The sequence below is a fragment of the Aggregatibacter sp. oral taxon 458 str. W10330 genome, assembly GCF_000466335.1.
GTDB lineage: Bacteria > Pseudomonadota > Gammaproteobacteria > Enterobacterales > Pasteurellaceae > Aggregatibacter.
The window spans coordinates 58575-116245 of record NZ_KE952627.1 but is presented as its reverse complement, the minus strand read 5'-3'; the positions used below and the strand labels follow the sequence as shown (position 1 = coordinate 116245).

49 protein-coding genes and 2 pseudogenes (2 of these 51 cut by a window edge) are annotated in these 57671 nt (G+C 43.9%); 29 read left to right on the top strand and 22 right to left on the bottom strand.

The features are described from left to right. Positions 1 to 426 precede the first annotated feature (426 nt). Positions 427 to 576, top strand: a pseudogene (locus HMPREF9065_RS10155) (IS200/IS605 family transposase); the annotation flags it as partial. Between the two features lie 288 nt (positions 577 to 864). Here HMPREF9065_RS10155 and HMPREF9065_RS00310 read toward each other — a convergent pair. The 10 genes from HMPREF9065_RS00310 to HMPREF9065_RS00355 form a co-directional block, all read right to left on the bottom strand. Next, complete coding sequence (locus HMPREF9065_RS00310) at positions 865 to 1551, bottom strand: DUF4145 domain-containing protein (RefSeq protein ID WP_021617099.1); 687 nt, start codon at positions 1549 to 1551, stop codon at positions 865 to 867. Between the two features lie 18 nt (positions 1552 to 1569). Next, positions 1570 to 5481 (bottom strand): ATP-dependent RNA helicase HrpA, encoded by a 3912-nt coding sequence (gene hrpA, locus HMPREF9065_RS00315; protein ID WP_021617098.1) that lies wholly within the window; start codon positions 5479 to 5481, stop codon positions 1570 to 1572. Further along, positions 5478 to 5852: a DUF423 domain-containing protein gene (locus HMPREF9065_RS00320; protein ID WP_021617097.1), complete on the bottom strand. Its 375-nt coding sequence runs from the start codon at positions 5850 to 5852 to the stop codon at positions 5478 to 5480. The genes hrpA and HMPREF9065_RS00320 overlap by 4 nt, the downstream gene beginning before the upstream one ends. Beyond that, positions 5853 to 6305: a DUF441 domain-containing protein gene (locus HMPREF9065_RS00325; protein ID WP_033002798.1), complete on the bottom strand. Its 453-nt coding sequence runs from the start codon at positions 6303 to 6305 to the stop codon at positions 5853 to 5855. Between the two features lie 114 nt (positions 6306 to 6419). Beyond that, positions 6420 to 6749 carry a branched-chain amino acid transporter permease gene (locus tag HMPREF9065_RS00330; protein ID WP_021617095.1) on the bottom strand — a complete coding sequence of 110 codons (330 nt, stop codon included), beginning with the start codon at positions 6747 to 6749 and terminating at the stop codon, positions 6420 to 6422. Continuing rightward, positions 6746 to 7477: an AzlC family ABC transporter permease gene (locus HMPREF9065_RS00335; protein ID WP_021617094.1), complete on the bottom strand. Its 732-nt coding sequence runs from the start codon at positions 7475 to 7477 to the stop codon at positions 6746 to 6748. The genes HMPREF9065_RS00330 and HMPREF9065_RS00335 overlap by 4 nt, the downstream gene beginning before the upstream one ends. Further along, complete coding sequence (locus HMPREF9065_RS00340) at positions 7470 to 8414, bottom strand: LysR family transcriptional regulator (RefSeq protein WP_021617093.1); 945 nt, start codon at positions 8412 to 8414, stop codon at positions 7470 to 7472. Before HMPREF9065_RS00340 ends, HMPREF9065_RS00335 begins: the two co-directional genes overlap by 8 nt. Before the next feature lie 190 nt (positions 8415 to 8604). After that, complete coding sequence (gene argG / locus HMPREF9065_RS00345; protein ID WP_006718777.1) at positions 8605 to 9942, bottom strand: argininosuccinate synthase; 1338 nt, start codon at positions 9940 to 9942, stop codon at positions 8605 to 8607. An 85-nt stretch (positions 9943 to 10027) separates the two neighbouring features. Beyond that, on the bottom strand, positions 10028 to 10858 hold the full coding sequence (locus HMPREF9065_RS00350; protein WP_021617091.1) for an SDR family oxidoreductase: 831 nt from the start codon (positions 10856 to 10858) through the stop codon (positions 10028 to 10030). 65 nt (positions 10859 to 10923) lie between these two features. Beyond that, complete coding sequence (locus HMPREF9065_RS00355) at positions 10924 to 11784, bottom strand: phosphoribosylaminoimidazolesuccinocarboxamide synthase (protein WP_021617090.1); 861 nt, start codon at positions 11782 to 11784, stop codon at positions 10924 to 10926. Positions 11785 to 12102: 318 nt separating this feature from the next. Between HMPREF9065_RS00355 and prfC the strand changes: the two genes are divergently transcribed. From prfC to secF, 7 genes are all read left to right on the top strand, one after another. Further along, positions 12103 to 13686 carry a peptide chain release factor 3 gene (gene prfC, locus HMPREF9065_RS00360; RefSeq protein ID WP_033002797.1) on the top strand — a complete coding sequence of 528 codons (1584 nt, stop codon included), beginning with the start codon at positions 12103 to 12105 and terminating at the stop codon, positions 13684 to 13686. A 274-nt stretch (positions 13687 to 13960) separates the two neighbouring features. Next, positions 13961 to 14527, top strand: coding sequence for a TetR/AcrR family transcriptional regulator (locus tag HMPREF9065_RS00365; RefSeq protein WP_021617087.1), 567 nt, complete (start codon positions 13961 to 13963; stop codon positions 14525 to 14527). A 37-nt stretch (positions 14528 to 14564) separates the two neighbouring features. Continuing rightward, a complete protein-coding gene (locus HMPREF9065_RS00370) occupies positions 14565 to 15761 on the top strand; it encodes a multidrug efflux RND transporter periplasmic adaptor subunit AcrA (protein WP_021617086.1) in 1197 nt (398 codons plus the stop codon). Between the two features lie 13 nt (positions 15762 to 15774). Next, entirely contained in the window at positions 15775 to 18873 is a 3099-nt protein-coding gene (locus HMPREF9065_RS00375; RefSeq protein WP_021617085.1) for a multidrug efflux RND transporter permease subunit AcrB, read from the top strand. A gap of 180 nt (positions 18874 to 19053) precedes the next feature. Then, positions 19054 to 19353 (top strand): preprotein translocase subunit YajC, encoded by a 300-nt coding sequence (gene yajC / locus HMPREF9065_RS00380; protein ID WP_021617084.1) that lies wholly within the window; start codon positions 19054 to 19056, stop codon positions 19351 to 19353. 27 nt (positions 19354 to 19380) lie between these two features. Further along, on the top strand, positions 19381 to 21231 hold the full coding sequence (gene secD / locus HMPREF9065_RS00385; RefSeq protein ID WP_021617083.1) for a protein translocase subunit SecD: 1851 nt from the start codon (positions 19381 to 19383) through the stop codon (positions 21229 to 21231). Positions 21232 to 21248: 17 nt separating this feature from the next. Beyond that, a complete protein-coding gene (secF, locus tag HMPREF9065_RS00390) occupies positions 21249 to 22214 on the top strand; it encodes a protein translocase subunit SecF (protein ID WP_033002796.1) in 966 nt (321 codons plus the stop codon). A gap of 123 nt (positions 22215 to 22337) precedes the next feature. On the opposite strand, the gene artM is transcribed toward secF, so the two are convergent. The 4 genes from artM to artP are packed head-to-tail and all read right to left on the bottom strand — an operon-like array spanning position 22338 to position 25162. Beyond that, positions 22338 to 23015, bottom strand: coding sequence for an arginine ABC transporter permease ArtM (artM, locus tag HMPREF9065_RS00395; protein ID WP_021617081.1), 678 nt, complete (start codon positions 23013 to 23015; stop codon positions 22338 to 22340). After that, positions 23015 to 23686: an arginine ABC transporter permease ArtQ gene (artQ, locus tag HMPREF9065_RS00400; protein ID WP_021617080.1), complete on the bottom strand. Its 672-nt coding sequence runs from the start codon at positions 23684 to 23686 to the stop codon at positions 23015 to 23017. Before artQ ends, artM begins: the two co-directional genes overlap by 1 nt. Positions 23687 to 23689: 3 nt before the next feature. Beyond that, positions 23690 to 24409, bottom strand: a complete 720-nt coding sequence (locus HMPREF9065_RS00405) for a lysine/arginine/ornithine ABC transporter substrate-binding protein (protein WP_021617079.1) — start codon at positions 24407 to 24409, stop codon at positions 23690 to 23692. 18 nt (positions 24410 to 24427) lie between these two features. Further along, entirely contained in the window at positions 24428 to 25162 is a 735-nt protein-coding gene (gene artP, locus HMPREF9065_RS00410; RefSeq protein WP_021617078.1) for an arginine ABC transporter ATP-binding protein ArtP, read from the bottom strand. 193 nt (positions 25163 to 25355) lie between these two features. On the opposite strand from artP, the gene folA reads away from it, so the two are divergent. Beyond that, a complete protein-coding gene (gene folA / locus HMPREF9065_RS00415; protein ID WP_021617077.1) occupies positions 25356 to 25838 on the top strand; it encodes a type 3 dihydrofolate reductase in 483 nt (160 codons plus the stop codon). Positions 25839 to 25934: 96 nt separating this feature from the next. Here the strand turns inward: folA and HMPREF9065_RS00420 are convergent, their stop codons facing one another. Together HMPREF9065_RS00420 and HMPREF9065_RS00425 are read right to left on the bottom strand one after the other, a co-directional pair. Then, complete coding sequence (locus HMPREF9065_RS00420; RefSeq protein WP_021617076.1) at positions 25935 to 27299, bottom strand: L-serine ammonia-lyase; 1365 nt, start codon at positions 27297 to 27299, stop codon at positions 25935 to 25937. Between the two features lie 172 nt (positions 27300 to 27471). Continuing rightward, positions 27472 to 27975 carry a SprT family zinc-dependent metalloprotease gene (locus HMPREF9065_RS00425; RefSeq protein ID WP_033002795.1) on the bottom strand — a complete coding sequence of 168 codons (504 nt, stop codon included), beginning with the start codon at positions 27973 to 27975 and terminating at the stop codon, positions 27472 to 27474. An 84-nt stretch (positions 27976 to 28059) separates the two neighbouring features. Here HMPREF9065_RS00425 and HMPREF9065_RS10430 point away from each other — a divergent pair, with 84 nt between their 5' ends. The 17 genes from HMPREF9065_RS10430 to lpxC all read left to right on the top strand — a co-directional run bounded on the left by HMPREF9065_RS10430 (position 28060) and on the right by lpxC (position 46436). Beyond that, complete coding sequence (locus HMPREF9065_RS10430) at positions 28060 to 28182, top strand: hypothetical protein (RefSeq protein ID WP_021617074.1); 123 nt, start codon at positions 28060 to 28062, stop codon at positions 28180 to 28182. A 104-nt stretch (positions 28183 to 28286) separates the two neighbouring features. Then, on the top strand, positions 28287 to 28745 hold the full coding sequence (mraZ, locus tag HMPREF9065_RS00430) for a division/cell wall cluster transcriptional repressor MraZ (protein ID WP_033002794.1): 459 nt from the start codon (positions 28287 to 28289) through the stop codon (positions 28743 to 28745). Between the two features lie 102 nt (positions 28746 to 28847). Beyond that, positions 28848 to 29816: a 16S rRNA (cytosine(1402)-N(4))-methyltransferase RsmH gene (rsmH, locus tag HMPREF9065_RS00435; protein WP_021617072.1), complete on the top strand. Its 969-nt coding sequence runs from the start codon at positions 28848 to 28850 to the stop codon at positions 29814 to 29816. Continuing rightward, positions 29816 to 30133, top strand: a complete 318-nt coding sequence (ftsL, locus tag HMPREF9065_RS00440) for a cell division protein FtsL (RefSeq protein WP_021617071.1) — start codon at positions 29816 to 29818, stop codon at positions 30131 to 30133. Before rsmH ends, ftsL begins: the two co-directional genes overlap by 1 nt. A gap of 17 nt (positions 30134 to 30150) precedes the next feature. Beyond that, positions 30151 to 31974: a peptidoglycan glycosyltransferase FtsI gene (gene ftsI / locus HMPREF9065_RS00445; RefSeq protein WP_021617070.1), complete on the top strand. Its 1824-nt coding sequence runs from the start codon at positions 30151 to 30153 to the stop codon at positions 31972 to 31974. Positions 31975 to 32045: 71 nt separating this feature from the next. Further along, on the top strand, positions 32046 to 33512 hold the full coding sequence (murE, locus tag HMPREF9065_RS00450; protein WP_021617069.1) for a UDP-N-acetylmuramoyl-L-alanyl-D-glutamate--2,6-diaminopimelate ligase: 1467 nt from the start codon (positions 32046 to 32048) through the stop codon (positions 33510 to 33512). Positions 33513 to 33520: 8 nt separating this feature from the next. After that, on the top strand, positions 33521 to 34900 hold the full coding sequence (gene murF, locus HMPREF9065_RS00455; protein ID WP_021617068.1) for a UDP-N-acetylmuramoyl-tripeptide--D-alanyl-D-alanine ligase: 1380 nt from the start codon (positions 33521 to 33523) through the stop codon (positions 34898 to 34900). Beyond that, a complete protein-coding gene (gene mraY / locus HMPREF9065_RS00460) occupies positions 34894 to 35979 on the top strand; it encodes a phospho-N-acetylmuramoyl-pentapeptide-transferase (RefSeq protein WP_021617067.1) in 1086 nt (361 codons plus the stop codon). The genes murF and mraY overlap by 7 nt, the downstream gene beginning before the upstream one ends. A gap of 40 nt (positions 35980 to 36019) precedes the next feature. After that, complete coding sequence (gene murD, locus HMPREF9065_RS00465) at positions 36020 to 37336, top strand: UDP-N-acetylmuramoyl-L-alanine--D-glutamate ligase (protein ID WP_021617066.1); 1317 nt, start codon at positions 36020 to 36022, stop codon at positions 37334 to 37336. Positions 37337 to 37354: 18 nt separating this feature from the next. Then, complete coding sequence (ftsW, locus tag HMPREF9065_RS00470; RefSeq protein ID WP_021617065.1) at positions 37355 to 38545, top strand: putative lipid II flippase FtsW; 1191 nt, start codon at positions 37355 to 37357, stop codon at positions 38543 to 38545. Positions 38546 to 38590: 45 nt separating this feature from the next. Beyond that, on the top strand, positions 38591 to 39655 hold the full coding sequence (gene murG / locus HMPREF9065_RS00475) for an undecaprenyldiphospho-muramoylpentapeptide beta-N-acetylglucosaminyltransferase (RefSeq protein ID WP_021617064.1): 1065 nt from the start codon (positions 38591 to 38593) through the stop codon (positions 39653 to 39655). A gap of 59 nt (positions 39656 to 39714) precedes the next feature. After that, entirely contained in the window at positions 39715 to 41145 is a 1431-nt protein-coding gene (gene murC / locus HMPREF9065_RS00480) for a UDP-N-acetylmuramate--L-alanine ligase (RefSeq protein ID WP_021617063.1), read from the top strand. Between the two features lie 12 nt (positions 41146 to 41157). Beyond that, the gene (locus HMPREF9065_RS00485) at positions 41158 to 42087 is read left to right on the top strand and encodes a D-alanine--D-alanine ligase (RefSeq protein ID WP_033002793.1); all 930 of its coding nucleotides are present in this window, start codon (positions 41158 to 41160) and stop codon (positions 42085 to 42087) included. Continuing rightward, positions 42084 to 42851 (top strand): cell division protein FtsQ/DivIB, encoded by a 768-nt coding sequence (locus HMPREF9065_RS00490; RefSeq protein ID WP_021617061.1) that lies wholly within the window; start codon positions 42084 to 42086, stop codon positions 42849 to 42851. Before HMPREF9065_RS00485 ends, HMPREF9065_RS00490 begins: the two co-directional genes overlap by 4 nt. Positions 42852 to 42873: 22 nt before the next feature. Continuing rightward, positions 42874 to 44154, top strand: coding sequence for a cell division protein FtsA (ftsA, locus tag HMPREF9065_RS00495; protein WP_021617060.1), 1281 nt, complete (start codon positions 42874 to 42876; stop codon positions 44152 to 44154). A gap of 84 nt (positions 44155 to 44238) precedes the next feature. Continuing rightward, positions 44239 to 45510: a cell division protein FtsZ gene (gene ftsZ, locus HMPREF9065_RS00500; protein WP_021617059.1), complete on the top strand. Its 1272-nt coding sequence runs from the start codon at positions 44239 to 44241 to the stop codon at positions 45508 to 45510. A gap of 8 nt (positions 45511 to 45518) precedes the next feature. After that, a complete protein-coding gene (gene lpxC / locus HMPREF9065_RS00505) occupies positions 45519 to 46436 on the top strand; it encodes a UDP-3-O-acyl-N-acetylglucosamine deacetylase (protein ID WP_021617058.1) in 918 nt (305 codons plus the stop codon). Between the two features lie 559 nt (positions 46437 to 46995). Here the strand turns inward: lpxC and HMPREF9065_RS00510 are convergent. Beyond that, entirely contained in the window at positions 46996 to 48663 is a 1668-nt protein-coding gene (locus HMPREF9065_RS00510) for an anaerobic C4-dicarboxylate transporter (protein ID WP_021617056.1), read from the bottom strand. Positions 48664 to 48971: 308 nt separating this feature from the next. Between HMPREF9065_RS00510 and serS the strand changes: the two genes are divergently transcribed. After that, positions 48972 to 50279 (top strand): serine--tRNA ligase, encoded by a 1308-nt coding sequence (gene serS / locus HMPREF9065_RS00515; RefSeq protein WP_021617055.1) that lies wholly within the window; start codon positions 48972 to 48974, stop codon positions 50277 to 50279. Positions 50280 to 50469: 190 nt separating this feature from the next. On the opposite strand, the pseudogene HMPREF9065_RS09755 reads toward serS, so the two are convergent. Together HMPREF9065_RS09755 and rsmC are read right to left on the bottom strand one after the other, a co-directional pair. Next, positions 50470 to 51890, bottom strand: a pseudogene (locus tag HMPREF9065_RS09755) (sucrose-specific PTS transporter subunit IIBC). 85 nt (positions 51891 to 51975) lie between these two features. After that, positions 51976 to 52980 (bottom strand): 16S rRNA (guanine(1207)-N(2))-methyltransferase RsmC, encoded by a 1005-nt coding sequence (gene rsmC / locus HMPREF9065_RS00520; protein WP_021617052.1) that lies wholly within the window; start codon positions 52978 to 52980, stop codon positions 51976 to 51978. A gap of 67 nt (positions 52981 to 53047) precedes the next feature. Between rsmC and HMPREF9065_RS00525 the strand changes: the two genes are divergently transcribed. Beyond that, complete coding sequence (locus HMPREF9065_RS00525; protein WP_021617051.1) at positions 53048 to 53488, top strand: DNA polymerase III subunit psi; 441 nt, start codon at positions 53048 to 53050, stop codon at positions 53486 to 53488. 12 nt (positions 53489 to 53500) lie between these two features. After that, positions 53501 to 53944 carry a ribosomal protein S18-alanine N-acetyltransferase gene (gene rimI, locus HMPREF9065_RS00530; RefSeq protein ID WP_021617050.1) on the top strand — a complete coding sequence of 148 codons (444 nt, stop codon included), beginning with the start codon at positions 53501 to 53503 and terminating at the stop codon, positions 53942 to 53944. Between the two features lie 2 nt (positions 53945 to 53946). Here the strand turns inward: rimI and recC are convergent, their stop codons facing one another. Then, positions 53947 to 57342 carry an exodeoxyribonuclease V subunit gamma gene (gene recC / locus HMPREF9065_RS00535; RefSeq protein WP_021617049.1) on the bottom strand — a complete coding sequence of 1132 codons (3396 nt, stop codon included), beginning with the start codon at positions 57340 to 57342 and terminating at the stop codon, positions 53947 to 53949. Positions 57343 to 57380: 38 nt separating this feature from the next. After that, positions 57381 to 57671, bottom strand: the 3' portion of a protein-coding gene (locus HMPREF9065_RS00540; RefSeq protein ID WP_021617048.1) for a DUF5374 domain-containing protein. Its footprint extends 12 nt past the window's final position; the window shows 291 of its 303 coding nt (coding positions 13-303); the start codon falls outside the window, past its right edge; it ends in the stop codon at positions 57381 to 57383. After that, on the bottom strand, positions 57658 to 57671 hold the 3' portion of the coding sequence (locus tag HMPREF9065_RS00545) for a DUF2572 family protein (RefSeq protein WP_021617047.1). 682 nt of this gene lie beyond the right edge of the window; the window shows 14 of its 696 coding nt (coding positions 683-696); its start codon lies off the right edge, out of view; the stop codon is at positions 57658 to 57660. The genes HMPREF9065_RS00540 and HMPREF9065_RS00545 overlap by 26 nt, the downstream gene beginning before the upstream one ends.

Below are 57671 nucleotides of genomic sequence, written 5' to 3'. Positions count from 1 at the left end.
GATTTTTATATATTTATTATGTGCGTATTTTGTTTGCTAGTTTGATATCAACCTGAATTTTATATGAATCACTAAAACACAGTTTTGTGTGATAAGACTTAAAAAATAATTGGAAAAGTAACAATAAACAATGGTAAGCGTCCTCGCTTAGCTCAAATAAGCACAAGTGTGGACGCTTTCTCTATCTTGGAGAACTCATATAGAAAGGTACACGTTAGGAAACATGCGCCATCTCGGAGGATTATTTATCCCCACGTAGCGTGCAACTTGTTGCACGAATGATTAACCTCGATGTGTAATTCATGATTTCGTGCGTAGCGTGCGTCTTGATACACGACCAAGCCACCCATAGAACGTTATTTACCCCTTTCGGGCAGTCACGATTTCGTGCAACAAGTTGCACGCTACAATTTACTAAAATAGTGATATGGAAATAGACATTTCTGGACGAACGGATTTTGTCAGCATAGTGGGTCTAAATACAAAACTTGTGGAGGAGTATATAAGGAATCGAGGAAAAGAAGACAGGTTCAAGATAATTTATCGACGAAAGAGCATGATCCCTTTAAAGGGTAGTTAAGGAAGTTATTAGACACGTTTTGAGTAGCTTGTGAAGTATAAGTGCTTATAGTAGAGCCTAAAAACCACATGTTTTACATGCGGATTGTTATTTTTATATGTTTATTTATGGATGAATCAGACTTAATATGAATTATTGAAACTCAATTTTGCACGATAACACTTAAAAATGATTGGAAAAGTAACCGCACTTTCTAAAAACAGAACGATGGTTCAAGCATCCTCGCTTGGACCAAATAAGCACAAGCGTGGACGCTTGCGCTATCTTGGGAGAGGGGGAAAAATCTAATCTTTTACAACGTTTCTATTTTCAGACTTATCCCTATTTTTCTCATCTTGCATTTCTGCAGACTTTCTAGCTGACTCTGGGGTCTTCAAATATAATTCATCTAGCTCTTTTGGTTCTGTAATAGCTTTACGAACAATGAAGTTAATTAAGTCAAACATTTTTTCTGCAACATCATCAAAATCTTCATCTGACATAGTTCCTGGGTGAACTGCATTATTTCCAGTAATTCTTAAGGTATCTGCAACTTGTATCACCTTAGCAGGCAAAGAACCATCACCTGCTAATGCACGAATATCATCATTAATGTTTTTACCCTCTTTACCCAAGTGTTTTAATAACTTCTGTAATGCTAATCTTAATAAAGCTGCTCCACCACGATGAGATTTGCTAAAAATAGAAGCCGCCTCCATATAATCAGCCTTAACATCTTCGGGCATATCTTCTACAGGAAAAGGAGCATTTCCCGTATCAGGATAAATCATAAATCCTACAGCACCTACAAGTGGATCTACGTGCATCTCTTTTCTCCATAAACTTTTTTTCTTACATTTATAACATTTAGCCTCTCTGTAATTCGAAAAGTCCCACTCCGAACCACTATTCCACGCCATATAAGCATACGTATTACAAAATGGACAATTAAAAGCTTCAAGATTAAATTTAGGAGCCACATAGTTATTCATATATTTTCCTCATAATTACTAAATTTCATTAATCGCATTCAAAATCCGTTTATCCGACACCTGATACTTCGTTCCTAACTGCTGCGCAAATAAACTCACACGCAATTCTTCGATCATATATCGAATCTCCGCCACTTCATCAGAAATCGGTTTGGATTTCGGCAGTTTGGCAAGAAGCTGTTGATAGGCTTGTTGCACTTGTTCCACGCACAACATGGCGGCACGATCGCGATTGACATCCTGAGCGAGTTTATCCATACGTTTATCGATGGCTTGCAGATAGCGGAGTAAATCCGGCAGGCGGGCGTAGCCGCTTTTTTGTACGAATCCTTGATAAATCAAACCTGAAATCTGGCTTTTCATATCAGACAGGGCAAATGCCATAGTGAAATCCATTTTGCCTTTGAGACGTTGGTTGAGCTGGTGTGTGAGCGTGAGGATCTGCTCCACTTTTTGCGCAATATCCACGGTGACTTCATTAACGTTTTCACGCACGAAATCCCGTAGCTTATTAAAACCTTCTTCGTTCCACACAAAGCCACCAAAATCAGCAATCAGTTTATCCACAGCACAAGCAATACAGTCATCAATCAAATCCAACACACGACCAAATGGTGTGAAATACAGCCCCAATTTGGCTTTATTCGGCAATTTTTCATGCAGATATTTAATCGGTGACGGCACGTTGAGCAGCAACAAGCGACGCAAACCTTGTTGCATTGCCACCGCTTGTTCAAATTCCGTTTCAAACAGTTTAATGCCCACTGCGTCTTTTTCGTCCACAATGGCAGGAAAGGCTTTCACACTGAAACCGCGCTGCTTTTGTTCGTAACATTGTGGCAACTCTGCAAAACTCCAAATGTGCAGTCCGCTTTGTTCAATGCCATCGTCTGCCACGGCGGAAATGCTTTCTTGCACACGATCTTTTAAACTAAATTTTAGCTCGTCCAAATTCATGGATTCGGCGATTTTCTTGCCGTTTTCATCTACTACGCGGAAGGCCATTTTCAAATGGCTTGGGATTTGCTCCCAATGCCAATGTTCCGCCTCTACGGTGACGCCCGTCATGCGACGCAATTCATAAATCAACGTATCCAACAACGGTTTTTCCAACGGCACGGCACGCCCTAAAAAGGCTTGGGCATAATTGGGTGCAGGCACGAAATTACGGCGATAGGATTTCGGCAGAGACTTAATCAGCGCAATCACCAGTTCTTCCCGCAAGCCCGGAATTTGCCAATCAAAACCGGTCATGTCCACTTGGTTGAGTAACGGCAACGGAATATGCACGGTCACGCCGTCCGCATCCGTACCCGGTTCAAATTGATAAGTCAGTTTGAGTTTCAGATTGCCTTGATGCCAGAAATTCGGGAAATCCAACTTGCTCACTTGTTCTGCATCATCCTTAATCAAAAATGAGCGTTCAAAATTAAGTAGCTCAGGATCTTGTTTTTCCGCCTTTTTCCACCAAGTATCAAAATGTTTTTGCGACACCACGTCTGTGCCGATACGCTGATCGTAAAACTCAAATAAAGTGCGCTCGTCCACCAAAATATCGCGGCGACGGCTTTTGTGTTCCAATTCCTCCACTTCACGAATCAGCTGCTGATTTTGCTTGAAGAATTTATGCTTGGTATTCCAATCCCCCTCCACTAAGGCAGATTGAATAAAGATCTCACGGCTCACCCCTGGGTCAATGGCGCCGTAATTCACCGGTCGGGCTGCCACAATTGGCACGCCATACAAACTGACTTTTTCATCGGCAATCACCGCCCCGCGAGATTTCGACCAACGCGGCTCAGAATAGGATTTTTTGGTTAAATGCTCGGCGAGCGGCTCAATCCATTCCGGCTCAATTTCCGCCACCATGCGACCCCAAAGTTTGGAGGTTTCCACCAACTCTGCCGCCATCACCCATTTCGGTTGTTTTTTGAAAAGCACGGAATTTGGGAAAATCGCAAAATGCGCATTGCGCGCGCCAAGATATTGTTGTTTTTCCGCTTCTTTTAAGCCGATATGCGACAGCAAACCGCTTAAAAGTGCGGTGTGAATTTGCTGATATTCGGCTTTTTCAGAATTAATCGGCAAGCCCATTTCACGCACGGCAAGACGAATTTGCTGATAAATATCCTGCCATTCGCGAATGCGCAGATAATTTAAGAAATCCTTTTGGCATTGGCGACGGAATTGATTTTTCGTCAGTGCCTTTTGCTGTTCTTGCACATAATTCCAAAGATTCAAAAACGCTAAGAAATCCGATTTTTTATCAGCAAAACGGCGATGTTTTTCATCGGAAGCCTGTTGTTTTTCGGTTGGACGCTCACGCGGATCTTGGATGGATAACGCGGAGACGATAATCATCACTTCATAAACGCTGCCAAAATCAACCGCACTTAGAAGCATTTTAGCAAGGCGTGGATCGACCGGGAGTTGGGCAAGATGGCGACCGATTGTCGTTAATCGACGTTTTTCACCCGATTTAGTTTGAACGGTTTCAAACGCCCCCAGCTCTTCCAATAACTTCACGCCATCTTGGATATGCCGTTTATCCGGCGCATCCACAAAAGGAAACGCTTCAATGTCATCCAAACCCAATGCTGTCATTTGCAAAATGACGGAAGCCAAATTGGTACGCAAAATTTCCGGATCGGTAAATTCCGGGCGATTGTTAAAATCCTCCTCCGAATAAAGACGAATACAAATGCCTTCGCTCACCCGTCCGCAACGCCCTTTCCGCTGATTGGCAGAAGCCTGTGAAATCGGCTCAATAGGCAAGCGCTGCACTTTGGTGCGATAGCTATAACGGGAAATACGCGCCGTGCCGGGGTCAATCACATATTTAATGCCGGGCACGGTCAATGAGGTTTCCGCCACATTGGTGGCTAACACAATGCGATTTAAGCCGCTAGGATGGAAAATTTTATTTTGTTCTTGCGCAGACAAGCGGGCAAAGAGCGGTAGGATTTCCGTGTGTTTTAAATTTTGCTTTTGCAAGGCTTCGGCGGTGTCGCGAATTTCCCGTTCACCGTTCATAAAGATCAAAATATCGCCACGACCTTCCGCTTGCAGCTCATCCACCGCATTGAGAATGCCTTGTAGCTGATCTTGATCGTCTTCTTCCGCAACAGGGCGATAACGCACTTCCACGGGATAAGTTCTGCCCGAGACTTCGATAATCGGCGCATTGTTGAAATGTTTGGAAAAACGTTCCACATCAATGGTGGCCGAGGTGATAATGACTTTTAAGTCCGGACGGCGTGGCAGCAGCTGTTTCAAATAACCGAGAATAAAATCATTATTTAAGCTGCGTTCGTGGGCCTCATCGATAATCAGGCAGGAATATTGATTGAGGAAACGATCCGTTTGAATTTCCGCCAGTAAAATCCCGTCCGTCATCAACTTGATTTGGGTGTTGTCACTGATTTGATCATTAAAACGGACTTTGTAGCCCACCAAATCGCCAAGTTCTGTTTGTAATTCTTCCGCGATTCGAGCCGCTACCGAACGGGCGGCAATACGGCGTGGTTGGGTGTGTCCGATGGTACCAAGATGACCTAATCCGAGTTCCAAACACATTTTCGGCAACTGGGTGGTTTTCCCCGAACCGGTTTCCCCTGCGACAACAATGACCTGATGTTCAGAAAGCAGTTTTTCAATTTCTGCTTTGCGTTGGCTCACCGGCAGGCTTTCCGGAAAAACGATGGGATTTTTGACCGCACTTTTACGATTTTCTACACGTAATCTTGCTTGTTCAATTTGCTGTTCGATTTCTTCAGCAACGGCTTGTTGAGCTTCTTGGCTTTTAATCTTGCCGATGCCGTGAATGCGGGTGGATAAACGGCGTTTATCCACCAACATGATGTCAATTAACTGAGAAAAAAGGGATTGTTGTAGCGGAGTTAATTCGTGTTTTACAGTTCTGTTCTTCATACCGATTTACTTTTAAAACTACCGTAAGCCAAGCAAAGCCAGCCGATTAAAAAGAGTGTGCCGCCAACGGGCGTAATCCAGACTAAGAATTTACCGGCGCCGAAAGCAAGGGCGTATAAGCTGCCGCTGAATAATAAAATCCCCAATGACCATGCTCGCATCGCTAATTGTGCAAATTTAGCCTCATGCCAAAGGGATAAAGCAATCACCAGAACAGCAAGCGTATGGAAGATTTGATATTTTAAGCCGGTATCAATCCAGGCGAGGGCTTTCTCGTCTAAAACATGACTTAACCCATGGGCGGCAAACGCACCGAGAGCCACACAGAAAAAACCGCTCAAGGCGGCAATCAATAACCATTTGTTTTTCATTTAAAATTTTCCTATTAATACGGCTAAAATACCGGCAGCGATAAGCGGCCCAACAGGGATACCTCCCAGAAAAGAGACACCGATAATGGTGCCGATCACCAAGCCTGTTACCAATATTGGTTGCTCACCCATGAGCGGAACGCCTTTGCCCGCAAGCCACGCGACCAATACACCCACCGCAATGGCAACGAACATTTTCCAACTGACAAAGGCCGGCAAGCCCGGGAGCTGAATTTTGCCGGAAACCAACGGGCTTAAAACGCCAATGGTTAAAATCACGATACCAACGTGCAAGCCGTATTTTTCCAAATAAGGAATATATTGAGCGAGAAACGTTTGCTGCATGATCAGTAACACAGCGGCGGGAATGGTGATGGCGCTATTGTGACTTAAAATGCCGAGCAAAATTAACACCACCAAAAGTAACGCAATCATATTGAATTGAAGCGACATATTGATCCTAAAGTGCGGTAAGAATTTGCGGAGAATTATAGCATAAGCCAAGTCTTTTCCTTGCCGGTATAGAAAATCCATGGCGAAAAAGTGCGGTCATCTTTTAACGTCTTTTTACACAAACACCTGTTGTACCAAGAACATATATAATATCGTGCCGGCAGCGATGGATAAGAACATATTACGTTTCCACAAATGTAACGCAACGACAATCACACCGGAAAGAAATTCGGGAACACCATGAAAACCGCTAAATACATCTACGTTTTTGTAGCAATACACCACGAGCATACCAAACATTGCCGCCGGTAAGACGTTACCTAAATAACGGATATATTCGGGAATTGGGCGGTTAGCCGGGAAAATCCAAAAGGGCAGCCAGCGGGTAAATTGCACTGCCAGTACAGCAATAGCAATGGTGATAATTTGTTCACTTAATGTCATTCTTTAATTCTCTCTAATCTTGAGGCTAATTTTGGTCGGCGGAAAGTCAACACCGTCCAGATGCCAATCAAGGTAGGCAATAAGAAATAGTCATGTCCGAAAATCAGGAGGGAAAGGGCAGCGATCGCCAAACCCAACAAGGAGCTTTCATGAGATTTTTCCTGCGCCCAGTTTTCGGCAAAAATCACTAAAAATAATGCCGTCATGGCAAATTCAATGCCTTTCAAATCAAAGGGAATAATGTTCCCGAATACGTTGCCAATGCCAGCACCGATTGCCCAGTACATATGCAAATAAAACGAAACAAAAAAGAGATACCAGCCACGATCAATATGCGGTGGGACGTTTGACATGTAATTCAAGGAAAAAGATTCATCTACCAACGTGGCAATAAGGTATGGGCGTTTTTTGCCCAAGGATTTTCCGTATTTTTCCAACATCGCAATGCTATAAAAAAGCTGTCTGCCACTCACCATCAAGGTAATCAATAAGGCATTTAACGGCGCAAATGCCAAACTTAATGCACCGGCAATGATGAATTCCACGGAACCGGCGTAGATGAATAACGCCATCAATACAGGATACCAAACACCAAAACCAAGCGCTTTCATGTAAATGCCGTAAGCCACGCCAAGGAACAAAAAACCGGCAAGCATCGGCGCACTATAGGGCAAGGCGGCTTTTGCTGCCGCCCAAATGGGATGGGAATTTGTCTTGACATCAGACATACAACGGAATCTCTTCTAAGATGGATAACTCAGGCAAGGTAGAAAAACTTTGGGCTTTCACGGTTTCATAGAAATCATCCACGAACGCCATTTGTGAATCTAATTCTCGCGTTGCGGCATAAAGATTACTGTGTAATCCCTGTTCGGTGATTTTGCGTGCCACAATGTAGCCACGATCCAAATAAGGCTTCGCTGCCCAAAACGGCAATGCTGCCACACCACGTTTACTGGCCACCAACTGAATGATGGCAATGGTGAGCTCACTGGTTCGGCGGGTCGGATTGATGCCTTTCGGGTGTAATACCTTACGCAACAAATCCAACATATCATCCGGCACAGGATAAGTAATCAAGGTTTGATCAATAAAGTCTTCTGCTTGCCAAATCTCTTTGGTTGCTAGCGGATGATCTTTCGCGCACAAGCCTACCATTTCATAGGAAAACAACGGCTTATACACAATGCCCGGTGTTTCTTCGACCTCTTGCACCACCGCCCAATCAGCACGATGGCTTAACAACAACCCGACAGCATCGGTGTGGAAACCGGACACAATATCCAACTCGACTAACGGCCAATGTTGACGGAATAAATCCATAGCCGGCATGAGCCAATCGAAGCAGGTGTGGCATTCCACTGCAATGCGTAATTCGCCGGCTTCTCCTTGTTTCACCCGCGCCAAATCACGCTCTGCCTCAATCACTTTCGGCAAAATCTCATTGGCAAGCTGAATCAACCGCTCACCCGCCGGGGTAAAGTGCAACGGCTGGGTTTTACGTTCAAATAACGGCAAACCGTATTGATCTTCCAACAGTTTAATTTGGTGCGAAAGGGCGGATTGGGTGAGATAAACCCGTTTTGCCGCCAAAGAAACACTGCCTGTTTCTTTTAAGGCGAGTAAGGTTTTAAGGTGTCGAAGTTCAAGAAAGATTGGTTTCATGAGAAAGATTCATATTCATGAGGAAAATAATGAAACCGTATCATACACCAAAATGAGCTGTGCTTTAATGTTCCGGAAAAGAAAATTAAGGCATAGATTGAACAAATCCGTTCATCCTTTTTGTTGAGGTTAAATCGCAAAAGAAGACCGCACAGAGATGTCTCAAAGTGCGGTCAAAAAAGAGAGAGTTTTATGCTTTTTTGTATAATTGCGGTAACGCAGAATCTTTGTTTGTCGCCAGTAAACCTGTGCGGGAATAGATGCCGAGTTTGTCGCGGGTGTCGGTGATGTCAAGGTTACGCATGGTTAATTGACCAATACGATCCACCGGATCAAACGGTGCATTTTCCACTTTTTCCATACTCAAACGTTCCGGATGGTAGGTTAAATTCGGGGATTCGGTATTGAGTAAGGAGTAGTCGTTACCACGACGCAGCTCTAACGTCACTTCACCGGTGACTGCGCGAGCTACCCAACGTTGAGCGGTTTCACGCAACATTAAGGCTTGTGGATCGAACCAGCGACCTTGGTATAACAAGCGGCCTAAACGGATACCGTTGATGCGGTATTGTTCAATGGTGTCTTCGTTGTGAATACCGGTCACTAAACGTTCGTAAGCGATGTGTAAGAGCGCCATTCCCGGGGCTTCATAGATGCCGCGTGATTTCGCTTCGATGATACGGTTTTCGATTTGGTCGGACATCCCTAAGCCGTGACGACCACCAATGCGGTTGGCTTCAAGGAACAATTCTACGATGTTGTCGAAGGTTTTGCCGTTTAATGCCACCGGGATACCTTCTTCAAAACGCACCGTCACTTCTTCCGCTTTGATTTGTACATCTTCACGCCAGAATGGTACGCCCATGATTGGGTTCACGATACGAATACCGGAATTTAAGAATTCCAAGTCTTTTGCTTCGTGAGTCGCGCCAAGCATGTTGGAGTCGGTGGAATAGGCTTTTTCGACAGACATTTTGTAATCAAAACCGTTTTCGATTAAGAAGTTAGACATCTCAAAACGGCCGCCCAATTCATCGATGAATTTTTGATCCAACCAAGGTTTATAAATTTTTAAATTTGGGTTGGTCATTAAGCCGTAACGATAGAAACGTTCGATGTCGTTGCCTTTGTAAGTACTGCCATCACCCCAAATATTGACATCATCTTCTTTCATGGCAGAGACCAACATGGTGCCGGTCACCGCACGGCCTAATGGGGTAGTGTTGAAATAAGTCAAACCACCTGTCGTCACGTGAAACGCACCGCATTGGATCGCCGCAATGCCTTCTTGGGCTAATTGCGTGCGGCAGTCGATTAAACGAGCCATTTCTGCGCCATATTCTTTGGCTTTGCGTGGAATTGCCTCGTAATCCTCTTCATCCGGTTGGCCAAGGTTCGCGGTGTAAGCGCAAGGAATGGCGCCGTGTTGACGCATCCAAAGCAGTGCCGCGCTGGTATCTAAGCCGCCGGAAAAGGCGATACCGACTTTTTCACCTTTGGGTAAGTGTTGCAAAATGGTATTTGACATATTTTCTTTCCTTATCTGTGTTTGTTTGGGTTAATAGGGTTAATAAAACGGTGTTGTAAAAACATTTCGAAAAACAACCGCACTTTTATTCTTCTGTTGTCAGCATTAAATTCGGATCCGGATATTGGTAAACAAATTCTAATTCATGACAAATTTTTTCCGCCATGATAATGCGCTGCGGATCCTGTTCTGAGCTAATAAAGTGCGGTGGTTCTAGCCCGTATTTCTCCGCCGCATACTGATAATAGGCTTCTCGTGTAGGGTGCATTGGCGCAGCCAAATGATATAAACGGTAGCCGCCCGGGGTTTCTAACAATAATTGAATGGCGCGTGCGCAATCATCTAGATGGACTAAATTCACGGGAGAATGACCGCACTTGAGTGCTTGTTTTCCGGCAAGGGAATAAACCGGGTGGCGATCGTTGCCGACTAAACCGGCAAAACGAATAATGTCACAATCGATGTCTTGCATTTTTGCCAAGCCATTTTCAATTTCAACTAAGGCGCGACCTATGTCACTGTCCGGCTGTGGGGTGACGGATTCATCAAAATGGGCGGAAATATCAGGAAAAACGGAGGTGGAACTAATAAAAATAATATGACTTACGCCTTGTAATAAGGCTTCATTAACCAGATTTTGCACGCCTTCGACATATTGATTGAGATCGAAAAAATATTGGCTTGGTGGAATATTAATGATCAATGAATCCACATCGAGCAATGCACTGACATCATCAGGATCCGCATTAATTTCTGGGGTAAGTTCCAAATGATAGGCTTCCAAACGCATTAAACGCATTTGTTCTACTCCATCGTGTGTGCGTTTCGTGCCTTTAACTTCCCAGCCTAGATTTTTTAAATGTCGCGCCAGTGGCAAACCCAGCCAACCTAACCCGACAATGGCGACCGACCTCATATTACTCCTATCCGGTTACAAAAAATTCCCACTATTCTAATGCATAGCGGGAATTCCTTTAAGTGTTATTTTGTTAATAAATCCAAGGCTTCTTGGTATTTATCTACAGTCTTTTGAATGATATCCGACGGCACTTTCGGCGCCGGTGGCTGTTTATTCCAACCGCTGTTTTCCAACCAGTCACGAATAAATTGTTTATCAAAAGACGGTGGGTTTGTGCCTTCTTGATAAGTCTCTACTGACCAGAAACGGCTAGAATCCGGTGTTAATACCTCATCCATCAAGGTTAACGTGCCGTTTTCATCTAAGCCGAATTCAAATTTGGTGTCACAAATAATGATACCTTTGGTTAAGGCATATTTCGCCGCTTCGGTATACAGGGCGATGGCTTTTTCTTTCACTTGTGCCGCTAAATTTTTGCCAATTAAGTTTTCGCACTCGGCATAGCTAATATTAATATCGTGATTGCCGATTTCTTCTTTGCTGGATGGCGTGAAAATCGGTTCAGGCAATTTGCTGGCTTCTACCAACCCTTTTGGTAAGACTAAACCGCAAATGGTACCGGTTTGTTTGTAATCTTTCAGGCCGCTGCCGGTTAAATAACCGCGCACGATAGATTCGATTTTAATCGGGGTTAAGCGTTTGCAAACCACGGCGCGATCTTTCACTAAATCGGCTTCTGCTTTGGGTAACACATCGTAAACGCTGTCGCCGGTAAAATGATTCGGCATAATGTGCGCCAGTTTGTTAAACCAAAAGTTAGAAATTTGTGTCAGGATTTCGCCTTTACGCGGAATCGGATCATCTAAAATCACATCGAACGCCGACAATCTGTCACTGGCGACCATCAACATTCGTTTGTCATCAATTTCATACAAATCCCGTACTTTACCGGAATAGATTTTTTTTAGACTAAGTTGTGTCATTTCATTTCCTTTTTATCTGCGTAAAAATAATGGCGCGTATTGTACCGCACTTTTTACGCAAACGTTTGCATTTTTTAGGATTTTTATTGATGTTGACTTCATGTTGCAGTAAAAGAAAAAAGTGCGGTCAGAAAAAAGGATGTTTTATGACGTATCAAAGTACGCCCCAAATGTACTGCACTTTGTCGCACATACTCGCATTCATGCTTCTCAAACTTGAAAAAATGGGCTAAAAAGCATATAGTTGCGCCACACATTTTAGGACCGTCATTTAAGGCGGTTTCTTTATTTTTTCATCAAATAACACAGACAGCACAGATGACATACCCACAAGAACAAGTTAATAAACGCCGCACGTTTGCGATTATTTCTCACCCCGATGCGGGTAAAACCACGATTACCGAAAAGGTTTTGCTTTATGGTAACGCCATTCAAAAAGCCGGTTCGGTGAAAGGCAAAGGTTCCGCACAGCACGCAAAATCCGACTGGATGGAAATGGAAAAACAACGTGGGATTTCTATTACCACTTCCGTGATGCAATTTCCGTACAACGACTGTTTGGTCAACCTGCTGGATACTCCGGGGCATGAGGATTTCTCTGAAGATACCTACCGCACTTTAACGGCGGTGGACAGCTGCTTGATGGTCATTGACTCCGCCAAAGGGGTTGAGGAACGTACCATTAAATTGATGGAGGTCACCCGTTTGCGCGACACGCCGATCATCACGTTTATGAACAAACTTGACCGTGATATTCGTGATCCGATGGAATTGTTGGATGAAGTTGAAAGCGTATTGAAAATTCACTGCGCGCCGATTACGTGGCCTATCGGCTGCGGCAAATTGTTTAAAGGCGTATATCACTTATACAAAGACGAAACCTATCTCTATCAAACCGGACAAGGGCACACGATTCAAGAAGTGCGAATCGTAAAAGGCTTAAATAATCCGGAATTGGATAACGCCGTAGGTGACGATTTGGCACAACAATTACGTGATGAATTGGAGTTGGTCAAAGGTGCTAGCAACGAATTTGACTTAGATTTATTCCTAAACGGTGAACTGACACCGGTCTTTTTTGGTACGGCGTTAGGGAATTTTGGTGTAGATCATTTCCTTGATGGCTTAACCGAATGGGCGCCTGCACCGCAAGCCCGTCAGGCAGATACGCGTAAAGTGTCGGCTGACGAAGAAAAATTCAGCGGTTTCGTGTTTAAGATTCAAGCCAATATGGATCCGAAACACCGCGACCGTGTTGCCTTCTTACGTGTTGTGTCCGGAAAATACGAAAAAGGCATGAAACTCAAACATGTACGTATCGGCAAAGAGGTGGTGATTTCTGATGCGTTAACCTTTATGGCGGGCGACCGTGCACACGCGGAAGAAGCCTATGCCGGCGACATTATCGGCTTGCACAATCACGGCACGATTCAAATCGGTGATACGTTCACTCAAGGGGAAGAGTTAAAATTCACGGGCATTCCAAACTTTGCACCGGAATTATTCCGCCGTATTCGTTTAAAAGATCCACTTAAACAAAAACAATTATTAAAAGGCTTGGTACAGCTTTCCGAGGAAGGCGCCGTACAGGTTTTCCGTCCGTTGCTAAATAACGATTTGATCGTTGGGGCAGTGGGTGTGCTGCAGTTTGATGTGGTCGTTTCGCGTTTGAAATCCGAATACAACGTAGAAGCCATTTATGAAACCGTCAATGTGGCAACCGCACGTTGGGTGGAATGTGGCGATGCGAAAAAATTTGAAGAGTTTAAACGTAAAAATGAACAAAACTTGGCGTTAGACGGTGGCGATAACCTCACTTATATCGCACCAACGATGGTGAATCTTAATCTTGCGCAAGAGCGTTACCCAGACGTGACATTCTTCAAAACCCGCGAACATTAATTCGTTCAAAAACATGAAAAAAATAGACCGCACTTTGATCTTCTTCTATGGATTGCTATCGATCATTGTGCGGTTTGTCGTCTTAGATGAAAAATAGTGCGCTGTTTTGGATGGCGCTCAATTTTTAACTTGCGAAAAAGTAAAAAATCAATAAAATGAACGAACGTTCATTCAGTGGTGTGTTATTTACTGTCTGTAACCTATCAAATGTGCGAATAAAGAGAAATTTTAACCGCACTTCTCACAATTAACCCAAGTTTATTAGTGACTTTATATGCATCAATCTGAAACGGATATGATCGAGCGAATTTTTACGGCCACGAATGATTTGATGGCGACAGTGGGTTTGCCAAATTTATCCATACATAAAATTGCCAAAGAGGCCCAAATTTCGCCGGGGACGATTTATCTTTATTTTAAGAATAAAGATGAATTGCTGGAACAATTTGCAAGATATATCTTTAAATCTTTTGAAGAAACCTTGGAAAAAGACTATGATGAAAACCAGTCGTTTTTCCAACGCTATCGGAAAATGTGGTGGAATATTTGGCATTCTTTGGAACAAGATCCAACGCGAGTTGCCAATATGGGGCAATATGAATTTCTGCCCGGGTTTTATACTATTTGCAAAGAATGGGAAACGCGCGGTATTTGGCATCGTTTTTGTAAAAAAACCGCAGAAGCCGGCGAAGTATGTGATCTGCCTCCGCATTTATTATTTGCGCTTTCCTTGCAAAGCGCGCTTAATATCGCGTTTAAATGCAAACACTTTGCCCATAAGAGTTCAATGGCGATGCTGGAGTCGGTGATCGACCGCACTTGGCGCGCCATTCAAAAATAATCACTTGAGCTATTAGATAACCTTTACGGAGTTTTTTATGAGTCAAACTCAAACGAATAAACCAAAGCGTTCTCATGTTTTCTTGTTAAAACTGGCGCTGGGAATATTTATCTTAATTTTTATCGCAATGATTGTGATGAATCAGATGAAAGCAAAAGGCATTGCGGATTTCTTGGCTAACCAAGGGGAAAGAGCTGTTCCGGTGACGGCAATGACGGTTTCTGCTCAACAATGGACACCGGTGATTCAAACCACCGGTTTGGTGCGTCCGAATCAAGGGGCGATGTTGAGTGCGCAAAGTGCGGGGACAATTTCAAAAGTTTTAGTGACCAACGGACAAAGCGTGAAAAAAGGTGAGTTGTTGGTGGAATTAGACAGCTCCGTGGAGCGCGCAAGCTTACAAGCGGCTGAAGCACAAGTGATTTCATTACGTCAAACGTATCAACGTTATGCGAATTTGGCGAAAAGTGGTGGCATTTCTCAGCAAGAATTAGACAATGCCAAAGCGGCGTATGATGCGCAAGTGGCGAACGTGGAATCCTTAAAAGCCACAATTGCGCGCCGTCAAATTGTTGCACCTTTTGATGGCAAAGCCGGTATCGTGAAAGTTAATGTGGGGCAGTATGTATCGAACGGCACAGAAATTGTGCGAGTGGAAGATCGCAGTTCTATGAAAGTAGATTTTGCGATTGCACAGAATTTATTGGAAAAATTGCATATCGGCCAAAAAGTCACCGCGACAGCAGATGCCCGTTTAGGCGAAACCTTCTCGGCAACGATCTCTGCGATTGAACCGGCGATTAATTCTTCCACCGGGTTAATTGACGTGCAAGCCACGTTTGATCCGGAAGATGGCGAAAAACTGTTATCCGGTATGTTCACCCGTTTAAACGTGGCATTGGCAACGGAGTATGACCAAATTGTCGTGCCGCAAGTGGCCGTGAGCTACAACATGTATGGCGAATCGCTTTATATTTTGACCGCACTTTCTGATGAGGAAAAAGAGAAATTTGCTAGCCAAGGCGATGTGAACAAAATGTATCGTGCGAAGCAAATCACGGTGTTTACCAAAGATCGCCAAGGTATCTATGCTCAGCTAAAAGGTGATGAAGTGAAAATCGGCGATAAAATCGTGACCGGTGGTCAGCAAAATTTAAGTAATGGCGCATTAGTACTTGTCGCAGATAAAGAAGGTGTCGGCACCACACAACCGGCAACAAAAACCAATCTTTAATTAGGAAATACGAATGAAATTTACCGATATATTTATTCGACGTCCTGTTCTCGCAGTTTCGATTAGCCTGTTGATCATTATTTTAGGATTACAGGCGATTTCCAAACTGGCGGTGCGTGAATATCCTAAAATGACAACCACGGTAATTACCGTGACAACGGCATATCCCGGCGCAGATGCGAACTTGATTCAGGCGTTTGTGACCTCGAAAATTGAAGAAGCGGTCGCGCAGGCGGATAACGTGGACTATATGTCTTCTTCCAGTAGACCGAGCAGTTCTTCGATCACGGTGAAAATGAAATTAAATACCGACCCGAATGCGGCGCTTGCTGATGTGTTGGCGAAGGTGAATTCCGTGCGTTCAGAATTGCCAAGTGGGATTGAAGATCCGACGGTGACTTCTTCTACCGGTGGTTCGGGCATTATGTATATTAGTTTCCGTTCCAATAAGTTAGATGCAAGCCAAGTGACGGACTATATTCAACGTGTGGTAAAACCGCAGTTCTTTACCGTTGAAGGGGTGGCAAGCGTCGATATTTTCGGTGCATCCGAATATGCTCTGCGCATTTGGTTGGATCCGCAAAAAATGGCGGCACAAAACCTTTCTGCCACGCAAGTGATGTCTGCCTTATCGGCAAACAACGTGCAAACGGCAGCGGGTAACGACAACGGTTTTTACGTGGTGTACAAAAATAAAGTGGATACCACCACAAAATCCGTTGATGAGTTAAGCAAACTGATTGTGTATTCCAATGGCGATAAACTTGTCCGTTTACGCGATATTGCAGATATTGAATTAAATAAATCCAGCGATAATGCCCGTGCGGTGGCAAATGGTTCGGATTCCGTGGTGTTGGCAGTGAATCCGACGTCTTCGGCAAACCCGTTAACGGTGGCGGAAAAAATCCTGCCGTTGTATGAAAACATTAAAAATAATTTGCCGAATGCCATTCAAACAGACATTTTATATGACCGCACTGTTGCCATTAATAACTCCATTGAAGAAGTGGTAAAAACCATCATTGAAGCGACTCTCATCGTGTTGGTGGTGATTACCATGTTTATTGGTTCCTTCCGTGCGATTTTGATTCCGGTCATTACCATTCCGATTTCCCTTATCGGGGTGATCATGATGCTACAAACGTTGGATTTCTCCATCAATCTGATGACATTGCTAGCCTTGATTTTGGCAATCGGTTTGGTGGTGGATGATGCCATTGTGGTGTTGGAAAACGTTGACCGCCATATTAAGCTCGGTGAAACGCCATTCCGTGCGGCAATTATTGGTACACGTGAAATTGCAGTGCCGGTCATTTCCATGACGATTGCGTTGATTGCGGTATATTCGCCAATGGCGTTAATGGGCGGCATTACCGGAACATTGTTTAAAGAGTTCGCTTTAACCCTTGCCGGTGCGGTGTTTATTTCCGGTATCGTAGCATTAACGCTTTCTCCGATGATGACCAGTAAATTGTTGAAAGGACACGATAAACCAAGCAAATTGGAAGAGCGTGTTAACCGCACATTAACTAAAATCAACAATGCCTATACTTATGTTTTAGGTTTAGTAATGGCGAATCGGAAATGTATGTTGGTATTTGCGGCAGCGATTTTTGCCACATTACCGGTATTGTTTAATTCCCTTTCCAGTGAATTGACGCCGACGGAAGATAAAGGCGCATTCTTGGCGATTGGTTCTGCACCATCTAACGTGAACGTAGATTATGTGCAAGCGGCGATGGCACCGTATCAAAAAATGTTAACGGATACAGACGAAGTGCAATTTGCCATGAGTATTTCCGGTGTGCCAAGCACCAACCAATCTTTGAACGTAGTGACCTTAAAAGACTGGAAAGATCGTTCTAGAAATCAGGCGCAGGTTTTGGCAGAATTGAACGCCAAAGCCAAAGGTATTCCTGAAGTATCTGTCAGTGGTTTTGCCTTCCCGGAAATTGAAACCGGGGAACAAGGGCCACCGATTGGTTTTGTGATTAGTACGTCAAAAGGCTATGAAGATTTAGCGAATGTTGCCGGTAAATTCTTGGAAGCGATGCAGAAATCCGGCAAGTTCGTTTACTCGAGCTTAGATTTGAAATTCGACACGGCACAAATGCACATTAAAATTGATCGTGAAAAAGCCGGTACTTACGGCATTACGATGAAACAAATCAGTGCAACATTAGGCAGCTTCTTATCTGCGGCGACAGTTGAACGTGTGGATATTGACGGTCGTGCGTATAAAATTATTTCACAGGTAAAACGCGAAGATCGCTTATCTCCACAAAGTTGGGATAATTATTATGTTTCGGCTGCAAATGGCACATCAGTTCCTCTAAGCAGTTTGGTGAGCATGACGTTAGAACCACAACCAAGCTCTTTGCCACGTTTCAGCCAGCTGAACTCGGCGGTGATCAGTGCGGTACCGATGCCGGGTTCTTCCATTGGGGATGCGATTCAATGGCTGAAAGACAGCTCAAAAGAATTGTTACCGCAAGGTTATAACTACGACTTCAAAGGTGAAGCCCGTCAGTTGGTGCAAGAGGGTAATGCGTTAGCCGTGACGTTCGTGTTGGCGGTAGTGATCATTTTCTTGGTGTTAGCAATTCAGTTTGAGTCTATTCGTGACCCAATGGTAATCATGATTTCCGTGCCGTTGGCGATCAGTGGGGCATTATTGGCGTTAAACGCATTCGGTTTTGTCGGCAAAGCCGGCGCTACACTGAATATTTACTCTCAAGTAGGCTTGATTACATTGGTCGGCTTAATCACCAAACACGGTATTTTAATGTGTGAAGTGGCAAAAGAAGAGCAGCTCAATCACGGTAAAAACCGTATTGAAGCCATTACTGAAGCCGCCAAAGTGCGTTTGCGTCCGATTCTGATGACCACTGCGGCGATGATTGCCGGCTTGGTTCCATTGCTTTATGCCACTGGCGCAGGGGCAGTCTCCCGTTTCAGTATGGGGATCGTGATTGTTTCAGGCTTGGCGGTTGGTACGTTGTTTACCCTGTTCGTGTTGCCGGTGATTTATTCTTACGTGGCAAGTGAACATAAACCGCTTCCGGAATTTGATGAAAACGTCAAACCGATTGAAGGTGAGATAAATCACTAATTCAAATCATCCGTAAAACAGACCGCACTTTTGAGCCGTATTGAGCTGTTCTAAGTGCGGTTCTTTTTTGTTTTATTTTTTCACATTTCAGCGGATTTATGATATTTTAACCGCCGATTTTAATCAGTTTATGGACGCTCCATCGCGTCTTCTCTTTTCATTAACTAAAAGGAAATTTGAATGGAAGCTCAACAAGGCAGCCCAATGTCAATGTTATTTATTTTCATCATCTTCGGATTGATTTTCTATTTCATGATTTATCGTCCGCAAGCGAAAAGAAATAAAGAACATAAAAAATTAATGTCCGAATTAACCAAAGGCACCGAAGTGTTAACCGCCGGCGGTATCATCGGTAAAATCGCCAAAGTGCCTGAAAAAGGGGATGTTATTGTGATTGCGTTAAACGATAAAACCGAAATTACTATCAACCGTAATTACATTGCCGCCGTGTTACCAAAAGGCACAATCGAAACTCTTTAATCTATTCCTCAAGGGAACAAGAAAGCTATGTTAAATCGTTACCCTTTATGGAAGAATCTAATGGTGATCTTTTTGGTCGCCATTGGTGTTTTATACGCTCTTCCAAATCTTTACGGTGAAGATCCTGCCGTACAAATCTCAGGAACTCGTGGTCAGGAAGCCGATTCCGGTGTCTTAAGCGAAGTTCAAACCGTCCTAAAAGACAATCATCTGACAACCAAATCTGTCGTATTGGAAAACGGCTCGATTTTAGTGCGTTTCGACAATACCGATGCGCAATTACTCGCCAAAGATAAAATCACTGAAAAATTAGGGACAAATTATTCTGTTGCGTTAAACCTTGCACCGGCAACACCAAAATGGCTAAGTAGCATTGGCGGCAACCCGATGAAATGGGGCTTGGACTTGCGTGGTGGTGTACGTTTCCTGATGGAAGTGGATATGAACTCAGCGCTAAGCAAACGTCAGGAACAACTACAGGATTCCTTACGTACTGAATTGCGCAAAGAGAAGTATCAATATAGCGCCATTAAGTCAGCAGAGAACTTCTCCACGATAGTCACATTGGCGAATCCGGAACAGTTATCTGATGTACAGCGTTATTTACGCAAACAGCATCCAACCCTAGACATTCGCGCGATTTCTGATAATACCCTGTCTTTGGCGTTATCTGATGCGGCATTAAACGAAGCTCGCGAAAGCGCGATTGAACAAAACTTAAGTATTTTGCGTAAACGTGTCACTGAACTGGGCGTAGCTGAAGCCGTGATTCAACGCCAAGGCGCAGAACGTATTGTGGTTGAATTGCCGGGTGTGCAAGACACTGCCCGCGCAAAAGAAATTCTGGGTGCAACAGCGACCCTTGAATTCCGTTTAGTCAATGGCAACGCCAACTTAGATGCGGCAGCTCGTGGTATGGTGACTTCTGATTCTGAAGTGAAATATGACAGAAACAATCGCCCTATCGTGCTGTATAAACGTGCCGTATTAGGTGGTGAACACATTACCAACGCCAGTTCCGGTGTGGATCAAAATACCTCCAGACCGCAAGTCAGCGTCACCTTGGATAGCGAAGGTGGTGAAATCATGTCGCAAACGACGCGTGCCAACATCCAAAAACCGATGGCAACGTTGTATGTAGAATATAAAGACAGCGGCAAAAAAGATGAAAATGGTAAAACCATTTTACAAAAACACGAGGAAGTGATTAACGTTGCCACCATTCAAGGTCGTTTCGGTAGTCAATTCCAAATTACCGGCATTGACTCTCCGGCTGAAGCACAAAACCTTGCAGTGTTACTTCGTTCCGGTGCGTTAATTGCGCCGATTCAAATCGTGGAAGAACGTACCATCGGTCCGTCTCTTGGCGCACAAAACGTCGAACAAGGTTTGCAAGCAAGTTTCTGGGGATTGATGGTGGTTGTGGTCTTTATGATCATTTACTATCGTAAATTCGGTATCATTGCGGACATCGCTTTAATTGCTAACATTGTTTTATTGGTTGGGTTAATGTCCTTATTACCGGGCGCTACGCTTACCATGCCGGGGATTGCCGGTATCGTGCTGGCGGTTGGGATGTCTGTGGATGCGAACGTGTTGATCTTTGAGCGGATTAAAGAAGAGATTCGCAATGGTCGTCCGATTCAACAAGCCATTAACGAAGGTTATAACGGTGCATTCAGTTCTATCTTTGATGCGAACTTAACCACCATTTTGACTGCGGTGGCACTCTACGCCGTGGGGACAGGTCCAATTAAAGGCTTCGCAATCACCTTATCTTTAGGGATTGCTATCTCAATGTTTACCGCAATCACCGGAACACGCGCAATCGTGAATTTCTTATACGGCGGCAAACGAATTGATAAATTATCAATTTAACGGTGAGGAAATATATTGTGAATTTAGAAAATAGAAGTCAGCCAATTAAAGAAATTCAAGGCATTAAACTCCCTTTCCGTTTAGTGGAATTCATGAAATTCCGTCTGTGGGGCTACCTTGCTTCCGTCGTGATTATCGCAGTTTCCTTATTCTTTGTGTTTACCAAAGGTTTCAACTGGGGCTTAGATTTTACCGGTGGCGTGGTGGTAGATACCCACTTCTCCCAACCGGCGGATTTGGAAAAAATCCGTTCTACGTTGGTGCAAAATGGCATTGAGAGTCCACTGGTGCAAACCACCGGTGGTGTGCGTGATGTGATGATTCGCCTACCGGCAACCGATGATGCGCAAATCGGCGATCACGTCCAAAAAATGCTGAACACCTTGGATAGCGATATTCAAATTCGTTCCATTGAGTTTGTTGGGCCGAACGTAGGTGAGGAATTAACCCAAGGGGCAATTTACGCCACACTAGCCACCCTCATTATGCTCTTGCTTTATGTGGGCATGCGTTTTGAATGGCGTTTAGCCACCGGCGGTGTGCTTTCTTTAGCGCACGACGTAATTGTTACCCTAGGGGCATTCTCTTACTTACAAATCGAAATGGATTTAACCTTCATTGCTGCGATCCTTTCTGTAGTAGGTTACTCGTTAAACGACAGTATCGTGGTGTTCGACCGTGTGCGTGAAAACTTCCGTAAAATCAGACGGATTTCTGCCATCGACATCATCGATATTTCTTTAACTCAAACCCTGTCCCGTACTATTATGACCTCGCTCACGACATTGATTGTGGTCATTGCTCTTTATGTTTTCGGCGGTCCAACAATTCATAGCTTCTCACTTGCGTTGCTCATCGGGATCGGTTTCGGTACTTATTCTTCCATCTTTATTGCGATTGCTATCGCCTATGATTTAGGCTTAAATCGTGAACACATGGTTCAACCCAAAGTGAATAAAGATGATATTGATGAAATGCCGTAATTGAGCATTAAGGAAAGGCGCTAAAAAGAGGCCCCTCGACCGGTTCAGTTGAGGGGCTTTTTTCGTATTAAGCAATGTTGAGTTTAGGAATTACGTTAATAGATTTCATTGAAACAGTTGACGCTATTGAGATTCAAAACGCTCGAATGCCAGTACTTTATTTTCGACTTTGCGTAACATGAAGGTAGCAATGCCGGTAATCAGTAAATAGATACCGCCGGCGATACCATAGATGGTCAACGCATCATATTCTGTGCCATAGAGCTGGCGAGCATATCCCATGATGTCCATAATCGTGATGGTTGACGCCAACGATGTGCCTTTAAATACCAAAATAATTTCATTGGTGTAAGAAGGCAGTGCGCGTTTAAGAGCGTATGGAATCAAAATTTTAAGCGTTTGCACGCGTGACAATCCTAATGCGGCACAACTTTCCCATTGACCTTGGGGAATGGCTTTGACGGCACCATAAAAAAGCTGAGTAGAGTAAGCTGCACTATTTAATGCTAAAGCCAGCATAGCGCAAAACCACGCATTGGAAAGTAAAGACCAAAGCGGACTTTGCGTAATAAATTCAAATTGCCCCGGGCCACTATAAATTAAAAAAATCTGAATAAGTAGGGGCGTGCCGGTAAATAAAACAAGATAAAAATTCACCGCACTTTTTAGCCAGCGATTCCCCATGGCAAGGATAAACGTGAAGAGTAACGCTAATAAAAAGGCGATTAATAAAGAGGCGAACGTGAGCAATAAACTGGTCGGAATGCCCTGCGCAATCACCGATAAATAATCTTCAAACATTATGCATTCCCTCGCTCAAATCGAGTAAATCGTCTTTCTAATTTGCGAATCGCAACTTGGCTGACAAGCGTCACTGCCAAATAAATTAATGCTGCAATGCCGTACCACGTAAAAGGTTGGTGTGTATTAGTGTTAATCAATCCGGCTTGGCGCATTAAATCATCTACGCCAATTAGTGAAACAAGTGCGGTGTCTTTTAACAACACAAGCCATTGATTGCTTAATCCCGGCAAAGCATGACGCCATACCTGTGGCATGATGAGGTGAATAAAGGTATAAGGACGACTTAACCCCAACGCCATACCTGATTCCCATTGCCCTTTGGGAATGGCTTGAATAGCGCCCCGTAAGGTTTGGGAGGCGTAAGCGGCAAAAATCAGGGATAAGGCAAATACACCACAACCGAAGGCTCCAAATTCAATATATTCACCGGTTAATAATTCTACGATTTCCGTTGAGCCGAAATAAATCAATAAAACGACCAAAATTTCAGGCAAACCACGCAATAACATCACCAAAAAAGCGGTAGTTCTGGCAATGATCGGGTATTTATTGGACTCAAGTGCGGTGAAAAAAATACCTAAAATTAAACCGACGATGAGCGAACAAACAGCAAGCCCTAAGGTCGTTAGGGCTGCATGAAAAATTAAAGCGAGATAATCATAAAACATAAATTATTTTGTCATCCATTTATCATAGATTTTTTGGTATTCGCCACTGGCTTTGATGGCATCTAACCCTTTGTTTAAGTTATCTAATAATTCTTTAGAAGATTTATTAACGGCAATACCTAAGCCATTGCCAAAATATTTTTTGTTGGTCACTTTCTCACCGACAAATTGGATTTCAGGTTCTTTTGTGATCATATCGGCAAGCACGGCTGTATCGCCAAAAATCACGTCAATACGCCCGTTTTTTAAATCCAAAACCGCATCTTGTAAGCTGGCATAGGCTTTGATGTCATATTGTTTTGTTTCTGCCGCTGTGTATTGTTGGAAGGTAGTGCCATTTTGTACCCCTACATTTTTCGCCTTGGCTAAATCGCCTTTGCCTGTTAATGCAACGTAGCTTGCCGAGCTGTCGTAGTAGGGTTGAGAAAAGGCAACTTGTTTCGCACGTGCATCCGTAATATCAATGGCGGAAATTGACGCGTCAAAACGTTTTGCTTTTAAACTTGGAATCAACGCATCGAATGCTTGGCTTTTAAAGTGGCAGGTCGCTTGAATTTGTTGACAAACGGCATTGGCGATATCCACGTCAAAGCCAATGATTTCACCTTTTTCGTTTGTGGTTTCAAATGGCGGATAGCTTGGTTCCATTGCAAAAGTGATTTCTTGTGCGTTGGCGGCAAGTGCGGTGCCGACGAGTAGGGCGGTTAAAAGTAATTTTTTCATGATGTTTCTCCTTCTAGATTAAATGTTATGTGATAAATAGTGTTTAAACTGTTCGGTTTTAGGTTGTTCAAAGCAACTGTTGTCGCCCATCTCGATAATATGGCCTCGTTCCATGTACACGACTTTGGTCGCCACTTTTTTCGCGACATTCACTTCATGGGTGACAATCACTTGGGTAATACCGGTTTGTTGCAATTCTTCAATGATGGAGACGATTTGCGCAGTAATTTCCGGATCCAGTGCGGCCGTCGGTTCATCAAATAACAGCACCTGCGGTTTCATCATTAATGCGCGCGCAATGGCGACGCGTTGTTGTTGACCACCGGATAAATGGAGCGGAAAACGCGCTGCGTGTTCTTCCAAACGTAAACGTTGCAACAGTTCCATCGCCTGTTGTTTGGCTTCCGTTTCGCTTGTGCCAAGAATTTTCATCGGCGCTTCAATGAGGTTTTGCAACACGGTCATGTGCGGCCATAAGTGATACTGTTGAAATACCATGCCCACATCACGACGTAGTTGGCGAATTTGTTTCGGATCATTATTGGCGGACAAATCAAATTGATTATTAGCAATGCTCAATTCGCCCGATTGTGGCACTTCCAGCAAATTTAGCGTACGAATTAAGGTGCTTTTGCCGGCACCACTTGGGCCTAATAGCACCACCACATCGCCGTCATCGGCGGTTAAATTAATATCGAATAAGGCTTGATTGGCGCCATAGAAAAAATTCAGGTTTTTAACACTAATTGTCATTGTGACTTCTGCTCTTGTATCAAATTATCGTTGGAATGAAAATATATTATTATTTTGTGCATAATTATGCAATAAATTTATGCATATTTTTATGAAGCAATCATTCTTTTTTTGCCAACATAACCGTAAAGGCAATGATAAATTTATGCTATAGTACCCGCCTGAGTAAGTTGAGGAAGAAGTAAGGATAACTATGACATTAAGTCTCATTGTTGCCATGACAAAAAATCACGTTATCGGGCAAGAGAACAAAATGCCGTGGCATTTGCCGGCAGATTTAGCGTGGTTTCGCCAAAATACCTTAGGAAAGCCGGTGATTATGGGACGAAAAACCTTTGAGAGTATTGGTCGCCCATTACCCAAGCGAACCAATATCGTGTTGTCTCGCCAACCCTTTATTCATGAAGGCGTGCTATGGAAAGGCAGCATAGAAAGTGCGGTCGATTTTGCAGGTGATTCTCAAGAACTGATGATCATTGGCGGCGGGCAGCTTTTTAAACAAGCGCTACCTTTGGCAAACCGTTTATATTTAACGGAAATTCAAACGGAATTGGCGGGTGACACGTTTTTCCCACAGATTGCATATGACGAATGGAAGATTGAGTTCGAACAATGGCGACCTGCCGATGAGCAGAACCCTTATGATTGCCGTTTTTTAATTTTACAACGGAAATAACGAAAAACGGGGTTAAAAGAGACGATTTAAATCTCCTTAATCGCAAAAGGGAAAACACCAGAAAAAACGACCGCACTTTTATGCGATCGTTTTTTGTTATGAACAGATGACTTTAATGGCCAAGCCGCCTGTGGCGGTTTCGCGGTATTTTGCGTTCATGTCTTTCCCGGTTTCGTACATGGTTTCAATCACTTTATCCAAACTCACGCGTGGGCTGGTGGTACGGCGTAAAGCCATGCGACTGGCGTTAATGGCTTTCACCGAAGCGATAGCGTTGCGCTCAATGCAAGGTACTTGAACTTGTCCGCCGACCGGATCGCAGGTGAGCCCCAGATTGTGTTCCATAGCAATTTCTGCAGCGATGCACACTTGTTCCGGGCTGCCGCCGAGGATTTCCGATAAACCGGCGGCTGCCATGGAGCAAGCGACCCCCACTTCGCCTTGACAGCCGACTTCCGCGCCGGAAATGGAGGCGTTCATTTTATATAACGATCCGATCACGCTACAGGTTAATAAATAACGTTCAACGATTTCATCGGTCAATGCGCCGACAAATTTTTCGTAATAAGCCAGCACCGCCGGCACGATGCCACAGGCGCCATTTGTTGGTGCAGTAACAACGCGTCCGCCTGCGGCATTTTCTTCATTGACGGCTAACGCAAACATATTGATCCAGTCAATTACCCGCATCGGATCGTTAGATAATTCGTTGTTCGCTTTTAGCATTCGATATAAGGTCGCCGCGCGTCGGGCAACTTTTAATGGCCCCGGCAAGACGCCTTCCGTATGCAAACCACGATGGATACAAGCTTTCATGGTTTGCCACACTTGGTGTAAATGATTCTCCAGTTCCGCTTTACTGTGTAACGCCAGTTCATTTTTCATGACTAAACTGGACAGAGAAAGGCCGCTTTCTTGGCAATGGCGTAAAATATCCGCTGCATTTGTATAAGGGTAAGGCACGTCGATTTGATGGTCTTCTTGTTGGTTAAAATGCGCTTCATCCACAATAAAACCGCCTCCAATGGAGTAATACGTTTGTTTGTATAATACTTCGGTGTCAGCCAATGCCGTAATGGTCATGCCGTTTTCGTGTAAGGGCAAAAAGGTTTTATGAAAAATCATGTCTGTTGCCGGATCGAATTTCGCCACTTGCTTGCCTTCAGCTAAAGGCAATTTAGCGGTTTTATTTACCTTGGCAATAAAACCGGGAATGCCTTCAATATCCACGTTATGAGGTAAGTAGCCGGCTAATCCCATGATAATCGCAATATCGGTGCTGTGGCCGAAGCCGGTCATGGATAACGAACCATAAACATCCACTTGAATGTGTGTGACCTTTTCCAGCAAGTGGTGCTCAATCAAATCATCAATAAATTGTTTACCGGCTTTCATCGGGCCCACGGTGTGCGAACTGGAGGGGCCGATACCGATTTTAAACATATCAAAAACGCTAATCATCTTTTACTTATTACCCTCGCTGACGAGGTGAAATCGTCGGGCGTGTTTGTTTGAATCAGGTTAAAGGAAGCGCATTCTACGCTTATTTTTAAAATAATCCATAGAGCAACACGAGGGATCACAACGGTGCGTATCGCAACCTAAAATGAACAATGTGCGCTCAGGTTTTATGTTAATCATCGACAAAATTCAGCTGTGTTTTACATTTGCGGCAAAAATAGACCGCACTTTCACGTTGAATTTTATTGTGTCGGCGAAGGGTTAATTGGTGCGTTTGGCAGGCGCAGCGGTAAGTAAAGGTTTTGCCTTGGACGGAAGACAGATCAAACTGATGGCAGGTATCGGCAGGTAAATGAAAAATCTCGTTCATGACAAATCGCCATTCTTTGCCGTGCGGCTGAACATGACCGAAATGTTGATAAACAATGAGATGAGCGAGTTCATGTAAGGAGACCTGCTGAATGAATTCTTTCGGATTTTCTAACATCAAAGTGCGGTTAAAACTGATGGCGTTTTTTTGTAAATAAGCGACACCGGCTTTTATTCCTCTTAACTCATAATGAATTTGCGGAAAATGAAAAGGGTGTTTGAAGTAGTCTTCCGCTAACTGCATACCATAATGCAGGCGGCGGAGAATTTGCATTTTTATCATGCGAAAATGATGTTCTGTGTGCATAACCTGTTCTCTGATAAAGGCGAATAGATATCAGTCAATAGAGATTTTTTCCGCTAAACAATATACCTTTATGTGGCGGTTGTCATGTATATCCAACCAATAGCGCAAGGTGAAATGTCTTGGGAAGAAAATGAAAACGGAGTTTGGCTGTATGAAAAAACGAAAGATAGTCTGCCGACACGGTTAAACCGCTTGCAACTTGAATAAACAAATAATAAACTTAGCTCAAAGTGGTGAAAAGTGGTTTTTTGTGGTGAATTTTGGATCGCAATCCCAAAATTAGCGCAATAAACAAGAAGAAGGTGTTTTTCATGTTTCGTGGTGCGTCGGCAGTCAATTTAGATGCGAAGGGGAGATTGGCTATCCCAACGCGCTATCGCGCCGAGCTTTTGGAACAAAATCAAGGGCAAATGGTTTGCACCGTGGACATTCGCCAGCCTTGTTTATTACTTTACCCTATCCAAGAATGGGAGATGATTGAACAAAAACTGCTTGAACTTTCCAACTTCGATCCCGTACAACGCAGTCTACAACGGGTTATGTTGGGATACGCCACCGAATGTGAATTAGACAGTGCCGGTCGAATTTTGATCAGCGGTCCGTTGCGCCAACACGCGAAATTGGAAAAGTCCATTATGTTGGTCGGGCAGTTGAATAAATTTGAAATTTGGAGCGAAGCCGAATGGCAAGCCCAAGTGGAAAAAGATATGGCACTGGGCGCAACAGAGACTTTTGCGCTATCGGAAAAATTAAAAACGCTGTCATTATAAGAGTCAAACTCAAGGAACAGCGGCACTAGCAAAGATAAGCGGCGATTATGCCGCTCTATCTTCTTTTTAGATTGTAACTTTATGTACCCTTGGTAGTCATGTATGGCCCTTTCAAATACATTTTCGTCAGCTGAACATTCAACCGTTTTGTTACATGAAACCGTTGAAGGGTTGGCATTGAAAGAAAATGGCATTTACATTGATGGGACATTCGGTCGAGGCGGACATTCCCGCTTGATCCTCTCCAAGTTAGCCGACAATGGTAAATTGATTGCCATTGATCGCGATCCTAAAGCCGTCGCAGAAGCCAAAAAAATTCAAGACCCACGTTTTCACATTGAACACAATACCTTTTCTGAAATTTTACCGATTTGTGAAAAATTAGGGTTAGCTGGCAAAATTGACGGGATTCTGCTTGATCTGGGCGTGTCTTCTCCGCAATTAGACGATGCCGCACGTGGCTTCAGTTTTATGAAAGACGGGCCGTTAGATATGCGTATGGATAACAGTCAAGGATTGTCTGCGGCTGAATGGTTACAGCAGGTTTCAGAACAGGATTTAGCGTGGGTTTTAAAAACCTTTGGTGAAGAGCGTTTTGCAAAGAAAATCGCCAAAGCCATTGTCGATTACAATAAAAGTGCGGTGCAAAATGGCGGTGAATGTTTAACGCGTACCTTGCAGCTTGCTGAATTAATTGCGCAAACCGTGCCATTTAAAGATAAACATAAACATCCGGCAACCCGCAGTTTTCAAGCGATCCGCATTTTTATCAATGCTGAGTTAGATGAACTGGAAAAAGTGTTAGCGTCCGCATTAGCCGTGTTAGCACCAGGTGGGCGTTTATCGATTATCAGTTTCCATTCATTGGAAGATCGGATGGTGAAACATTTTATGCGGAAACAAAGCCAAGGCGAGGCGATTCCAAAAGGCCTGCCTTTGCGTGAAGATCAAATTCAACGTAATCAACGCTTAAAAGTGATCGGTAAGGCGATGATGCCAAGTGAGGACGAAATTGCCCAAAATCCACGCGCGAGAAGTGCGGTGTTACGTATTGCAGAGAGATTAAGTTGATGTTGCAGAATAATGACAGATACCCGTTGCAAGAGATCATCATTGAAGACTTATTTACGTCTAATAAACTCGTGCTGATCTTGTTGTTCGCCATTACTGCCAGCGCCCTTGGGACGGTTTGGATTACACATCAAACCCGTGGTTTGGTGGCGGAAAAAGGGGAATTGGTTTTGCAGCATCAAGCGCTTGAAAATGAGTTTTTAAATTTAAAATTAGAAGAAGCGACACTCAGCGATAACACGAGAATAGAAGCCATTGCCAAACAATTAGGTATGCAACGTGCCACATCAGAGCAAGAAGTCGTTATTCTTGAATAGTATGGAATGTGAGAGATATGGTGAAGTTTAATAAATCCTCTAAGTTACCTAAGCCCAAAAAAGCCACAAAAGGGGTATCTCATAGCAGTTCTGCGGTTAAGCCGAATAAACCGAAGGTTGTTTATGAAAAAAGCTTTTTACAAGCCCGTTATATTTCGGTGTTAAGCTTAATTCTTTTGGGATTAATCGCTCTGGTTAGCCAAGCTGCCTATGTTCAAATCGTCAATGCCGATTCATTAATCGATGAAGCGGATAAACGTTCTTTGCGCAAACAAGAAATTCAGTTTGTGCGTGGTTCTATTTTAGATCGTAATGGTCAACTGTTGTCTGTTAGCGTGCCGATGTATTCTGTCGTTGCCGATCCGAAATTTATCTTTGATGAAAATGCGTTGAAAGATAAAGAACGCTGGCAAAAATTGGCAGAAGCTTTGGGGATTTCTTATAGCAATTTGGTCAAACGGATAGAAAAAGATCCGAAATCTCGTTTTGTGTATTTATCTCGTCAAATTTCACCGACCCTTGCACAATATGTAAAAGAGTTAAAAATTACCGGTATCGTTTTGAAATCGGAAGCGCGCCGCTTTTATCCTCGCGTGGAAGAAACCGCCCATTTGATTGGTTATACCAATATTGATGGCACAGGTATTGAGGGTATTGAAAAAAGCTTCGATTCCATGTTGGTGGGTAAATCCGGTTCCATGACATATCGTAAAGATCGATTCGGCAACATTGTCGAAAATATTTCCGATGTGAAGAAATATGATGCGCAAGATGTCACCTTGAGCATTGATGAAAAATTACAATCCATGGTTTACCGTGAAATTAAGAAAGCGGTTGCCGAGAATAAAGCGGAATCCGGCACGGCCGTATTAGTGGATGTGCGTACCGGTGAAGTATTGGCAATGGCCAATGCTCCTTCTTATAACCCAAATAATCGTGTGGGAGTAAAATCCGAGTTAATGCGTAACCGCGCGATTACTGATACCTTTGAGCCGGGATCAACGGTAAAACCGTTCGTGGTTTTAACCGCACTTCAACGTGGCGTAGTACGTCGTGATGAAATTATTAATACCGGCCCGTTAATCTTGAACGGCCATGAAGTAAAAGACGTGGCACCACGTGATCAGTTAAGTTTAGATGGCATTTTAGAAAACTCCAGTAACCGCGGTGTGAGCCGTTTAGCGTTACGTATGCCACCGAGTGCCTTAATGGAAACCTATCAAAATGCCGGTTTAGGCAAACCGACAGATTTAGGCTTGATTGGCGAACAATCCGGTTTGTTGAATGCTAACCGTGCTCGTTGGTCTGATATTGAGCGTGCTAACGTAGCCTATGGTTATGGTTTGAATGCAACGCCATTACAAATTGCTCGTGCTTATGTCACTTTAGGTAGCTTTGGTATTTATCGCCCGCTATCTATTACAAAAGTCGATCCGCCGGTAATTGGTCATCGTGTTTTCTCTGAAAAAATCACACGCGAAGTCGTCAACATGATGGAAAAAGTCGCAATTAAAAATGGCCGTGCGATGGTCGAAGGCTATCGTGTCGGCATCAAAACCGGTACAGCGAAGAAATTGGAAAATGGTCGCTATGTAGATAAATATGTGGCTTATACCGCAGGTATCGCACCAATTACCGACCCACGTTATGCTTTGGTGGTGTTGATTAATGATCCGAAAGCAGGGCAGTATTATGGAGGGGCAATTTCCGCACCGGTATTTTCCAGCATCATGAGCTATGCGTTGCGTAGCAACAACGTACCGCCGGATGGCATTGAAACAGATAAAACAACGAAACGCACTGTTCGTTTGAATAGTAAAAAATCAAGTGAAATCAATTAAATTTGACTAAATTCAACATAAAGTGCGGTGCGTAAATAAAGCGTTTTTCACTCATTCATTGAGAAAACATTATGTATCGATTAACTGATCTTCTTGGGATTCACATAGCAGAAAATGTGAATCTCACCGAAATGACATTAGACAGTCGAACTGCAAAGGCCGGCTGTCTTTTTGTTGCAATTAAAGGACATCAAACCGACGGTCGTCAATATATTCCGCAAGCGTTGCAAAATGGCGCAAGTGCGGTCATTTTTGAGGCTGATTCTGAGTCACAACATCTTCAGGTGCGCTACGAACAACAGGTTCCACTCATTGCGTTTTACCGTTTAAGCGAGCATTTATCCCATCTTGCGGATGTGTTTTATGGACAGCCTTCCAAGCGTTTAACCTTGGTTGGGGTTACCGGTACCAACGGCAAAACAACAACCGCACAATTATTGGCACAGTGGACACAGATTTTAGGCCATACCAGCGCCGTAATGGGCACCATTGGTAATGGATTATATGGTCGAGTTGAAGAAGCGACAAATACCACAGGATCCGCCATAGAAATTCAAGCATCACTGGCAGAGTTTGTCGCACAAGGAGCAGATTTTGCGGCGATTGAAGTGTCCTCTCACGGTTTGGTACAACATCGTGTAGAGGCTGTGCATTTCAGTGCCGCGGTGTTCACGAATTTAAGTCGCGATCATCTGGATTACCATCACACGATGGAAAATTATGCTGCGGCGAAAAAACGTTTATTCAGCGAATTGGATGTTTGCCACCACATCATTAATGCGGATGATCCCGTTGGTGCAGCATGGTTAAGTGAGATGCCGGAGGCGGTTGCGGTCAGTAGCAATGCGAATTTTGCTCCACAACAAGCCAAATGGTTGAAAGCGGTAAACGTCACCTTTAATCACAAAGGCGCTAGCATTCAATTTGAATCTTCTTGGGGTAATGGCGAGGTACAAAGCGCGCTTATTGGCGCATTTAACGTTAGTAATTTATTGTTGGTCATGGCAACCTTGTTGGCGCTTGGTTATGACTTAGCCGAACTTGTTCGTAGTGCACATAAATTAACTGGCGTATGCGGTCGGATGGAAATGCTGCATGCTCCGCATAAACCGACCGTTATCGTCGATTACGCTCATACACCGGACGCGTTGGAAAAAGCGTTACAGGCAGCTCGGTTACATTGCCATGGTAAGCTTTGGTGTATTTTCGGCTGCGGTGGTGATCGTGATCGCGGTAAACGTCCGCTGATGGCGAAAATTGCCGAACAGTTGGCGGATAAGGTGATTGCGACGGATGATAATCCGCGTACCGAAGATCATACGCAAATTATGGCGGATATTTTGACAGGGTTTATTCATCCGCAAGCGGTGCAAGTGATACACCAACGGGAAGAGGCCATTGCCACTGCAATTCAAAGTGCGGTGGAAAATGACGTAATTTTAATTGCCGGCAAAGGGCATGAAGACTATCAAATTATTGGTAAAACGAAGCATCATTTTTCCGATCAGGAAGTTGCCCGTCATTATTTATCTCAGTAACGAAAACTATGATTACATTATCTCTCTCTCAAATCGCCTCCATTTTAGAGGCACAACTTATCGGTGATGGCAACGTGACTGTCGAAAACGTGAGTACGGACAGCCGTAAAGCCGTCAATCACGGTCTGTTTTTTGCGTTGAAAGGCGAAAATTTTGATGCACATGACTACGTTATGAAAGCGGCTGAACAAGGTTGTGTTGCCGCCGTGGTTGAACATCCAACAGACGGCAATATTGCCCAATTAATTGTGAAAGACAGCCGTCTTGCCCTAGGACAGCTTGCCAAATGGTTGCGTGAAAAAATCAATCCGAAAGTGGTGGCGATGACGGGGTCTTCGGGCAAAACTACGGTAAAAGAAATGACGGCGGCTATCTTGCAACAAAGTGCGGTGGATTTTGATGACGTTTTATTTACTCAAGGCAATTTTAATAACGACATCGGTGTTCCGCTGACGTTATTACGGTTAACCGAAAAACATAAATTTGCAGTGATTGAGCTTGGCGCCAATCATATTGGTGAAATTGCCTATACCACCGCCTTGGCGCAGCCCGATGTGGCGTTAGTCAATAATGTCATGGCAGCCCATTTAGAAGGCTTTGGTTCACTTGAGGGGGTTGCCACCGCCAAAGGTGAAATTTTCCGCGGATTAACCCAGCATGGCGTCGCTATTATTAACAAGGCACATAACTATTCACAAAAATGGCAGGCAGAGATTGGTGATCATGCGGTGCAATATTTTGCTTACGATGATCCGCAAGCCGATTATTATGCTGAAAACATTATATTTTCCGAACAAGGGGTGGCTTTCGTCTTACACACGCCACAAGGCAATGTGCAGATTCACTCACCATATTTAGGCGAACATAACGTATCTAATGCCTTAGCCGCGACGGCGCTGGCAATGAATGTAGGTGCGACGTTAGCGCAGGTCAAAAAAGGGTTGGAAACGCCATCTTTGGTGAAAGGGCGTTTGTTCCCGATTGTCCCTTGTGAAAATCTTTTGCTCCTCGATGATAGCTATAATGCGAACGTAGGTTCCATGAAATCCGCGATTTCTGTGTTGCAAAAATATTCGGCATTTCGCGTCTTTGTTGTTGGTGATATGGCAGAATTAGGCGATAATACACCGCTTTGTCATCAAGACGTGGGCGAGTTCGCCCGTGCTGCCAAATTGGATTTGGTGATTTCATTTGGACGTGACAGTGCCGCCATAAGTGCGGTCAATTTGGGACGTCATTTTACCGATAAAAAAGAACTTGTCGCTTATTTAACACCAATCATTAAACAACAATTAACACAACAAAAAGTCGTTGTTTTGGTGAAGGGATCACGCAGTATGAAAATGGAAGACGTGATCGATTTATTAAAGGGTAATTTTTTATGTTAGTTTGGATTGCTGAGTTTCTCACCAAATACAATTCTGATTTCCATGTCATTTCCTACATTACGGTGCGCGCTATTTTAGCGTTGCTCACGGCACTGTTATTGTCCTTATGGATCGGCCCGAAGGTTATTCGTCGCTTGCAACTGCTGAAGTTTGGTCAAGTCGTACGTGATGACGGCCCTGAAAGTCACTTTGCCAAAAAAGGGACGCCGACCATGGGCGGTGTCATGATTCTCTTTGCCATCGGTGTGAGCACATTATTATGGGCGGATTTAAGAAACCCATATGTTTGGTTTAGCTTGTTCGTTTTATTCGGCTACGGCGCTGTCGGCTTTGTGGACGATTACCGTAAAATTACCCGTAAAAGCACAGACGGCTTAGTGGCGCGTTGGAAATATTTTTGGCTGTCTGTGGTGGCATTGGTGGCTGTGTTTGGTATGTATGCCATGGGGCAAGATACCGATGCGACACGCCTTGTCGTGCCGTTCTTTAAAACGGTGATGCCTCAGCTAGGCATTTTCTATATTGTATTAGCTTATTTTGTGATTGTCGGTTCCAGTAATGCCGTGAACTTAACGGATGGGTTAGATGGTTTGGCGATTGTGCCGACCATCATGGTCGCCGGTGCATTTGCATTGGTGGCATGGGCAACCGGGAACATTAACTTCGCTGAATATTTACACATTCCGTACATTAAATTTAGTGCTGAGTTAGTGGTATTCTGTACTGCCATTGTGGGCGCCGGTCTTGGCTTCTTGTGGTTTAACACTTACCCGGCGCAAGTGTTTATGGGCGATGTCGGCTCATTAGCGTTGGGCGGCGCGTTAGGCGTGATTGCCGTCTTAGTTCGCCAAGAATTTCTATTGCTGATCATGGGTGGTGTGTTCGTCATGGAAACCCTGTCCGTGATTTTACAAGTGGGTTCCTACAAATTGCGTAACAAACAACGCATTTTCCTGATGGCACCGATTCATCATCATTTCGAGAAAAAAGGTTGGCCGGAGCCACGTGTTATTGTGCGTTTCTGGATCATTTCCTTAATGCTGGTATTAATTGGTTTAGTGACCTTAAAACTACGTTAATCCCCCCAAAAAAGAGCGGTCATTTTTGAGAGAGAATTTCATGCAATATCAAGATAAAAAAGTCACGGTTATCGGACTGGGCAAAACAGGGTTATCCTGTGTTGATTTTCTGCGCGCTAAACATGCTGATGTTCGTGTCATTGATACGCGCAATGCACCGGCAGGGGCAGAACAACTTGATAAAGCCATTCCTCTGCATACCGGCAGTTTAAACCAGCAATGGCTGTTAGAAAGCGATTTGATCGTAATTAGCCCGGGTCTTGCGGTAAAAACACCTGAAATTCAGACCGCACTTCAAGCCGGTGTCGAAGTCGTCGGCGATATTGAGCTGTTCTGTCGAGAAGCGGATAAACCGATTGTGGCTATTACCGGCTCCAACGGCAAAAGCACCGTGACTACCTTAGTAGCAGAAATGGCAAAAGCCGCCGGATTAAGCGTTGGCATGGGCGGTAATATCGGCATTCCTGCGCTTTCTCTCTTAAATCAATCGCATGATATTTACGTTTTGGAGCTTTCCAGCTTCCAGTTAGAAACCACCTATTCGCTAAAAACCGTGGCGGCAACAGTGTTGAACGTCACAGAAGATCATATGAATCGTTACGTGGATTTACAGGATTATCGCCAGGCGAAATTAAAAATCTACGATAATTGCCAAACGGCGGTGGTTAACGGAGAAGACCCGCTCACCCTGCCAACTACGCAACACCCGGAAAAACAAGTGAGTTTTGCGGAACATCATGCGGATTATTGGTTGAAAAACGAAAATCAGAAAACCTATTTAATGGCGCATGATGAGGTGATTTTAGCTTGTGATGAAATGAAATTAACCGGTCGCCATAATTACATGAATGCCTTGGCTGCGATTGCCTTGGCGCAAGCTGCCGGCATTAATTTGCTGGGAATTCAGACCGCACTTCGCGAGTTCGGTGGCTTGGAACATCGTTTCCAAGTGGCGCATATGGCGCACGGCGTGCGTTGGATCAATGATTCAAAAGCAACCAATGTCGGTAGTACGGTTGCTGCATTAACCGGTTTGCAGGTCGCCGGGAAACTCTATTTATTGTTAGGTGGCGATGGCAAAGGCGCAGATTTTTCAGCTCTGGCAACCTTAATTAATCAGCCGCATATTTATTGTTATTGCTTTGGCCGTGATGGCAAAGCGTTAGCGGATCTTACCTCACAAAGTCGCTTATTCGACACCATGGAACAAGCCATCGCGGCAATCCGTCCGCAATTACAAGCAGGCGACATGGTGTTGTTATCACCGGCGTGTGCCAGTTTGGATCAATTTCCGTGTTTTGAAGCACGCGGTGAAGAGTTCACGCGATTGGCACAGTTAAGCTCATCACTAAGTTAGGACAGATGAGGAAAATACATGGGATTTTGGGATCAGTTTAAAGCGCGTAGCGTGCAAGCAACCACCGTAACGCCAAGCAGTTCGTTGTACGACCGCACGTTGCTTTGGTTGTATTTAATCTTGCTATTAATTGGGTTATTGGCAGTATCCTCAGCCTCTATTCCGGTGGGGACCCGTTTGTATAGTGATGCGTTCTATTTTGCTAAGCGCGATGTGCTTTACATTCTCCTTTCCTGTGTGACCTGTTATTTTGCGCTACAAATTCCCATGGAAAAGTGGGAAAAATGGCATGTTAAACTCTTTGGCGTGGCTTTGGTGTTGCTTTTTCTCGTGATGATTCCTGGGATCGGACGGGAAGTGAATGGCGCACGCCGTTGGATCCCGATGGTTTTATTTAATTTCCAACCGGCGGAATTTGCCAAGTTAGCCTTAACCTGTTTCCTCGCCAGTTATTTTACCCGACGTTATGATGAAGTGCGGAGTCGCAAATTAAGTGCGTTCAAGCCTTTTATCGTGATGGGCGTGATGGGCTGTTTCCTTTTAGTACAACCAGACTTGGGCAGTGCCGTTGTCTTATTTATTATCACCTTTGGCCTATTATTTATCGTAGGTGCCAACTTTTGGCAGTTTATCGGGTTAATTGGCGTGGGCTTGTTACTGTTTGTGTGGTTGGTGCTGACATCCGCGTACCGTCTAAAACGGATTACCGGCTTTATGGATCCTTTCAAAGACCCTTACGGCACCGGTTTCCAATTATCTAACTCGTTAATGGCATTCGGTCGTGGTGGCTTTTTCGGGGAAGGGTTAGGCAATTCCGTATTGAAATTGGAATATTTGCCGGAAGCACACACTGACTTCGTCATGGCGATTGTGGGCGAAGAGTTCGGCTTTTTGGGGATTTTTATCATTATTACGCTACTTGGCTTATTAGTCTTCCGCGCCATGAAAATTGGGCGTGAGTCCTTAATTCTGGAACAGCGTTTTAAAGGCTTTTTGGCTTTCGGGATCAGTTTTTGGATTTTCTTCCAAGGCTTTGTGAATTTAGGGATGGCGCTGGGGATGTTACCGACCAAAGGGCTTACCTTTCCACTCGTCAGTTACGGGGGCTCCAGTATTATCATTATGTCGGTGACTATTGGTATGCTTCTGCGCATTGATCACGAAAATCGCCTCATGCGTGGTGGTCAAGCAAGATTGCGAGATGACTAGGCCCAAAAGTGCGGTCGGTTTTTTAAATATTTTTAGAGAAAAGAGATGGGTAAAAAATTATTAGTGATGGCAGGTGGAACAGGCGGACATGTTTTCCCTGCCATTGCCGTTGCACAAGAATTACAGCAGCAAGGTTGGGAAATTCGCTGGCTGGGCACCAAAGATCGAATGGAAGCCCAACTCGTACCAAAACATGGCATTCCCATTGAATTTATCCAAATTTCAGGTTTACGCGGCAAGGGCATCAAGAGTTTATTATTGGCGCCTTTTGCGATTTTGCGCGCGGTGTGTCAAGCGCGTAAGATTATTCAACAATACCAACCCAATGCGGTATTAGGCATGGGGGGCTATGTTTCGGGCCCAGGCGGTATTGCGGCAAAACTTTGCGGCGTGCCGGTGGTATTGCATGAACAAAATGCCATTGCGGGGTTAACCAATAATTGGTTATCCAAAATTGCTGCTCGAGTATTGCAAGCCTTCCCAAATGCGTTTCCTCATGCTGAAGTGGTGGGAAATCCGGTACGTCGTGATTTATTTCAAACCGAATCGCCGGAAACACGTTTTGCTGCCCGTGATAAAACCTTGCGTATTTTAGTCGTCGGCGGTAGCCAAGGGGCGCGCGTGTTAAATCAAACAGTGCCAAAAGTCGCAGAGAAACTCAGTGCCCAAGGTTTGGAGATTTATGTGCGTCACCAAGTAGGCAAGGGCAATTTAGCAGGCATTGAGGAAATCTATCAGGCAAATCAAAATGGCGTGGCGACTGAATTTATCGATGATATGGCAGAAGCTTATGCTTGGGCGGACATTGTGATTTGTCGTTCGGGCGCATTGACGGTGTGCGAATTGGCGGCAGTCGGTGTACCGGCTATTTTCGTGCCTTTCCAACATAAAGACCGTCAGCAATTTTTGAATGCCAAATATTTAGCGGATGCAGGGGCTGCGCTGATTATTGAGCAGCCGGAATTTACCGAAGTGCGTCTGTTGAACGCGTTAACCCCATTGTTGGCAGATCGTGAAACATTATTAGCCATGGCGTTAAAGGCAAAAAGTAAGGCAACACCGTTAGCGGCTAAGCGGGTCGCTGACGTGATTGAAGACGTGGCAAATTAAATTAAAAGTGCGGTCGTTTTTTCAACTGTTTTGAGCGATCGTGTAAAAAGGACAGATTCATGGATAACTATCATCAACAGATTAGAGACATCATTCCGGAAATGCGCCGAGTGAAGCAAATTCATTTTATCGGTATCGGTGGCGCGGGGATGTGTGGTATTGCCGAAATTTTATTGAATGAGGGATATCATATTTCCGGTTCGGATATTGCGGAAAGTGCGGTGACTCAGCGTTTAGCTTGTGCCGGCGCCAAAGTGTTTATTGGGCATAAAGCAGAAAATATTACCTGTGCTAGTGTGGTGGTGATTTCATCTGCGATTCGTGATGATAACCCTGAAGTGGTGGCGGCAAAAGAAGCACGCATTCCGGTTATTCAACGTGCGCAAATGTTGGCGGAATTAATGCGTTTTCGTCATGGTATTGCCGTGGCAGGTACGCACGGTAAAACGACGACCACCGCGATGGTTTCTATGATTTATGCGGAAGCAGGTTTGGATCCGACTTTTGTGAATGGTGGTTTGGTGAAATCGGCCGGGACGAATGCGCATTTAGGGCGTAGCCGTTATTTGATTGCCGAGGCCGATGAAAGTGATGCCTCTTTCCTGCATTTGCAGCCGATGATTTCTATCGTGACCAATATTGAGCCGGATCATATGGATACCTATCACGGTGATTTTGATGAAATGAAGCAAACCTATGTGAATTTCTTACATAATTTGCCGTTTTATGGATTAGCCGTGCTATGTGCCGATGATACCGATTTAATGAGCTTGGTGCCACAAGTTGGGCGTCAGGTGATTACTTATGGTTTCAGTGAGAATGCCGATTATCGCATTGAAGATTATCAACAAACCGGTTTCCAAGGCCATTACACGGTGATTTGCCCGAACGGTGAACGGATTGATGTCTTGCTGAATGTGCCGGGACGCCATAATGCCTTAAATGCGACGGCCGCGTTGGCGGTAGCTAAAGAGGAAGGCATCAAAAACGAAGCGATTTTAGCCGCATTAGCTGATTTCCAAGGGGCTGGTCGCCGTTTCGATCAGTTAGGGCAATTTATTCGTCCGAACGGTAAAGTGATGCTGGTGGACGATTATGGTCATCATCCGACGGAAGTGGGCGTCACCATTCAAGCCGCACGCCAAGGCTGGGAGAATAAACGGATTGTGATGATTTTTCAACCGCACCGTTATTCCCGCACCCGAGATTTATTTGATGACTTTGTGCAAGTCTTATCTCAGGTCGATGCCTTGATTATGTTGGATGTGTATCCCGCCGGCGAGGCACCAATTGTGGGCGCTGATAGTAAAGCATTATGTCGTTCTATTCGCAATCTTGGCAAAGTGGATCCGATTTTGGTGTCTGATACGACACAATTAGGAGATATGCTTGATCAAATTATTCAAGATGGCGATTTAATTTTGGCGCAAGGCGCCGGCAGCGTGAGTAAGCTTTCACGCCAGTTAGTAGAACGTTGGACAAAAGAATAAGTGGATAGCGAGATGAGTAAAACCTTAAAACAAGAAAAAATTGCCGTATTATTGGGCGGCACCTCAGCCGAACGTGAGGTGTCTTTAAATTCAGGAACTGCCGTATTAAACGCGTTGCGTAAACAGGGGTATGATGCTCACCCCATTGATCCGAAAACTTTTCCGGTGGCAACACTAAAAGAACAAGGCTTTGATCGTGTGTTTAATATTTTACATGGTCGCGGTGGTGAGGACGGCACGATGCAAGGGTTGTTGGAGCAAATCGGTATTCCTTACACCGGTTGCGGTGTGATGGCGTCTGCACTGACCATGGATAAAATGCGCACGAAAATGTTATGGAAAGCCTTTGGTCTGCCTGTCGCTGAGATGGAAATCGTGACAGTGGAAAATCGAGCAACCTTAAACCCTGAGTCAGTGGTCAAAAAACTCGGCTTGCCGTTGATGGTGAAACCCTCTTTAGAAGGGTCTAGTGTGGGGTTAACCAAAGTGAAAGCGATTGAAGAGTTAGAAAGTGCGGTGGATTTTGCGCTTAAATTTGATCGCACCGTACTCATTGAAGAATGGCTTGCCGGTGATGAATTTACTGTGCCGGTACTGAATAACGAAGTGTTACCTTCCATTAAAATCGTGCCGGAAGGTGAGTTCTATGATTATGATGCGAAATACATTTCTGATAATACGCAATATTTTTGTCCGGCAGGGTTAAGCGATGAACGTGAGCAGGAGCTTCGCCATTTAGTTAAGCAGGCCTACGATGTAGTGGGATGCCGTGGTTGGAGCCGTATTGATGTGATGGCAGATGCGGAAGGAAAGTTCCGTCTGGTAGAGGTGAACACAAATCCTGGTATGACGAGTCACAGTTTGTTCCCAAAATCAGCTGCAACGGTCGGGTATTCTTTTGAACAGTTGGTTGAGAAAATTTTAGAGTTGAGTGCGGAATGAATTTACTAAAACGCAAAACCACACAAAATATAAGATATGGTGAGCCAAAATCAAAAGTTTTTGTGCAAATTAAATTATTACTTGTGCTATTATGCGTTGGCGTCGCGTTCTATTCTTATTCAAATTGGCAAAGTTTTCTAGAAAAATTAGATAGTAAGCCTATCAGTGCATTTGCATTAGTCGGTACACCAATCTTTACGACGGATGCGGATGTGCGTGATGTTTTATTGAAAATGGGTGGGTTAAAAGGCTTTTTCGGTCAGGATGCCGACATTATTCGTGAGCAAATTGAAACAATGCCTTGGGTAAAAGGGGCGGTTGTGCGAAAAATGTGGCCGAATAAGTTAAGCATTTGGGTGACAGAGTATAAGCCTGTTGCGATTTGGAACGAAAGCGATTTTCTCTCTGATGATGGCGTCGTTTTCCAGCTGCCCATGAATAAACTCAAAGATACGCATCTCCCGCGTCTAGCCGGTCCGGATTTCCAAAGTGAAAAAGTGCTTGATGCCTGGAATAGAATTTATGCTGATTTGAAACAAAAAGGCTTAAATTTAAAGGCGGTTGCCATTGATGCGCGTGGTGCATGGAAAGTCGTATTAGATAATGATGTGGTACTGAAACTTGGGCGAGGCGACTGGAAAAACAAACTCGAGCGTTTCGTTACGATTTATCCACAGATTGAAATTCCTGAAAATAAGCGATTATCTTACGTTGATTTACGTTACGCCTCCGGTGCTTCGGTAGGCATGGTGGATGCTAATTAAATATTAATAGTGAAGTTAAAAAATGTCTAAAATTGTGGAATCAAAGACTATTGTAGGATTGGAAGTCGGTACATCAAAAGTGGTTGCCGTGGTGGGTGAGGTATTGCCTGACGGCGTGGTAAACGTGCTTGGTGTCGGCAGTTGCCCTTCTAAAGGAATTGATAAAGGAAGCATTACGGATCTCAATGCAGTAGTGACTTCAATTCAACGCGCCATTGAAGCGGCTGAATCGGTAGCTGACTGCCGTATTATGAGCGTAACGCTAGCCATTACCGGTGAACATATTCAAAGTCTAAATGAAAATGGCTTTGTGCCGATTGCCGAAGGCGAAGTTACACAAGATGAAATTGATTCTGCGATTCACACAGCCAGTTCGGTGAAAATGCCGGAAGGGTTGTCTTTGTTGCACATTATTCCACAAGAATTTGCCGTTGATAAGCAAATGAATATTAAAAATCCATTGGGTTTGCAAGGTGTGCGCTTAAAAGCACAGACCCATTTAATTGCTTGTCATCAGGATTGGCTAAACAATCTGAAAAAAGCGGTAGAACGTTGCAAATTAAAAGTGGAGAAAATTGTCTTTTCCGGTTTGGCTTCAAGTTATTCTGTATTGACTGAAGATGAAAAAGATTTGGGCGTCTGCTTAATTGATTTCGGTGCCGGCACCATGGATATTATGGTGTATATTAACGGGGCATTGCGCTTTAGTAAGGTGATTCCTTACGCCGGTAATCGTGTGACCGATGATATTGCTTATGCTTGTGCGACCTCAAGAATGGAGGCTGAAAGCATTAAAGTGAATCATGGTAGTGCATTCTGTCCACCGAAACATCATGCGGATAAAAAAATTGAGGTCTCTAGCATTGGTGGGCGTGGTCCGCGCACATTGACTCGCGAACAACTTTCGATGGTGACATCTGCCCGCTATAAAGAATTATTAGGTTTAGTTAAAAATGAACTTCTTTATTTAAAAGCGGACTTAGATTCTAAAAATATGAAATGTGAGCTTATTGCCGGCATTGTCATCACCGGTGGTGGCGCACAAATTGAAGACTTAAAAGAATGTGCCGCCGAGGTATTCGGTACTCATGCTCAAGTGCGTATTGGTAGCCCGTTAAATATTACCGGTCTTACGGATTACGTCAATAAACCACAATATGCAACAGTCATTGGATTATTGCAATATGGACACAGTAATGAAGATGAAGGTCCAATCAATGAGGAACATACCGATAGCGGATTTTTAAGTGCTTGTGGCAATATCATGAAAAAAATTTTTAATAAAGTGCGGTCGGAATTTTGAGAATTTTGATTTTTCATCTACAATATGAACAATTTGGGTTTAATACGCCGATAATTTGTCGGCACTAACGGAGAATAGGTAATTATGTTTGAGCCGGTAGATTACGATCTTGGTGAAATGAGTGGTGCGTTGATTAAAGTCGTCGGTGTTGGCGGTGGCGGCGGTAACGCGATTAATCATATGGTTGCAAATATGCAGCAAAAAAATGCCGGTAATATGATTACTGACGATGCTCTATTTAACACCGATGAGCATGGTAAGATTGAATTCTATTCTGTGAATACAGATGCTCAAGCGCTTCGTAAGAGTCAAGCCCAACAAACCGTTCAAATCGGCGCGAATACAACGAAAGGATTAGGTGCCGGTGCAAACCCAAATGTCGGTCGTAAAGCAGCAGAAGATGATCAAGATGCCATTCGTAAAATGTTAGAAGGTGCAGATATGGTATTTATCGCTGCCGGTATGGGCGGTGGTACAGGTACCGGTGCAGCACCGATCGTGGCTCAAATTGCAAAAGAATTAGGTGTTCTTACTGTCGCTGTGGTGACGAAGCCGTTTGTATTCGAAGGTAAGAAACGGATGATGTTTGCTGAAATGGGAATTAAAGAGTTATCGAAATATGTGGATTCTCTTATTATCATCCCTAACGAGCAATTAACCAAGGCAATGCCCAAAAATGCCACATTGATACAAGCATTTTCCGCCGCAAATGATGTGTTGAATAATTCTGTGACCGGTATTTCCGATATGATCACCTCTCCAGGGTTGATTAACGTGGACTTCGCTGACGTGCGTACCGTGATGTCAGAAATGGGACAAGCGATGATTGGCTTTGGCGCAGCACAAGGTCCACAAGGAGAAGGGCGTGCTGAAGAAGCTGCAAAAATTGCCGTGAAAAGCGATCTATTAGAACGTGTGGATTTATCCGGTGCGAAAGGTGTTTTAGTTAATATTACTTGTGGTATGGATTTAGGATTATCTGAATTCAACGCTGTAGGTGAGACCGTGAGAGGGTTTGCTTCGGAAGAGGCAACCGTGGTTATCGGTACGACATTAGTGCCGGATATGGTTGATGAAATTCGTGTAACTATTGTTGCGACCGGTATCGGCGAGCCTGAAACGCCGGAAATTCAAATTCCTGCTCGTCCTCAGACAGTACAGGGAAATACTCAACCGGGTCTTCAACCGATTAGTACAGCCTTTGGTAGTTTGGGAACTCGGGCGCCAAATTATGGTCAGATAACACAAGATAACGTATCTGAACGTGGTCAACAAAAGCCGGAAGATAAACCTATTCCTGCTAATGTCGATTCACTGTTTAATGTACGTGATTTTATGCGTAATAATGACAAATAGAGAGTATTATGATTAAGCAAAGAACCTTAAAACAAAGCATTAAAGTCACCGGTGTTGGCTTGCATAGCGGTAACAAAGTTACTCTGATTTTGCGCCCGGCAATGCCGAATACTGGGGTGGTCTATTGCCGTACTGATTTGAATCCGCCGGTGACATTCCCGGCTAACGCAAATTCAGTGCGTGATACAATGCTTTGTACTTGCTTAGTGAATGAACAAGGTGTGCGTATTTCAACGGTTGAACATCTTAATGCCGCATTGGCTGGATTAGGTATTGATAATGTGATTGTTGAAGTAGATGCACCGGAAATTCCAATTATGGATGGTAGTGCAAGTCCATTTATTTATTTATTACTTGATGCAGGCATTGAAGAACAAAATGCACCGAAGAAGTTTATTCGGATTAAACAAAAAGTACGCGTAGAAGATGGTGATAAATGGGCTGAGTTCTCCCCTTATAACGGTTTCCGTTTAGATTTTACGATTGATTTTAATCACCCGGCAATTAGCAAAAATGTACGTAATTATGTGTTGGATTTTTCTGCACAGGCTTTTGTACAACAAATTAGTCGTGCCAGAACCTTTGGTTTTATGAAGGATATTGAATACCTTCAATCCCAAGGCTTAGCTTTAGGCGGTAGCTTGGATAATGCCATTGTGCTTGATGATTACCGCATTTTGAATGAAGACGGTTTGCGTTTTAAAGATGAATTGGTACGTCACAAAATGTTAGATGCGATCGGTGATTTGTATATGTGTGGTTATAACATCATTGGTGATTTCAAAGCCTACAAATCAGGTCATGGTTTAAATAATAAATTGTTAAGAGCGGTATTAGATAATCAAGACGCTTGGGAATTTGTCACCTTTGAAGACAAACAACAAGTTCCGGAAGGTTATGTTGCTCCTGCTCAAGTTTTGATTTAAAAAATATTTTCTTAAAAGCTATATTTCAATGAAATATAGCTTTTTTTTGTATCACGTTTTATCAGTTAATCGACATAAACAAGGCTACTTCTCATGAAGTAGCCTTGTTTATTATAGCCAGCCAAAGTCTGGCTTAAACCATACGCAACGTATATGGAGCCAAATAGCTTTAAGCGATGAACAGAAAAATCCTCGCGATATAATGAATAAGGCTGACAACCGAAATTCAACATTATAGGAGGATTATTTACCCGTCGTAGCGTGCAACTTGTTGCACGAATGATTAACCTCGATGCGTAATTCACGATTTTATGTGTAGCATGCATCTTGATGCACGACCAAATAACGCACGGAACGTTATTTAACTCTTTCGGGCATTCATGATTTCGTGCAACAAGTTGCACGCTACGATTCACTAAAATAGTGATATGAAAATAAACACGGTGACCGGTTTTCACAAGCCCCTTGAGGGGGTTGTGAAGTATAGACCCTTATAGGGGAGCCTAAAAACCGCACGTTTTACGTGCGGATTGTTATTTGGGATTCAATCTACTCTAAATTACAAGTATCCAAACAGGGTTGTGAAGATATAACCGAAGATACAGGAGGTAATTACACCGATTAAGCCCGGTAAAATAAAGCTGTGGTTAATGACAAATTTACCGATGTGAGTGGTACCGGAGCGGTCAAATTGAATCGCTGCCAAGTCGCTTGGGTAGGTTGGTAAAATGTAGTAACCGTAACAAGCCGCTGCGAAGGCAAGAATAATTGCCGGGTCAACACCGATACCTAATGCAAGTGGTACGAATGCCACCAATGCCGCCGCTTGGGAGTTAACGAATTTAGAGATTAATAGCAGCATTACAGCATAAGTCCAAGGGTGCGCTTTTACGACGTCCCCTAATGCCGCTTTCATCATCGGTGTATGGACGGTAAACATGGTTTCTGCCATCCAAGAAATCCCGAATACGGCAACTAATGCAATCATACCGGAACGGAAGATTTCATTTTTACTGATTTTGCCGGCATCGGTTTTTGTAAAGATGATGATTAATGAACCGGCCAATAACATGAAGATTTGGATAACGTGAACCATGCCTAAAGTGACTTTTTTCTTCACCGTGTCTTTTAAGCCGATTGTCGCGTTTTCAATGGTTTCTGTTTTGTCGCCGGCAGTAATAACCACATTGTTATCTTGTAAAACAACAGTTTGGGTTAATGTACCTTTGTCGTCGTAAATTTCAACGCTGTCATAAGCGGTTTTTGCTTTGGTTTTGTTGTCTTTAACATCAAGCGCAACTTTACCGTCTTTGGCTACGGCAAGAATTTTGCCGTCTTTCACGTTAAAGCTCTTGACTGCTTTATCGCCTGAAAGCACTTCAACCACTTGAGCCGGTGTGCTTTTCTCAAAAGATGGACGCAATTCTTTGAAATAACCTAATAAGGCAACCACTAAAATGGCACCGAAGAAAATCCACATTGCGTTCCAGCTGGATTGTGGTAATTTTTTATCGAGTAGGGAAGCGCTGTCGCCATACACATATTTTTTGAATTCAGGATCTTTTAATTTTTCTTGGAATTCTTGGTCTTTGTCTAAATCTTTACCACGGAACCAGCTGAAGATACCGATAGCTAAAACACCACAAAGGGTGGATGGCACAGTGATTTTTAATAAGTCTAAGTAACCGTCAAAGCCGGCTAAATGGTTTTGTGCATTCACTAAGAAAGCCGTTAAGGTGACGACCGCAACGGAAACCGGGGAAGCGATGATACCCATTTGTGAGGCGATAGAACTAGCTGCCATTGGGCGTTCCGGACGAATGTCGTTTTTAATCGCGATATCGTAAATAATCGGTAACATGGTATAAACCACGTGTCCGGTACCACAAAGAATAGTGAGGGTACAGGTAACGAACGGAGCGAGAATACTGACATATTTCGGGTTTTTACGCAGTAATTTTTCTGCGATTTGCAACATCACATCTAAGCCACCACTGGCTTGTAACGTTGCAGATGTTACCACCACCGCAAGGATGGTTAACATCACATCGATTGCCGGTTTACCCGGTTCAATGCCGAAGCCGAACACCAACACAATAAGACCGATACCGCCTAACAAACCGAGAGCGATACCGCCTTTTTTGGCACCGTAGAATAAACAGATTAAGACGATCGCAAGTTGAATCGCAAATTGCGTGCCTTCACTTAAATTCATGAGAAATTCCATAGATACTCCAGAAAATAATTTCATTTGGTGATGAGAAAACCAGCACCAGTCTAACATTAAGGCTACTTATTAAGTAGTAGAATTAGGAAAATTTTTGCGTTACATCAAACTTTTATCGGCGTATTTTTTAACGTATAGCGACGATTCACTTCTCGCCTAACCTGTAAAAAAGCGGGCAATGAGAAAAAACACGGTGATTTTCAACCGCACTTTAGTCCATGTTTTTGCTAGTTTATTAGTTGAATACGATATAGAATAAACACAGTTTTTAACGCAGTATTAATAAACAGAAGAAGAAAGGTAACAGTATGATCGATCCGAATTTACTTCGTAATAATTTGGCTGAAGTTGCAGAAAAATTAAAAATTAAACGTGGCTTTACGCTTGATGTGGCAAATATCACGCAACTAGAAGAACAACGCAAAGCCTTACAGGTAAAAACCGAAACGTTACAAGCAGAACGTAATGCGCGTTCTAAAGCGATCGGGGCGGCAAAAGCCCGTGGAGAAGATATTGCGCCGTTGTTGGAAGAAGTAGACCACATGGCAGCAGAATTAGAACAGGGTAAAGTTGAGTTAGAAAAAGTACAAAATGCCTTAAATGACATTGCCTTGAACATCCCGAATATTCCTGCTGATGAAGTTCCTTTGGGGAAAGATGATACTGAAAATTTGGAAGTATCCCGTTGGGGTGAACCACGCGAATTTGATTTTGAGGTAAAAGACCACGTTGCGTTAGGCGAAAATTTACAAGGCTTGGATTTTGCTTCTGCGGTGAAATTAACCGGTTCCCGTTTTGTGGTGATGAAAGGTCAAATTGCCAAATTACATCGTGCTCTCGCGCAATTTATGTTGGATCTACACACGGAACAACATGGCTATACGGAAGCTTATGTGCCTTATTTAGTGAACCACGATACGCTTTATGGCACAGGTCAATTACCTAAATTCAGTGAAGATTTATTCCACACGAAACCGCTAGAAGGGCAAGACCCAAATGAAGTGCAACGCACTTATGCATTGATTCCGACAGCGGAAGTACCGGTTACTAACTTAGTGCGTGGTGACATTTTAGAAGCGGAAAATTTACCGTTAAAAATGACCGCACATACGCCATGTTTCCGTTCTGAAGCCGGTTCTTACGGACGTGATACACGCGGTTTAATTCGAATGCACCAATTTGATAAAGTGGAATTGGTACAAATCGTAGAGCCGGAAAAATCTATGGAAGCGTTGGAAGAGCTTACCGGCCACGCGGAAAAAGTCTTACAATTACTTGGCTTGCCATATCGTAAAGTGTTGCTTTGCACTGGTGATATGGGCTTTGGTTCTTGCAAAACTTACGACTTAGAAGTTTGGGTACCGGCGCAAAATACGTACCGTGAAATTTCTTCTTGCTCCAATATGTGGGATTTCCAAGCGCGCCGTATGCAAGCACGCTGTCGTTCAAAAGGCGACAAGAAAACTCGCTTGGTGCACACCCTTAATGGTTCCGGTTTAGCCGTGGGTCGTACCTTAGTGGCAGTTTTGGAAAACTATCAAAATGCTGACGGTTCAATTACCGTACCGGAGGTTTTACGTCCTTACATGGGCGGATTAGAGGTGATTGGCAAATAGCCTACAATACTTGCTGTAAAAAATAGACATAAAACCACCGCACTTGAGTCTGTTCGTTAAAAACCAGCCTGAAATACCCTCAAGGGCGGATTCTCATAGGTAGTATCATGAAAAGTGCGGTGGTTTTTATGGATAATTGGATCTAAAAAAATAGGCAACATCTTTTGAGGTGTTGCCTATTTTTTTATTGTTAAGCTTTGGCTTGTGCCTGTTTCACTAAAATCGTGGAAAGGCTGAACGCCACAATAAAGGAAATCGCCATACCAATGCTATATATCGCAAGGCTATCAGGCTTAATCGACGGAATACCTAAGAAACCTGCCGCACCAAGAGCAATGGCTTTTACGTTAAAGAAAGCAATGAAGGCACTCGCCAGACCGGAGCCAATCATGGCAGCGATAAAGGCTTGGCGATAACGCAAGTTCACCCCGAACATGGCCGGCTCGGTAATACCCAGCAACGCAGAAATGCCGGAAGGAATGGCCAAGCCGCGAACTTTTGGATCTTTTAACGCGAATGCCACGCCCAAACAGGCGGCGCCCTGCGCAATGTTAGACATTGCCGCAATTGGGAAAATAAAGGTACCGCCGGTGCGTGCCATTTCCGCCAATAATTGGGTTTCCACCGCAATGAAGGTTTGGTGCATACCGGTAATCACGATTGGTGCGTAGAAGGTACCGAAAATAGCACCGCCGATAAAACCTAATGTGTCATATAACCAGGTTAACCCTGCCGCGATTAATGAACCTGCTTCACGTCCGATTGGGCCGATAAGAGTAAACGCCAAGAAGCCCGCGATAAATAAGGAAAATAACGGGGTAATCAGGTTATCTAGATAAGACGGCACAAATTTACGAAACGTTTTTTCTAACGTTGCCAACACCCAAGCGGAAATTAAGGTTGGGATCACAGTGCCTTGATAGCCTACACGTTCAATTTGCAAACCAAACACATTCCAATATTGGATTTTGCCTTCAGCTAGCGTTAAAGCATAGTTCCAACCGTCAGCCAGTGCAGGGTGAACCAATAACATCCCTAATGCAGCCCCAAGGAATGGATTTCCGCCAAACTTACGGGTGGCGGAGAAACCAAGCAATACGGGCAAGAATACAAATGGTGCGTTCGCAATGGTGTTAATGAAATCCACTAAATCTTTGAGTTCAGGATGCATGTCAATGACACTGGTTCATCTACAAAGAACCCTTTAGCGGTGAGCATGCTGTAAATACCCATCAACAAACCGCCTGCCACGATGGCCGGAATGATCGGCACGAAAATATCCGCTAAACCTTTCACCAAACGTTGCAACAAACTTTGATTACCGCCTGCCGCTTCAGCCACTTCCGCTTTACTCACATCGCCGATGCCCAGCAATTTGGTTAATTCAGCGTGGACTTTATTCACCGTGCCGGAACTAAAAATAATTTGATATTGTCCTGCTACGGCAAACTGACCTTTAACACCTTCAATGTTATCAACACCTTCCTTGTCCACTTTGCTTTCGTCGTGCAATACAATACGCAAACGTGTAGCGCAATGTGCGGCGGTTGCAATATTCTCTTTTCCACCAAGTTTCTCAATGACTTGCTGCGCAATTTTAGGAAAGTTCATAGTCTTTTCCCGAAGTAGTAAATAATAGGTAGAATTCTAGCTAAAAGGGTTTTGCCGAGCCAGCAAAATTTAGTGCAGGATTCACTCATCCGCGCACTGAATACACCTTAAATTTGTTATTTTTCGCCAATACCTCATGGCTGCCGAAATGTTGATCCAGCCAGTCGGCATAAGGCAAGAACGCATTCGCCACAATCCGCAATTCACCGCTGGTTTTAAGATGCCATTTTGCTTGTTTAATCAATTCATTAACGGCGGTATAGGCGGTATCAATGCCGTCATGAAACGGCGGATTAGAAATGATTAGGTCAAATTTTCCTTCCACATGAGAGAACACATCGCTTGCCAGCACCGTGCCTTGCAACTGATTTTCTCGCAACGTTCGCTGTGCCGATTCAAGCGCCATGGCGTGAATATCCGTCATTACAAGCTTGGTTTTCGGATGATGTTTTTGAATGTAACTGCCAATCACGCCGGCGCCACAACCGATATCCAGTACATCGCCCAACACATTTTTTAACGTGGACAACAATAATGCGGTGCCGCCATCCAGTTCGGCGGCGCTGAAGACGCCAGGCAACGCATATACGGTGACATCGGCAAGTTGTGGTGATTGGTAGGATTTCCAGAAGGAATTCAGCTCAAAGTGCGGTGGATTTTTTAGCTGAAAATGATACAAACTACAACGACGGGCAGAGTCGATTTTGTGAATATAGCCGAAGTCCGCAAGCATATTTTCGGCAGAACGCACACCGCTGCGATTTTCGCCGACAATGAGAATTTCTTGTCCCTCCGGGCTTTTGGCAAGTATTTGCATTAATTGGACATGGCATTCCTGCTTATTCTTCGTCCAATAAAACAGGATCAAATCGGCTTCGCGTTGAAATTCGAGGGAAAAATCCACTGCACTTTGTTGCTTTTGATTTTCTCGGTTGGAGTAATCAAAATACCAACTCCAAGCGCGGGCGTTAAAACCTTGGCGTCGTAAATCGGAAAGAAACTCATCGTTCACCGCGCCGGTAAGCAATAATGATTTCCCCGTTAAAAAATCTAAATGTCGTTCCAACACTTCGCTTTCTGCACAAATCACGCTATTAATCCTCTGCCTTATTGGTTAAAATGGGCGCCCATTATACTGGATTGAATTGATTTTAGATATGCAAGAAACGCGCCAACCCTACTCCCGTCGAGATGTATTACTGCAACAAATGGGCATTAGCCAATGGCAGTTAGTGCGCCCGGAAGCGTTGAAAGGCGCAATGAATATCACTGTCGCCGAGCATATTCGTCTGGTGATCATCAGTCAGCAAAATCTATTGCAACAACCTGTTGTGCAGGATGTGTTACGCAGCTTGACACTGGATAGCGAGCAAGTATTAAACATCACCTTTGAACAGCTTGCTTATTTGCAAGTTAACCATAAAGTTAGTTATTGGTTGCTTTCTCAAAACACCTCGGAAAATGACCGCACTTTATCTCTCCCACAACCGTTAAATGTGTGGCAGTCAGGTGATCTTGAGGAATTTAAACAAAATCCGCAGGCAAAACGTCAATTTTGGCAAACCATTCAACAATCCCCTTCCATCAATGCCGCATAACAAGGATCTGTCGTGATAACTATTTCGCCAATTGAAGCACAAGATTTTGACGCACTTTATGCCATTGAGCAGGCTGCTCACGCCGTGCCTTGGAGTTTAGGTACGCTGAAAAATAACCAAGGCGAGCGTTATCTCAATTTAAAGATCGTCGAAGGACATCAGATTTACGGATTTGCTATTTGTCAGACCGTGTTAGATGAAGCCACCCTGTTTAATATTGCTATCGATCCGCAAAAACAAGGCTTGGGACTCGGACGACAGCTCTTAAACGAGCTCATCACCCAACTCAGACAAAAAGGCATTTTGACATTGTGGTTAGAAGTGCGTGAATCCAATAAAAAAGCCCAAGCGCTTTATGATTCGCTGGGCTTTAATCAAGTGGATATCCGCAAAAACTATTATCCGACAGCAGATGGGAAACGGGAAAATGCCGTGGTCATGGCGGCCTATTTATAAGACTATTTTTCCCTCTTAATCGCTTGCAACATTGGCACAAACCACGCTTTCACCTGCTGATTTATCCACGCCAAGTCCAATTCCTGCGTTTGTACCAGCACGCGTTGCCAATATAAATCGCCACGGGAATAATCATCCCCTTCAGCAATTTTTATTAACTGTGCTAAACACTTATCAACACCCACTTCATCTTCGTGAACAATCTGTTTTAGGTATGCCTCTATGCCCTGTGTTGGAATCAGTTGTAATTGCGACAGCCCGGCTAAATAGCTTTCTACATAAATTTGCAGTTGCGTAAGGGCATCCTGTTGAGACACCACTTGAAAGATCTCGCGTTTGTCCTTGCCTTGAAAAATGGATTCCGTCGGCTGTGGCTGCGTGGCACACAACAATAAATGATATAACCAAGCTTCAATACGATCTTTGTCTTTGACTGTTGCCATGCGCCAAGTCACACGCTGTAACGGGTCGCCATATAAATGGGAGATATTGCCTGATAAGGTGATATTACCGTATGCCGTTGGCAAGGTCATTTGTACAAAACGGTTTTGTGGCGTTTGTTCCACATAATCGGCAATATAGTGTTTAAATTCTTCCACTTCATCCAATAATTTATGGGCATAGAGTGTCGCAAATTCGCCTCTTGGCAATACGCCTTTCACCTTTAAATGATCAAAAAACGCGTCAATTTGGTGTTCATCGACATCGACCAAGTCCGCATGAATCAGGTATTTCTCTAAGCCATTATTCAAAACGAAATTTTCACTGTCGGCGATACTTTCTTCCTGTTCGGAAAAATTCACACCAAGGCGACGCTCAAAGAAAAATTTCACCGGATTTTTCACAAACGCCACCAAACGAGAAAATTCAATCTCTGTTTCTTGTTCGAAACCCTCCTGCGCTATTGTCGGTTGAATGAAATCCGACAATGCCTGATTGGATTGCGAATTCACCAAAGGCAACCATTGTTGCGCAAAAGAAGGGCTAAAAGTGCGGTCGTTTTTTTCAAAGTTTTTTCGACTGAATGCCGTCATGCCGTGTTGTTGCACCAGCAATGCCCGCCAATCCTTGCCTTCATCCGGCAGATTTTCCACGATGTAATCCAACAACTGGCTCACCAATACGGAGGGCTCACGTTCTTGATTGTCTGAAATAGAACGTCCGATGTAGCTGATATACAAATATTCTTGCGCAGACAGCAAAGCCTCAAGGAACAAGTAACGATCATCATCACGGCGCGCACGGTCGCCTTTAATGCGGTGATACTGCATTAAGTCAAAACTATTTGGTGGCTGTTGACGTGGGTATTCACCGTCATTCATACCGAGCAGGCAGACCACTTTAAACGGAATAGAACGCATCGGCAGCAACGTGCAGAAATTCACTTTGCCGGCTAAAAAACGGTAGTGATTTGGGTTTTCTTCTAACGCACCACTCATGACATCCGCCACAACATCAACGGCCAAGCGCTCGTCAAAATGCACGTCCTGTAACTGTTCTGCAAATTGCTGAATCACGTCTTTAATATAAAATAAGGTTTCTTCGGTTTCCGTTGTCGCGGCAAAGAAACGATCCGTTAAGGTCAACAAATGTTGTTGCCATTGCGCCACGGAATAGCGCTGTTGCAACGTTTTGAACCAATCTGATAATGCGGCGATAAATTCAGCCAGTTGCCCTGCCAGCTGACCTTTTAAGCCGAAACTGTTGTCCAATCCAAGACTGTCTTGCCAAATACCATTTTCTTCCCGTAAGGCATACCCCAACAACATACGTTCCAAACCGGCTTGCCAGGAATTATAGTTGCTTTGCACCTCACCATGAGGTTCTTCACTTTGTTTCTCTAAACCAAAACGCACGCCGGCATTTTTCACCCAATCTCGAATTTGCGCCAAATCCTGCAATTCAATATTAAAGCGTTGGCGTATTGCCGGCACATCTAACAGCGCCAACACGTCTTCTGCACTGAAAAGACTTTCTTTGAGCTGCAATAAAGAGAGGAAACCGGCAATAACCACATCATTTTCCGATAATTTGTTATCTGAAATAGAAAATGGAATGGCAGTTTGCGGCGTAGCATGTTGCCCGAAAACCGCGCGAATATAAGGCGTGTATTTATCAATATCCGCCACCATCACGATGATGTCTTTTGGGGTCAAATGGGGATTTTCTTGTAATAAATGCAGCAGATAATCCTGCAAGACTTCCACTTCCCGCATCGTGCTGTGACAAGAATGGAAGGTTAAAGTGCGGTCATTTTCTTGATAGTTTAACGGCTCACTGCCACTCGGTATAAGGTGCAAAATCTGATGTTGAATTTGACTCAATAAATTCTTCGGTTCAATCTCCGCATAGGCAGAAATCTCATTCGGTTCCAACTGCGTTAATAAATAAGAAAAATCGCGTCCCAATTTTCCCCATGAAGCCAACAATGGGTTGCCGACTTGCAATTTTTCTTGTGCATAGGTCACTTCCCATTGCTGCTCAGCCTGCGCAATTTGTTCTGCGGATAACAACGGTTTATTAACCTGGTTGAAATAATCGGTACGAGTGCGTAGTGCTAATTTTTCAACAAATGTTGGATCCACAATGTCGCCCCAATATTCCTCGCAAGGATTATTGAAGAACAGATGCACATCGCAATATTGGCTAATGGCTTGAAAAATTTCTAAATAGGCTTTCGGCAACGCCGGAATACCGAAAATGAAAAGACGTTCCGGTAAAAAGAGCGGTCGATTTTTACGGAGTTTTTCTAACAATAATTGGTGTAAATGCGCTCGGTGTTGTACCAAATCCAATCCGGTTTCTGTTTTTACCGCCTGCACTAAAGCCCGCCACAAGCTTGCCTGCCATGCGATATTTTGTTCAATCTGTGCCGATAAACGATCATTATTGAAATTGGATTGAGCTTCAATTTGATGATGAATATCTGCCTCTTGGTTCGCTTCCCAAGCGGCAATCCAGTCCGGGCGGTAAACCAAATATTGGTCGAATAAATCCGCGATCTTTCCGGCAAGTTGGTAGAGTTTAAATTGCTCCGATTGAACAGAGTGCGCCAGATAATGGCGTAAAGGATGGAAAGCCTCTTGCTCTAAATATTGAGGAATTAAACGCATCAAGCGCCACATCATGGCATTTTTATTAAACTGATTACTTTGCGCCACATCAGGCAAGTTTTCGGCATAAAGTTGCCAAATAAAACTGGCGGGCATCGGAAACGCAAAATTTGCTGCAATGCCTTTTTGCTCAGCGATTTGTAACTGTAACCATTGTGCCATGCCCGGACTTTGCACCAGCACGGTTTCCGGCTGTAATGGATTGCTCAGCGGTTGACGTTGAATTAATTCAACGAGAATGTCCTTTTGCACCTCAAGTTGATTCGAATGATAAACAGTAAACACGCCGCCTCCGGAAATAAGCCTAAATATAAGTTGCGCTATTATAAACTAATTTCACCGCGAGGATATTTCACCGTGACCTGATTTTGCGTGCACGTAACGCGAAAACGAATTTGATTCTGTAGCACGTTCGATTCACAAGGCAACCCAAGAAAATGCCGTTGATGTTGATTCTCAGCAATTTGAATGGCTTGAAAACGTTGATAAATTTCCACCGCACTTTTGCGTTGTAAATTTCCCCATTGGTTAAACGTGAGGAAAAGCCCGCTGAATATAGATAAGGTCACTAACAAGGACAGCAAGCTCATGCCTTTCTGATTAATTTTTGGGAA

What these genes read in the sequence shown, in the direction of transcription:
- HMPREF9065_RS00310 (WP_021617099.1), bottom strand. Translation starts at nt 1,551, where the DNA reads ATGAATAACTATGTGGCTCCTAAATTTAATCTTGAAGCTTTTAATTGT.
- hrpA (WP_021617098.1), bottom strand. Translation starts at nt 5,481, where the DNA reads ATGAAGAACAGAACTGTAAAACACGAATTAACTCCGCTACAACAATCC.
- HMPREF9065_RS00320 (WP_021617097.1), bottom strand. Translation starts at nt 5,852, where the DNA reads ATGAAAAACAAATGGTTATTGATTGCCGCCTTGAGCGGTTTTTTCTGT.
- HMPREF9065_RS00325 (WP_033002798.1), bottom strand. Translation starts at nt 6,305, where the DNA reads ATGTCGCTTCAATTCAATATGATTGCGTTACTTTTGGTGGTGTTAATT.
- HMPREF9065_RS00330 (WP_021617095.1), bottom strand. Translation starts at nt 6,749, where the DNA reads ATGACATTAAGTGAACAAATTATCACCATTGCTATTGCTGTACTGGCA.
- HMPREF9065_RS00335 (WP_021617094.1), bottom strand. Translation starts at nt 7,477, where the DNA reads ATGTCTGATGTCAAGACAAATTCCCATCCCATTTGGGCGGCAGCAAAA.
- HMPREF9065_RS00340 (WP_021617093.1), bottom strand. Translation starts at nt 8,414, where the DNA reads ATGAAACCAATCTTTCTTGAACTTCGACACCTTAAAACCTTACTCGCC.
- argG (WP_006718777.1), bottom strand. Translation starts at nt 9,942, where the DNA reads ATGTCAAATACCATTTTGCAACACTTACCCAAAGGTGAAAAAGTCGGT.
- HMPREF9065_RS00350 (WP_021617091.1), bottom strand. Translation starts at nt 10,858, where the DNA reads ATGAGGTCGGTCGCCATTGTCGGGTTAGGTTGGCTGGGTTTGCCACTG.
- HMPREF9065_RS00355 (WP_021617090.1), bottom strand. Translation starts at nt 11,784, where the DNA reads ATGACACAACTTAGTCTAAAAAAAATCTATTCCGGTAAAGTACGGGAT.
- prfC (WP_033002797.1), top strand. Translation starts at nt 12,103, where the DNA reads ATGACATACCCACAAGAACAAGTTAATAAACGCCGCACGTTTGCGATT.
- HMPREF9065_RS00365 (WP_021617087.1), top strand. Translation starts at nt 13,961, where the DNA reads ATGCATCAATCTGAAACGGATATGATCGAGCGAATTTTTACGGCCACG.
- HMPREF9065_RS00370 (WP_021617086.1), top strand. Translation starts at nt 14,565, where the DNA reads ATGAGTCAAACTCAAACGAATAAACCAAAGCGTTCTCATGTTTTCTTG.
- HMPREF9065_RS00375 (WP_021617085.1), top strand. Translation starts at nt 15,775, where the DNA reads ATGAAATTTACCGATATATTTATTCGACGTCCTGTTCTCGCAGTTTCG.
- yajC (WP_021617084.1), top strand. Translation starts at nt 19,054, where the DNA reads ATGGAAGCTCAACAAGGCAGCCCAATGTCAATGTTATTTATTTTCATC.
- secD (WP_021617083.1), top strand. Translation starts at nt 19,381, where the DNA reads ATGTTAAATCGTTACCCTTTATGGAAGAATCTAATGGTGATCTTTTTG.
- artM (WP_021617081.1), bottom strand. Translation starts at nt 23,015, where the DNA reads ATGTTTGAAGATTATTTATCGGTGATTGCGCAGGGCATTCCGACCAGT.
- artQ (WP_021617080.1), bottom strand. Translation starts at nt 23,686, where the DNA reads ATGTTTTATGATTATCTCGCTTTAATTTTTCATGCAGCCCTAACGACC.
- HMPREF9065_RS00405 (WP_021617079.1), bottom strand. Translation starts at nt 24,409, where the DNA reads ATGAAAAAATTACTTTTAACCGCCCTACTCGTCGGCACCGCACTTGCC.
- artP (WP_021617078.1), bottom strand. Translation starts at nt 25,162, where the DNA reads ATGACAATTAGTGTTAAAAACCTGAATTTTTTCTATGGCGCCAATCAA.
- folA (WP_021617077.1), top strand. Translation starts at nt 25,356, where the DNA reads ATGACATTAAGTCTCATTGTTGCCATGACAAAAAATCACGTTATCGGG.
- HMPREF9065_RS00420 (WP_021617076.1), bottom strand. Translation starts at nt 27,299, where the DNA reads ATGATTAGCGTTTTTGATATGTTTAAAATCGGTATCGGCCCCTCCAGT.
- HMPREF9065_RS00425 (WP_033002795.1), bottom strand. Translation starts at nt 27,975, where the DNA reads ATGCACACAGAACATCATTTTCGCATGATAAAAATGCAAATTCTCCGC.
- HMPREF9065_RS10430 (WP_021617074.1), top strand. Translation starts at nt 28,060, where the DNA reads ATGTATATCCAACCAATAGCGCAAGGTGAAATGTCTTGGGAAGAAAAT.
- mraZ (WP_033002794.1), top strand. Translation starts at nt 28,287, where the DNA reads ATGTTTCGTGGTGCGTCGGCAGTCAATTTAGATGCGAAGGGGAGATTG.
- rsmH (WP_021617072.1), top strand. Translation starts at nt 28,848, where the DNA reads ATGGCCCTTTCAAATACATTTTCGTCAGCTGAACATTCAACCGTTTTG.
- ftsL (WP_021617071.1), top strand. Translation starts at nt 29,816, where the DNA reads ATGTTGCAGAATAATGACAGATACCCGTTGCAAGAGATCATCATTGAA.
- ftsI (WP_021617070.1), top strand. Translation starts at nt 30,151, where the DNA reads ATGGTGAAGTTTAATAAATCCTCTAAGTTACCTAAGCCCAAAAAAGCC.
- murE (WP_021617069.1), top strand. Translation starts at nt 32,046, where the DNA reads ATGTATCGATTAACTGATCTTCTTGGGATTCACATAGCAGAAAATGTG.
- murF (WP_021617068.1), top strand. Translation starts at nt 33,521, where the DNA reads ATGATTACATTATCTCTCTCTCAAATCGCCTCCATTTTAGAGGCACAA.
- mraY (WP_021617067.1), top strand. Translation starts at nt 34,894, where the DNA reads ATGTTAGTTTGGATTGCTGAGTTTCTCACCAAATACAATTCTGATTTC.
- murD (WP_021617066.1), top strand. Translation starts at nt 36,020, where the DNA reads ATGCAATATCAAGATAAAAAAGTCACGGTTATCGGACTGGGCAAAACA.
- ftsW (WP_021617065.1), top strand. Translation starts at nt 37,355, where the DNA reads ATGGGATTTTGGGATCAGTTTAAAGCGCGTAGCGTGCAAGCAACCACC.
- murG (WP_021617064.1), top strand. Translation starts at nt 38,591, where the DNA reads ATGGGTAAAAAATTATTAGTGATGGCAGGTGGAACAGGCGGACATGTT.
- murC (WP_021617063.1), top strand. Translation starts at nt 39,715, where the DNA reads ATGGATAACTATCATCAACAGATTAGAGACATCATTCCGGAAATGCGC.
- HMPREF9065_RS00485 (WP_033002793.1), top strand. Translation starts at nt 41,158, where the DNA reads ATGAGTAAAACCTTAAAACAAGAAAAAATTGCCGTATTATTGGGCGGC.
- HMPREF9065_RS00490 (WP_021617061.1), top strand. Translation starts at nt 42,084, where the DNA reads ATGAATTTACTAAAACGCAAAACCACACAAAATATAAGATATGGTGAG.
- ftsA (WP_021617060.1), top strand. Translation starts at nt 42,874, where the DNA reads ATGTCTAAAATTGTGGAATCAAAGACTATTGTAGGATTGGAAGTCGGT.
- ftsZ (WP_021617059.1), top strand. Translation starts at nt 44,239, where the DNA reads ATGTTTGAGCCGGTAGATTACGATCTTGGTGAAATGAGTGGTGCGTTG.
- lpxC (WP_021617058.1), top strand. Translation starts at nt 45,519, where the DNA reads ATGATTAAGCAAAGAACCTTAAAACAAAGCATTAAAGTCACCGGTGTT.
- HMPREF9065_RS00510 (WP_021617056.1), bottom strand. Translation starts at nt 48,663, where the DNA reads ATGGAATTTCTCATGAATTTAAGTGAAGGCACGCAATTTGCGATTCAA.
- serS (WP_021617055.1), top strand. Translation starts at nt 48,972, where the DNA reads ATGATCGATCCGAATTTACTTCGTAATAATTTGGCTGAAGTTGCAGAA.
- HMPREF9065_RS00525 (WP_021617051.1), top strand. Translation starts at nt 53,048, where the DNA reads ATGCAAGAAACGCGCCAACCCTACTCCCGTCGAGATGTATTACTGCAA.